Source organism: Amycolatopsis australiensis (assembly GCF_900119165.1).
Lineage (GTDB): Bacteria > Actinomycetota > Actinomycetes > Mycobacteriales > Pseudonocardiaceae > Amycolatopsis > Amycolatopsis australiensis.
On record NZ_FPJG01000006.1, the window covers coordinates 1,968,601 to 2,025,182 of the forward strand.

The 56,582-nt window shown below is 69.7% G+C and carries 52 protein-coding genes (2 of these 52 only partly in view); 32 read left to right on the plus strand and 20 right to left on the minus strand.

Annotation, left to right across the window (positions count from 1 at the left end):
* From BT341_RS10780 to BT341_RS10790, 3 genes are all read right to left on the minus strand, one after another.
* A protein-coding gene (locus BT341_RS10780; RefSeq protein WP_072476145.1) for a ricin-type beta-trefoil lectin domain protein crosses the window boundary here: on the minus strand, positions 1–1,562 show its 5' portion. The gene continues 286 nt to the left of window position 1, outside the view; the window shows 1,562 of its 1,848 coding nt (coding positions 1–1,562); it begins with the start codon at positions 1,560–1,562; its stop codon lies beyond the left edge, outside the window.
* An 89-nt stretch (positions 1,563–1,651) separates the two neighbouring features.
* Complete coding sequence (locus BT341_RS10785) at positions 1,652–2,869, minus strand: glycoside hydrolase family 16 protein (protein WP_072476146.1); 1,218 nt, start codon at positions 2,867–2,869, stop codon at positions 1,652–1,654.
* A gap of 1,007 nt (positions 2,870–3,876) precedes the next feature.
* Complete coding sequence (locus tag BT341_RS10790; protein ID WP_072476147.1) at positions 3,877–5,106, minus strand: ROK family transcriptional regulator; 1,230 nt, start codon at positions 5,104–5,106, stop codon at positions 3,877–3,879.
* A 120-nt stretch (positions 5,107–5,226) separates the two neighbouring features.
* Between BT341_RS10790 and BT341_RS10795 the strand changes: the two genes are divergently transcribed.
* The 8 genes from BT341_RS10795 (at position 5,227) to BT341_RS10830 (ending at position 14,586) form a co-directional block, all read left to right on the plus strand.
* Positions 5,227–6,432: an ROK family transcriptional regulator gene (locus BT341_RS10795; RefSeq protein WP_084742821.1), complete on the plus strand. Its 1,206-nt coding sequence runs from the start codon at positions 5,227–5,229 to the stop codon at positions 6,430–6,432.
* A gap of 205 nt (positions 6,433–6,637) precedes the next feature.
* Positions 6,638–8,308, plus strand: coding sequence for an ABC transporter substrate-binding protein (locus BT341_RS10800; RefSeq protein ID WP_072476149.1), 1,671 nt, complete (start codon positions 6,638–6,640; stop codon positions 8,306–8,308).
* A 77-nt stretch (positions 8,309–8,385) separates the two neighbouring features.
* Positions 8,386–9,390, plus strand: coding sequence for an ABC transporter ATP-binding protein (locus tag BT341_RS10805; protein ID WP_177328782.1), 1,005 nt, complete (start codon positions 8,386–8,388; stop codon positions 9,388–9,390).
* Positions 9,387–10,367: an ABC transporter permease gene (locus BT341_RS10810; protein WP_072476151.1), complete on the plus strand. Its 981-nt coding sequence runs from the start codon at positions 9,387–9,389 to the stop codon at positions 10,365–10,367. The genes BT341_RS10805 and BT341_RS10810 overlap by 4 nt, the downstream gene beginning before the upstream one ends.
* A 1-nt stretch (position 10,368) precedes the next feature.
* The gene (locus tag BT341_RS10815; RefSeq protein WP_072476152.1) at positions 10,369–11,352 is read left to right on the plus strand and encodes an ABC transporter permease; all 984 of its coding nucleotides are present in this window, start codon (positions 10,369–10,371) and stop codon (positions 11,350–11,352) included.
* On the plus strand, positions 11,349–12,341 hold the full coding sequence (locus BT341_RS10820; RefSeq protein ID WP_072476153.1) for an ABC transporter ATP-binding protein: 993 nt from the start codon (positions 11,349–11,351) through the stop codon (positions 12,339–12,341). Before BT341_RS10815 ends, BT341_RS10820 begins: the two co-directional genes overlap by 4 nt.
* Before the next feature lie 38 nt (positions 12,342–12,379).
* Positions 12,380–13,783, plus strand: coding sequence for a GH1 family beta-glucosidase (locus BT341_RS10825; protein ID WP_072476154.1), 1,404 nt, complete (start codon positions 12,380–12,382; stop codon positions 13,781–13,783).
* 104 nt (positions 13,784–13,887) lie between these two features.
* Positions 13,888–14,586 carry a DUF2306 domain-containing protein gene (locus BT341_RS10830; RefSeq protein ID WP_245804932.1) on the plus strand — a complete coding sequence of 233 codons (699 nt, stop codon included), beginning with the start codon at positions 13,888–13,890 and terminating at the stop codon, positions 14,584–14,586.
* Here BT341_RS10830 and BT341_RS10835 read toward each other — a convergent pair.
* Positions 14,537–15,700, minus strand: coding sequence for an acyl-CoA dehydrogenase family protein (locus BT341_RS10835; protein WP_072476155.1), 1,164 nt, complete (start codon positions 15,698–15,700; stop codon positions 14,537–14,539). The genes BT341_RS10830 and BT341_RS10835 overlap by 50 nt on opposite strands.
* Positions 15,697–18,039 (minus strand): bifunctional salicylyl-CoA 5-hydroxylase/oxidoreductase, encoded by a 2,343-nt coding sequence (locus tag BT341_RS10840; RefSeq protein WP_072476156.1) that lies wholly within the window; start codon positions 18,037–18,039, stop codon positions 15,697–15,699. Before BT341_RS10840 ends, BT341_RS10835 begins: the two co-directional genes overlap by 4 nt.
* 67 nt (positions 18,040–18,106) lie before the next feature.
* On the opposite strand from BT341_RS10840, the gene BT341_RS10845 reads away from it, so the two are divergent.
* Positions 18,107–18,502 (plus strand): RidA family protein, encoded by a 396-nt coding sequence (locus BT341_RS10845; RefSeq protein WP_072476157.1) that lies wholly within the window; start codon positions 18,107–18,109, stop codon positions 18,500–18,502.
* Here BT341_RS10845 and BT341_RS10850 read toward each other — a convergent pair.
* The gene (locus BT341_RS10850; protein ID WP_072476158.1) at positions 18,489–19,343 is read right to left on the minus strand and encodes a PaaX family transcriptional regulator; all 855 of its coding nucleotides are present in this window, start codon (positions 19,341–19,343) and stop codon (positions 18,489–18,491) included. The two genes, BT341_RS10845 and BT341_RS10850, sit on opposite strands and share 14 nt — an antisense overlap.
* A gap of 52 nt (positions 19,344–19,395) precedes the next feature.
* Between BT341_RS10850 and BT341_RS10855 the strand changes: the two genes are divergently transcribed.
* The 3 genes from BT341_RS10855 to BT341_RS10865 are packed head-to-tail and all read left to right on the plus strand — an operon-like array spanning position 19,396 to position 21,286.
* Entirely contained in the window at positions 19,396–20,070 is a 675-nt protein-coding gene (locus tag BT341_RS10855) for a GNAT family N-acetyltransferase (protein WP_072476159.1), read from the plus strand.
* A gap of 43 nt (positions 20,071–20,113) precedes the next feature.
* Positions 20,114–20,890, plus strand: coding sequence for a cytochrome P450 family protein (locus BT341_RS10860; protein WP_245804933.1), 777 nt, complete (start codon positions 20,114–20,116; stop codon positions 20,888–20,890).
* A gap of 36 nt (positions 20,891–20,926) precedes the next feature.
* The gene (locus tag BT341_RS10865; protein ID WP_072476160.1) at positions 20,927–21,286 is read left to right on the plus strand and encodes a PLDc N-terminal domain-containing protein; all 360 of its coding nucleotides are present in this window, start codon (positions 20,927–20,929) and stop codon (positions 21,284–21,286) included.
* 181 nt (positions 21,287–21,467) lie between these two features.
* Here the strand turns inward: BT341_RS10865 and BT341_RS10870 are convergent, their stop codons facing one another.
* Positions 21,468–21,932: a MarR family winged helix-turn-helix transcriptional regulator gene (locus BT341_RS10870; RefSeq protein WP_072476161.1), complete on the minus strand. Its 465-nt coding sequence runs from the start codon at positions 21,930–21,932 to the stop codon at positions 21,468–21,470.
* A 105-nt stretch (positions 21,933–22,037) separates the two neighbouring features.
* On the opposite strand from BT341_RS10870, the gene BT341_RS10875 reads away from it, so the two are divergent.
* Positions 22,038–22,460 (plus strand): nitroreductase family deazaflavin-dependent oxidoreductase, encoded by a 423-nt coding sequence (locus BT341_RS10875; protein ID WP_072476162.1) that lies wholly within the window; start codon positions 22,038–22,040, stop codon positions 22,458–22,460.
* A gap of 4 nt (positions 22,461–22,464) precedes the next feature.
* Here the strand turns inward: BT341_RS10875 and BT341_RS10880 are convergent, their stop codons facing one another.
* Positions 22,465–23,634, minus strand: coding sequence for an acyltransferase family protein (locus tag BT341_RS10880; RefSeq protein WP_177328783.1), 1,170 nt, complete (start codon positions 23,632–23,634; stop codon positions 22,465–22,467).
* A gap of 124 nt (positions 23,635–23,758) precedes the next feature.
* Complete coding sequence (locus tag BT341_RS10885; RefSeq protein ID WP_072476164.1) at positions 23,759–25,048, minus strand: FAD-binding oxidoreductase; 1,290 nt, start codon at positions 25,046–25,048, stop codon at positions 23,759–23,761.
* A 93-nt stretch (positions 25,049–25,141) separates the two neighbouring features.
* Here BT341_RS10885 and BT341_RS10890 point away from each other — a divergent pair, with 93 nt between their 5' ends.
* The 4 genes from BT341_RS10890 (at position 25,142) to BT341_RS10905 (ending at position 29,518) form a co-directional block, all read left to right on the plus strand.
* The gene (locus tag BT341_RS10890; RefSeq protein ID WP_072476165.1) at positions 25,142–26,020 is read left to right on the plus strand and encodes a LysR family transcriptional regulator; all 879 of its coding nucleotides are present in this window, start codon (positions 25,142–25,144) and stop codon (positions 26,018–26,020) included.
* Positions 26,021–26,067: 47 nt separating this feature from the next.
* Complete coding sequence (locus BT341_RS10895) at positions 26,068–26,865, plus strand: oxygenase MpaB family protein (RefSeq protein ID WP_072476166.1); 798 nt, start codon at positions 26,068–26,070, stop codon at positions 26,863–26,865.
* A gap of 52 nt (positions 26,866–26,917) precedes the next feature.
* Positions 26,918–27,877 carry a DNA polymerase domain-containing protein gene (locus tag BT341_RS10900; RefSeq protein ID WP_072476167.1) on the plus strand — a complete coding sequence of 320 codons (960 nt, stop codon included), beginning with the start codon at positions 26,918–26,920 and terminating at the stop codon, positions 27,875–27,877.
* An 81-nt stretch (positions 27,878–27,958) separates the two neighbouring features.
* Positions 27,959–29,518 (plus strand): recombinase family protein, encoded by a 1,560-nt coding sequence (locus BT341_RS10905; RefSeq protein WP_072476168.1) that lies wholly within the window; start codon positions 27,959–27,961, stop codon positions 29,516–29,518.
* Positions 29,519–29,570: 52 nt separating this feature from the next.
* Here the strand turns inward: BT341_RS10905 and BT341_RS10910 are convergent, their stop codons facing one another.
* From BT341_RS10910 to BT341_RS10935, 6 genes are read right to left on the minus strand one after another with little or no spacing between them, the layout of a single operon-like run.
* Positions 29,571–29,771, minus strand: coding sequence for a hypothetical protein (locus BT341_RS10910; RefSeq protein WP_072476169.1), 201 nt, complete (start codon positions 29,769–29,771; stop codon positions 29,571–29,573).
* Positions 29,768–31,948, minus strand: coding sequence for an FtsK/SpoIIIE domain-containing protein (locus BT341_RS10915; RefSeq protein WP_072476170.1), 2,181 nt, complete (start codon positions 31,946–31,948; stop codon positions 29,768–29,770). Before BT341_RS10915 ends, BT341_RS10910 begins: the two co-directional genes overlap by 4 nt.
* Positions 31,938–32,744, minus strand: coding sequence for a hypothetical protein (locus BT341_RS10920; RefSeq protein WP_143168520.1), 807 nt, complete (start codon positions 32,742–32,744; stop codon positions 31,938–31,940). Before BT341_RS10920 ends, BT341_RS10915 begins: the two co-directional genes overlap by 11 nt.
* Complete coding sequence (locus tag BT341_RS10925) at positions 32,741–33,079, minus strand: hypothetical protein (RefSeq protein ID WP_072476171.1); 339 nt, start codon at positions 33,077–33,079, stop codon at positions 32,741–32,743. Before BT341_RS10925 ends, BT341_RS10920 begins: the two co-directional genes overlap by 4 nt.
* Positions 33,076–33,408: a WhiB family transcriptional regulator gene (locus BT341_RS10930; RefSeq protein WP_072476172.1), complete on the minus strand. Its 333-nt coding sequence runs from the start codon at positions 33,406–33,408 to the stop codon at positions 33,076–33,078. Before BT341_RS10930 ends, BT341_RS10925 begins: the two co-directional genes overlap by 4 nt.
* Complete coding sequence (locus tag BT341_RS10935) at positions 33,405–33,599, minus strand: helix-turn-helix domain-containing protein (protein WP_072476173.1); 195 nt, start codon at positions 33,597–33,599, stop codon at positions 33,405–33,407. Before BT341_RS10935 ends, BT341_RS10930 begins: the two co-directional genes overlap by 4 nt.
* A 167-nt stretch (positions 33,600–33,766) precedes the next feature.
* On the opposite strand from BT341_RS10935, the gene BT341_RS10940 reads away from it, so the two are divergent.
* Positions 33,767–34,153 (plus strand): helix-turn-helix domain-containing protein, encoded by a 387-nt coding sequence (locus BT341_RS10940; RefSeq protein WP_072481895.1) that lies wholly within the window; start codon positions 33,767–33,769, stop codon positions 34,151–34,153.
* Between the two features lie 351 nt (positions 34,154–34,504).
* The gene (locus BT341_RS10945) at positions 34,505–35,455 is read left to right on the plus strand and encodes an NsdA family TPR-like regulatory protein (RefSeq protein WP_245804934.1); all 951 of its coding nucleotides are present in this window, start codon (positions 34,505–34,507) and stop codon (positions 35,453–35,455) included.
* On the opposite strand, the gene BT341_RS10950 is transcribed toward BT341_RS10945, so the two are convergent.
* The gene (locus tag BT341_RS10950) at positions 35,441–35,989 is read right to left on the minus strand and encodes an NUDIX hydrolase (protein WP_072476175.1); all 549 of its coding nucleotides are present in this window, start codon (positions 35,987–35,989) and stop codon (positions 35,441–35,443) included. The two genes, BT341_RS10945 and BT341_RS10950, sit on opposite strands and share 15 nt — an antisense overlap.
* Before the next feature lie 276 nt (positions 35,990–36,265).
* On the opposite strand from BT341_RS10950, the gene BT341_RS44175 reads away from it, so the two are divergent.
* Positions 36,266–40,234, plus strand: coding sequence for an NACHT domain-containing protein (locus BT341_RS44175; RefSeq protein ID WP_143168521.1), 3,969 nt, complete (start codon positions 36,266–36,268; stop codon positions 40,232–40,234).
* Between the two features lie 8 nt (positions 40,235–40,242).
* Here the strand turns inward: BT341_RS44175 and BT341_RS10955 are convergent, their stop codons facing one another.
* Positions 40,243–41,409, minus strand: a complete 1,167-nt coding sequence (locus tag BT341_RS10955) for an NsdA family TPR-like regulatory protein (RefSeq protein ID WP_072476176.1) — start codon at positions 41,407–41,409, stop codon at positions 40,243–40,245.
* Between the two features lie 656 nt (positions 41,410–42,065).
* On the opposite strand from BT341_RS10955, the gene BT341_RS10960 reads away from it, so the two are divergent.
* Positions 42,066–42,326: a hypothetical protein gene (locus tag BT341_RS10960; RefSeq protein ID WP_072476177.1), complete on the plus strand. Its 261-nt coding sequence runs from the start codon at positions 42,066–42,068 to the stop codon at positions 42,324–42,326.
* A gap of 378 nt (positions 42,327–42,704) precedes the next feature.
* On the opposite strand, the gene BT341_RS10965 is transcribed toward BT341_RS10960, so the two are convergent.
* Entirely contained in the window at positions 42,705–43,463 is a 759-nt protein-coding gene (locus tag BT341_RS10965) for a CDP-alcohol phosphatidyltransferase family protein (RefSeq protein ID WP_072476178.1), read from the minus strand.
* A gap of 66 nt (positions 43,464–43,529) precedes the next feature.
* Here BT341_RS10965 and BT341_RS10970 point away from each other — a divergent pair, with 66 nt between their 5' ends.
* The 6 genes from BT341_RS10970 to ribA are packed head-to-tail and all read left to right on the plus strand — an operon-like array spanning position 43,530 to position 48,436.
* The gene (locus BT341_RS10970) at positions 43,530–44,492 is read left to right on the plus strand and encodes a zinc-dependent alcohol dehydrogenase (protein WP_072476179.1); all 963 of its coding nucleotides are present in this window, start codon (positions 43,530–43,532) and stop codon (positions 44,490–44,492) included.
* Between the two features lie 30 nt (positions 44,493–44,522).
* Complete coding sequence (locus BT341_RS10975) at positions 44,523–44,921, plus strand: 6-pyruvoyl trahydropterin synthase family protein (protein WP_072481896.1); 399 nt, start codon at positions 44,523–44,525, stop codon at positions 44,919–44,921.
* On the plus strand, positions 44,918–45,985 hold the full coding sequence (locus BT341_RS10980) for a glycosyltransferase family 4 protein (RefSeq protein WP_072476180.1): 1,068 nt from the start codon (positions 44,918–44,920) through the stop codon (positions 45,983–45,985). The genes BT341_RS10975 and BT341_RS10980 overlap by 4 nt, the downstream gene beginning before the upstream one ends.
* Complete coding sequence (locus BT341_RS10985; RefSeq protein ID WP_072476181.1) at positions 45,982–46,812, plus strand: class I SAM-dependent methyltransferase; 831 nt, start codon at positions 45,982–45,984, stop codon at positions 46,810–46,812. Before BT341_RS10980 ends, BT341_RS10985 begins: the two co-directional genes overlap by 4 nt.
* Positions 46,809–47,798 (plus strand): lysylphosphatidylglycerol synthase transmembrane domain-containing protein, encoded by a 990-nt coding sequence (locus tag BT341_RS10990; protein ID WP_072476182.1) that lies wholly within the window; start codon positions 46,809–46,811, stop codon positions 47,796–47,798. Before BT341_RS10985 ends, BT341_RS10990 begins: the two co-directional genes overlap by 4 nt.
* Positions 47,795–48,436 (plus strand): GTP cyclohydrolase II, encoded by a 642-nt coding sequence (ribA, locus tag BT341_RS10995; RefSeq protein WP_072476183.1) that lies wholly within the window; start codon positions 47,795–47,797, stop codon positions 48,434–48,436. The genes BT341_RS10990 and ribA overlap by 4 nt, the downstream gene beginning before the upstream one ends.
* Here the strand turns inward: ribA and BT341_RS11000 are convergent.
* Complete coding sequence (locus tag BT341_RS11000; RefSeq protein WP_072476184.1) at positions 48,422–49,123, minus strand: creatininase family protein; 702 nt, start codon at positions 49,121–49,123, stop codon at positions 48,422–48,424. The two genes, ribA and BT341_RS11000, sit on opposite strands and share 15 nt — an antisense overlap.
* A gap of 28 nt (positions 49,124–49,151) precedes the next feature.
* On the opposite strand from BT341_RS11000, the gene BT341_RS11005 reads away from it, so the two are divergent.
* From BT341_RS11005 to BT341_RS11025, 5 genes are all read left to right on the plus strand, one after another.
* Positions 49,152–49,952, plus strand: a complete 801-nt coding sequence (locus BT341_RS11005) for an inositol monophosphatase family protein (protein WP_072476185.1) — start codon at positions 49,152–49,154, stop codon at positions 49,950–49,952.
* Positions 49,953–50,092: 140 nt separating this feature from the next.
* Entirely contained in the window at positions 50,093–51,574 is a 1,482-nt protein-coding gene (locus BT341_RS11010) for a serine/threonine-protein kinase (protein WP_072476186.1), read from the plus strand.
* An 86-nt stretch (positions 51,575–51,660) separates the two neighbouring features.
* Entirely contained in the window at positions 51,661–52,719 is a 1,059-nt protein-coding gene (locus BT341_RS11015) for a glycosyltransferase (protein WP_072476187.1), read from the plus strand.
* A 40-nt stretch (positions 52,720–52,759) separates the two neighbouring features.
* Positions 52,760–53,305: a DUF4231 domain-containing protein gene (locus tag BT341_RS11020; RefSeq protein WP_072476188.1), complete on the plus strand. Its 546-nt coding sequence runs from the start codon at positions 52,760–52,762 to the stop codon at positions 53,303–53,305.
* A gap of 44 nt (positions 53,306–53,349) precedes the next feature.
* Positions 53,350–54,267 (plus strand): RNA polymerase subunit sigma-70, encoded by a 918-nt coding sequence (locus BT341_RS11025; RefSeq protein ID WP_281255978.1) that lies wholly within the window; start codon positions 53,350–53,352, stop codon positions 54,265–54,267.
* Positions 54,268–54,306: 39 nt separating this feature from the next.
* On the opposite strand, the gene BT341_RS11030 is transcribed toward BT341_RS11025, so the two are convergent.
* Positions 54,307–56,582, minus strand: the 3' portion of a protein-coding gene (locus BT341_RS11030) for a GH92 family glycosyl hydrolase (RefSeq protein ID WP_072476190.1). The gene runs 967 nt beyond the window's last position; only the last 2,276 of its 3,243 coding nucleotides appear in the window; its start codon lies beyond the right edge, outside the window — the gene reads right to left on this strand; its stop codon occupies positions 54,307–54,309.

The following is a 56,582-nucleotide window of genomic DNA, read 5'->3' on the forward strand; positions in this document are numbered from 1 at the left end:
CCGTTGCAGTCGTAGAGCTGAACGGCCGTGCCGTTGGCGCTGTTCGCGCCCGCGACGTCGATGCACTTGCCGCCCAGCCCGGTGATCGGCCCGGTCCTGGTGCCACTGTTGCCCTGGTTGCCGCTCCAGGTGAACGTCGCCGAGGTGTGGCCGGGCAGCGTGTACGTGAACGACGAGCTGCCCCAGTTCACCCGCACGCTCTGGGCGCTCGTGCTGGAGTTGTAGGCGATCAGGGCCTTGGAACCGTCCGGGTTCTTCCAGGCGACGTTGCGCACGGTCGAGTTGTCGTTCGAGTCGATCCGGTAGGCGCCCGGCTTCACGAACTTCGTCAGGTGGCCCATCGTGTAGTACTCGACGGTGTAGTCGACCTGCCCGCTGCGCGAGTCTCCGTTGTGGACGGTGATGAGGCCGGTGCAGGTGCCGCAGCCGCCGTTGTGCGGGCCCATGTTCTGGTCGACGCCGAGGCTCCACTTGACGAAGCTCTTCGACCAGTTCCGGGTGTAGTCCACGATGTTGTTCATGTCCTCGGCCTGCTGGTCGGCGATCCAGGTGCCACCGGAGTGTTCGGTCGAGTAGGCGTTGACGTTCGGGTACTGGTTGTGCACGGTCGTCTGCTGCGCGATGTCGCCGCCGTAGCCGTGCCACGCCATGCCGCCGAAGTTCGGGTGGTTGCGGATCGCCGGATCGTCCATCGTGGGCGCACCGTAGGACGCGTAGGTGTCCCAGTTCCAGTCCAGCGCGAGGACCTTTGTGGACAGTCCAGCGTTCTGCAACGCGGGCAGCAGGTTGTTCTTCGCGAAGTACGCCAGCCCGCTGCCGTTCCAGTTGGTCGACGGATAGCTCGAGCAGCACGTCGGCTCGTTCTGCATCGACACGTAGTCGATCGGTACGCCGGCGGCCTGGTAGGCCTGGAGGTACTTGACGAAGTACTGCGCGTAAGCCGGGTAGTACTGCGACTCGACCCAGCCGAGGAGGTAGCTGTCGTTGTCCTTCATCCACGGCGGCGCGCTCCACGGCGACGCCATCACCTTGGCCTGCGGGTTGAGCTGCTTGGCCTGCTTGGTCAGCGGGAGGACGTCGGCCTGGTCGTGCGCGATGGAGAAGTGGGTCAGGTTCGGGTCGGTTTGGCCGGCGGGCATGTCGTCGAACGTGTAGCTGTAGCGGGCCAGGTCCGAGGCGCCGAGCGGGTTGCGGATGAAGCTCAGCCCGATGCCGGTGTTCGGGTCGAACAGCTTGCGCATCGTGTCGTCGCGAGTGGACTGGCTCAGGGCGCCGCTCGAGTTCAGCAGCCACGCCGCGGTGTCCGTAAAGGACGCTCCGCCGCCTTCGAACTGTTGGTAGGTGGTGTTTTCGTCGACGTTGATGGTCACACCGCCGGTTCCGGTCCCCGCGGCGAACGTGACCGGTGCCTGCGGCTGCAGGCCGCGGGTGACCTGGCGGCCGCCGGAGTCGCCGGTGGTGGTGAGCCAGATGTTGACGGTTTCGCCGGCGGCCTGCGCGGGCGCGGCGAACGTGGCCGCGGTCAGCGCGGTCACGCCGAGCAGGGTGAGCAGTTTCCTCATGGGAGTGTCCACTTCGATCGCGCCGGGCCCGCGGGCCCGGACCTGGAGCGGGCCGGCGGCTCTCGACGTGCGCGCCGGCCCGGCCTACGTCAGGGCGTGGTCCACTTCTGGTTGGCCGTGCCGGCGCAGGTCCAGATCTGCAGCCGGGTGCCGTTCGCGGAGCTGTTGCCGGTCGCGTCGAGGCACTTGTTCGCGTTGGGGTTCACGATGTCGTGCGCCGCGGTGACGACCCATTGCTGGGCGCCGGTTCCGTTGCAGTCGTAGAGCTGCACGGGGGTGCCGTCCGCCGTGCCCGCGCCGGAGACGTCCATGCACTTCCCGAGGGCGCGGATGGTGCCGTCGGTGCCGATGGTCCAGTTCTGGGCGGCGTTGCCGTTGCAGTCGGTGATCTGGATCGGCGTGCCGTTGGCGGTGTTCGCGCCGGCGACGTCGACGCACTTGCCGCCGATGCCGGTGATGGTGCCGGTCCGGCCGCTGCCGCCGCCGCTCGAGGTGTTGGTGACGTGGACGTAGTCGACGATCAGCTGCTGCGGGAAGACCGTGCTGCTGTCGGGATCGCCGGGCCAGTACCCGCCGACGGCGAGGTTGAGGATGATGAAGAAGTTGTGGTCGTAGACCCAGCGGTTGCCGTTGAGGTCGGCCGGCGTGCGCGTCTGGTAGAGGTTGCCGTCGACGTACCACTTGATCTGGTTGGGCGCCCAGTCGATGGCGTAGGTGTGGAAGTCGTCGGAGAAGTTCGGGCCGGTGTAGGCCGCGCCGATGCCACCCGAGCCGGAGTAGCCGGGGCCGTGGATGGTGCCGTGCACGGTGTTCGGCTCGAACCCGACGTTCTCCATGACGTCGATCTCGCCGTCGGTGGGCCAGTTGCTGCCGCCGAGCATCCAGAACGCGGGCCACATGCCCTGCCCGCGCGGGAGCTTCATGCGCGTCTCGAAGTGGCCGTAGGCCTGGCTGAACTTGCCGGCGGTGTTGAGCCGGGCGGAGGTGTACTCGCAGCGGCCGTACCAGCAGTTGTAGTTGCCGGGGTTTTCCTTCTTGGCGGTGATGACGAGGTGGCCCTGGCCGTCGAGCTGGGCGTTGTTGGTACCGGAGGTGTAGTACTGCCGCTCGTGGTTGTTGACGTTGTCGCCGGTTTCGAGCTGCCACTTCGACCCGTCGACGGCGGCGCCCGCGGGGCCGTCGAAGTCGTCGGTGAAGGTGGCCGCGGCTTCGGCGGCGGCCGGGCCGAGGACCTGCTGCCCGAGGACGAGCAGTGAGCAGGCGGCGAAGAGCGCCGCCCATCGGGTGCGGAATTTCGAGGTGGACATCGTTGTCGCCTCTCTCACCGTGGGGGAACGGCGTTCCGCGCGCGCAGCACGGAACGCGGGGAGGGGAGGATGGGCCGCGCATGCCGGCGCGGCGGCAGGCGTGGTCTTGGTGGTGCCTTTGTTGTGCTCGGCAACAAAGTATGCATGGTCCAGACAAGCCGGGCAACAGTCGGCCGGACATTTTTTTTCAACCCGAATTAAGGTCGGATGGTTGTCCACAGGGCGGCGAAGTTGTGGACAGGCGCATGGGTGGCGACGGGCTTGGGCCGGTTTTGTCGGGCGGCGCGGATAGGCTGAAGCGGGGCGGCCCCCAGGGAGGGCGGGCCCTGTTCCGGCGAGGTTGAGTCGGCCTGGGCCAGGAACGGGGTTGGGGCGGCCTCGGCCCGGACCGGGGGTTGGGGCGGCCTGGGCCGGGACCGGGGGTTGGGGCGGCCTCGGCCGGGACTGGGGCTCGAGGCGGCCCGGGCCGGGAAACTTTGGCTCGGGGCTCAGGCGGGCTTGGTTCGGGAACTCAGCCCCGGCTGTGCTGGGCAGGCTTGGCTCGGGAACCCAGCCCCGGCCACGTTGGCCACGCTACTCCGCATGGTCGGGGAGCCGGGCTGGCGCGGGGGACTCGGCCCTCGCCGCGTCTCGGTTCCGATGCTCCGGCCATGGCGGGGACTCAACCCGGCTTGGCGCCAGGGACTCCACCCTGCCGCACTGGGTCTCGCGGCTCCAGTTGGCTCGAAGGCTGATTTGTTGCGGAGTCGGTTGGTCTCGGGGAGCCCGCCCCACCGCCGGAATCCCCCGGCTTGGCCTCGGCACGCCGCCTGCAAGCAGGAGACCAGAGTGGGCGCATGGTCGGCGACCCGCATGCATGCCTGGCCAGGTGAGTCGCAACCCGCCCTGGCCAGCCCGGTTCAGCCGACTCACCCGGCCAACTCGCCCTGGCCAGCCCGGTTCAGCCCACCGGCCGGGCGAGCGCACCGAGCCGCAGTCACCAGCCGGTGCCGCCGGTCACCCACGGCTCAAGCCGCGTCGGAATCCGGGGCTCCCGGCTTCGCCAGCCTCGACGTCGCTCCCTGGGCCAGCAGGTCCGCCACTGGCAACGTCGCCGCTCCCGTCGCCACCGCGTCCAGCCCCAACGACCCCAGCTGAATCGAAGTCTGGCTGAACGGATGCCGCAGCGCGTGCTCGCCCGCCGCCGCGCGGATCTGCGGTAGCAGCTTCTCGCCCAGCGCCAACCCCGCCCAACCGCCGATCACTATGCGCTCCGGGTTGAACAAGTTGATCAAGTTCGCGATCCCCGCCCCGAGGTACCCCGCCGTTTCCTCCAGCACCCGGGCCGCCGTCTTGGACTTCGCCGCCGCCTCCAGTAACGCCGAGAACTGCGCCTGCTCGTCCTCGCCCGCGATTTCCTTGCCCCGCGCCCGGCGGTACCGTGCCAGCACCGCGCCCGCTCCGATGTACGCCTCCAGGCACCCGCGGGCTCCGCAGCGGCACTGCTGACCGCCGTACGCGATCGTCGTGTGGCCCCACTCTCCCGCGCTGCTCGTCGATCCTCGGTACGTCGTTCCGTCCGTCACCACCGCCGCGCCCACGCCCGAGCCGATCAGGGCTATCACCGCGTGGCGGGCTCCTCGGCCCGCGCCGAACCACATCTCCGCCTGGCCCTGCGTCTTCGCGCCGTTGTCCACGAACAACGGCAGCGCGACGCCCGCCTCCTGCAGCAACGACACCAGCGGCACCGCGTCCCAGCCCACCGTCGGCGCGTGCACCAGCACCCGCGCCCCCTGCTCCACCGTCCCCGGGACGCCGATGCCCACCCCCAGCACCGCCGAGCCGTCGAGGTCGGCGAACACCTCGCGCAGCCCGGACGTCACCTGCTCGACCGCCGTCGCCGGGTCCGGTGCCTTCGGCAGCGGGTGCTCGGCCGTCGCCAGGCGGTTCATCGCCAGGTCGAACAGCTCGACCTTGACGCCCGTCTCGCCGATGTCGACCCCCGCCACGTGCCCGTACGCCGGGTCCACGCGCAGGAGCACCCGCGGCCGGCCGCCGTCGGACTCCACCTGGCCCGCTTCGGTGATGAGCCGTTCTTCGCCCAGTTCCGCCGTCACGTTGCTGACCGTCGCGGCACTCAATCCGGTGAGCTGGCTCAGTTCGTGCCGCGAGAGCGGGCCGTCGAAGTACAGTTTCGACAGCAGCAGGGAACGGTTGTGCCGCCGCAGATCACGGACGGTGGTGCGCTTGCTCGCCATGGGCAACCCATCTGGACTCTTACCGGCTCACTGACAGGATGCCCGATCACCGTAAGTTGTGGCTATGTATTAAGTAGTGAACTAAGTCCCGAACTGATGGTATCTGGCAGAATCCTCCCGGTGACCCAGGTGGTGCGCCAGACGACCAGAGACCTCCGGCGGCACAACCGCGCGGCGCTCCTCTCCTCCCTCTACCTCCGCGGCCCCGTCAGCAGGCTGGAACTGGTAGCTGAATCGGGCTTGTCCGCCGCCACCGTTACCAACGTCGTCTCCGAGCTCATCGCCGACGGCGTCGTCGCGGAGGCCGGATCGGTCGAATCCGACGGCGGACGGCCGCGGACGCTGCTGGCCGTGCGACCCGGATTCGGGCACGTCGTGGGGGTCGACGTCAGCGAGACGCACGTCGAGGTCGGCCTGTTCGACTGCGCGCTCGGCACCCTCGGCACGGTTCGTCACCCGCTGGTCGGCACCCGGCTCGATCCGGACGAAGTGGCCGCGCTGGTGCGAACCGGCATCGCGGAAGTGCTCGAAGGCGGCGAACCGGACGCGGTGTTCGGCGTCGGCGTCGGCGTGCCCGGCGCGGTCCGCGACGGCGGGATCGTCCACGCGCCCACCCTCGGCTGGCGCGGCGTGGCCTTCGCCGGACTGATCCACCCGGCCGTCGCGGAGCTGTTCCCGGGCCCGATGCCGGTGCACCTCGACAACCGCGCCCGCACGCTCGGGCAGGCGGAGTCCTGGCGCGGCGCCGGCCGGGGCGCCGACCGGGCCATCGTCGCCCTGCTCGGCGTCGGGGTCGGGGCCGCCGTGGCGACCGCCGGGCCGTCGCACCCCGGCATCACCACCAGCGAATGGGGGCACACCGTCGTCAAGGCCGGCGGCGCGGCCTGCCGCTGCGGCTCCCACGGCTGCCTGGAGGCCTACGTCGGCACGGAGGCGGTCGTCCGCCACTACGCCGAACGCGTCGGCAAGCAACCGGTCATCGGAGACGAAAGCGACGTCGAACTGGCCCGGATCGTCGCCGAGGCCCAGGACGCCGGCCCGGCCGCGGACGTGCTGGCCGAAACCGGCGAGTACCTCGGCATCGGCATCGCGAACCTGATCAACCTGCTCAGCCCGGACCGGGTGGTGCTCTCCGGCGCCGCGGGAGCGATCATGGGACCGGCGATCCTGCCCGCCGTCCGCGACGCGGTGCGGCGGCACGCCCTCGACTACCTCACCGGGCACACCGAGGTCGTCCTCGGCAGGCTCGGCCCCGAGGCGGTCGCGCTCGGCGCGGCGACCCTGCCCGTGGCCCGGCTGCTGGCGAGCGGGGGCCGGACGGGCTGAAAGCCTTGCGACGCAAGGAGCAGCACCGGCGACAGGTCCAGACCGCCAGTTCTTTCAGTACTTAAACTTAGGCACAAAACGTTACCGCCATGTTATTGACGTGACCCGAGTCACCCGGGTTGACTTCGGGACGTCGTTCGGTCGCCGGCGGTCGGGGCTCGCTACCAGTCGACAGCAAGAAGTCGTCGATGACCAGGAGGAACCGATGCGAGTCAAGCGCTCCGTCGCCGCAGCGCTGGTGGCTGTCATGGCCCTGGGCGGGCTGACCGCCTGTTCGGGCGGGAGCTCGAACGCCGCGCAGAGCAACCCGAACGCCGTGCTCAACGTGGGCAAGCCCGACGGCCCGCAGTCGGAGAACAACAACCCGTTCCTCGAGACGTCCGCCCTGTCCAACATGGGCTACCGGTGGATGATCTACGAACCCCTCGTGATGCTGAACCGCGTCAAGCCGCAGGAGCCGGGCAAGCCGTGGCTGGCCACGAAGTGGGACTGGTCGGACAACTTCAAGAAGCTCGTCCTCACCATCCGTGACGGCGTGACGTTCTCCGACGGCCAGCCGATGACCGCCGAAGATGTCGCCTACACGTTCCAGCTGCTGCGCGACAACAAGGCGTTGAACGTCGACGCGGTGCCGTACAAGGACATCACCGCGGCCGGCAACCAGGTGACGCTGGCCTTCGACAGCTCCCAGTTCGTCAACCAGGTCAAGATCCTCCAGACGCTCGTCGTGCCGAAGCACGTCTGGCAGGCCATCAAGGACCCGGCGCTCGACACCGTGAAGAACCCGATCGGCACCGGGCCGTACACGCTCAAGTCGTTCACGCCGCAGACGATGATCGTCACCCGGCGCGACAGCGGCTACTGGCAGGAAGCGCCGAAGGTCAAGGAGATCCGCTACACCTCCTACACCGACAACAACGCGCAGGTCGCCGCGCTGGTCAACGGCGCGTCGGAGTGGAGCTTCGTCTTCATCCCGAACTACAAGGCCGTCTACACCAACAAGGACCCGCAGCACTACAAGCTGTGGTTCCCCGCGCAGCTGGCCGTCCACGGCCTGTGGTTCAACACCGAGAAGGCGCCGTGGAACGACGCGAAGCTGCGCCAGGCGGTCAGCAAGGTGATCAACCGCGACGACATCTTCAACCAGGGCGAGGCCGGCTACTTCTACCCGAAGAACGACCAGGTCACCGGCATCCCGACGCCGGCGGGCGACCCGTTCATCGCGCCGGAGTACAAGGGCCGGACGGTCAAGGTCGACGTCCCGGGCGCCAAGGCGCTGCTGACCGGCGCGGGCTACAAGTTCGCCGGCAACCAGCTGCAGGACCCGTCCGGCAAGCCGGTCACCATCAAGCTCACCGTCCCGTCGGGCTGGTCGGACTACATCACCGACCTGGAGATCATCAAGGACAACCTGGCGCAGATCGGCATCACCGCCACGGTCGAGAAGATGAACCAGGACGCCTGGACGAAGTCGGTCGACACCGGTGACTTCGAGGGCCTGATGCACTGGACGAACGACGGCGCGACGCCGTACGACCTGTACCGCGACGTCATGGACGGCAACCGCTACAAGCCGACCGGCCAGGGCGGCATCAACGGCAACTACGGCCGCTACAAGAACGACGAGGCGACCAAGGCGCTCGAGACCTACGCGAACGCCGAGGACGACGCCTCCCGCACCGCCGCCATGGCGACGCTGCAGAAGATCATGATCGACCAGCAGCCGATGGTCCCGACGTCGGCGGCCAACTCCGGTGGCGAGTACAGCACGAAGAACTGGGTCGGCTGGCCGGACGACGCCAACCCGTACGGTCCGGCGCAGCCCACGCTGCGCAACGCGCTGGACATCGTCCTGCACCTGAAGCCCGCGGCCTGACGATGGCGGAGTCCGTGGCAACGACCGAGCAGTCCCCCTCCGACCCTGTCGCCGTCGGGTCGGAGGGGGACCTCCCCGTGGTCCTGGAGGCCGCGGGCCTCACCAAGCACTTTCCCGTGCGGCGGAAGGGCCGCGCCGCGCTGACCGGCCCGCGCCGGGCCGTCCAGGCCGTGGACGACGTCACCCTGACGCTGCGCCGCGGCCGCGTCACCGCGCTGGTCGGCGAGTCCGGTTCGGGCAAGTCGACGGTCGCGCGGCTGCTCGCGGGCCTCTACCCGCGCACCGCCGGCGACATCCGGCTGCACGGCGAGACGGTGAACGTCAAGCGCGGCAGGGCGTTCCGCGCGTACGCCCGCCGGGTCCAGATGATCTTCCAGGACCCGTTCGCGTCGCTGAACCCCGTCCACACCGTGCGCTACCACCTGACCCGGGCGCTGAAGATCCACGGCCGGGCCGGCGACGACCTCGAGAAGTCGCTGCACGACCTGCTCACCCGCGTCCAGCTGACCCCGGCGGAACGCTACATCGACAAGTTCCCGCACGAGCTGTCCGGCGGGCAGCGTCAGCGCGTCGCGATCGCGCGGGCGCTCGGGGCGGACCCGGAGGCGCTGCTGGCCGACGAGCCGGTGTCCATGTTGGACGTCTCCATCCGGCTCGGCGTGCTGAACCTGTTGCGCGACCTGAAGGAGCGCCTGCACCTGGCCATCCTGTACATCACGCACGACATCGCGTCGGCGCGCTACTTCGCCGACGAGACGATGGTGATGTACGCGGGCCGCATGGTCGAGGGCGGCGACAGCGAGACGATCACCCAGCGGCCCGCGCACCCCTACACGCGGCTGCTCATCGAATCCGCGCCCGATCCCGACCGGCTGGCCGAGGGGACGGCGAGCGACGTGCCCGCCGAGCGCGGCGCCGGTGAGCCGCCGAGCCTGATCGACCCGCCGTCCGGCTGCCGGTTCCACCCGCGCTGCCCGGTCGCGATGCAGCGGTGCAAGACCGAGCTGCCGCCGCGGTTCGACGTCGGCGACGCCTCGGGCCACTGGGCCGCGTGCTGGCTCTACGGCGGGGCCGCCCGATGAGGTACCTGCTGCAACGGCTGGCCTTCTACGTCTTCACCGCGTGGGCCGCCGTCACCATCAACTTCTTCATCCCGCGGCTGATCCCCGGCGACCCGGTGCAGTCGCTGATCGCGAAGAACCAGGGCATGCTCAGCGCGGACGCCATCCAGTCGCTGTATGTCCTCTTCGGACTCGACAAGAACGAGAGCCTGGTCTCGCAGTACTTCGACTACTGGGGCCAGCTCTTCCGGGGTGACCTCGGCCTGTCGTTCACGTTCTTCCCGACGCCGGTGTCCGAGCTGCTCGGCGACAGCCTGCCGTGGACGATCATCCTGGTCGGCCTGACCACGGTCATCGGCTTCGCGCTCGGCACCGGGCTCGGCGTGGTCGCGGGCTGGAAGCGCGGCTCGTGGGTCGACGGACTGCTGCCGGTGACGACGTTCCTGTCGTCGGTGCCGTACTTCTGGCTCGGCCTGATCGCGCTGGCGCTGCTGGCCGGGCCCGGCAGCTTCTTCCCGTCGTCCGGCGGCTACGACCCGGGACTGGTGCCGAGCTGGGACGGCGCGTTCATCGGCAGCGCCGTCCAGCACGGCCTGCTGCCCGCGATCACCATCCTGATCAGCTCGGTGGGCAGCTGGATCCTCGGCATGCGCAACATGATGGTCACCGTCGCGTCGGAGGACTACGTCACCGTCGCGCACGCCAAGGGCCTGCCCGAACGCCGGGTGATGCTCGGGTACGCGGCTCGCAACGCGCTGCTGCCCAGCGTGTCCGGCTTCGCGCTGGCGCTGGGCTTCATCGTCGGCGGGACACTGCTGGTGGAGATCGTCTTCTCCTACCCGGGCGTCGGCTTCCAGCTGTTCCAGGCGGTCGGCTCGCAGGACTACCCGCTGATGCAGGGCATCTTCCTCATCATCACGCTGTCGGTGCTGGTGGCCAACCTGTTCGCCGACGTCGCCTACCTCGCGCTCGACCCGCGCACCCGGAAGGAGGGCTGACATGGCCGTACCCGCGGCGGACGTCAAAGCCGCCCAGGCCCTTCCCGTCGACGCGGCCGCCCGGCGGCGCCGGTTCCGCTTCCTGACCGGCGGCAAGACCGTCACCGGCCTCGCCGTCATCGTGTTCTTCCTGGTGATCGCGGTCATCGGGGAGTGGATCGCGCCGTACGACCCGTCGGCGCGCAGCAGCGACCTGCTCGAAGGCCCGTCCGGCAGGCACTGGTTCGGGACCACCCACCTCGGCCAGGACATCTTCAGCCAGGTCGTGGTCGGCACGCGCAGCGTCATGCTCGTCGGGCTGACCGCCGGTGTGGTGGCGACAGTCCTCGCCGTCGTCGTCGGCGTGGCGTCCGGATACCTCGGCGGGACGCCCGGTGAGGGTCTGTCCGCGCTGTCCAACGTGTTCCTCGTGATCCCGGCGCTGCCGCTGATCATCATCATCGGCAGCGCGGTGCCCACCGGCGGCGACTACCTGGTGGCGGTGATCATCGGGTTCACGTCGTGGGCGTGGGGCGCGCGGGTGCTGCGAGCGCAGACGTTGTCGCTGCGGGGCCGGGAATACGTCGAAGCCGCACGGGCGACCGGCGAATCGACGTGGCGGATCATCTTCTTCGAGATCCTGCCCAACCTGACCGCGGTCATCGCGTCCAGCTTCGTCGGCACGGTCATCTTCGCGGTGATGTCGGAGATCACGCTCGCCTTCGTCGGCGTCTCCGGACTGTCCAACTGGAACTGGGGCACGATCCTGTTCTGGGCGCAGAGCCAGCAGGCCCTGGCGCAGGGCGCGTGGTGGTGGTTCGTGCCGGCCGGACTGGCGATCGCGATCCTCGGCACCGCGCTGTCCCTGCTCAACTTCGGCATCGACGAGTTCGTCAGCCCGCGGCTGCGCGGCAGCGGCAAGTCCCGCGTGCGCGGCGCAGACGGGCGGACGCATCGCATGCGCGTGGGCTTCACGCCCGTGCTCGGGCGGGAGGAACAGCCATGATGGACCCGGTTCTGGAAATCAAGGGTCTCGACGTCGACTACGGCGTCGGCGACGAAGCCGTGCGCGCGGTCCGGGACGTGCACCTGACGCTGCACCGCGGCGAGGTCCTCGGCCTGGCCGGGGAAAGCGGCAGCGGGAAGTCCACTTTGGCCTACGGGCTGACGCGGCTGCTCGCGCCGCCGGGCGTGATCCGCGGCGGCGAGGTGATCTACCACCCCGCCGACGGCGAGCCGTACGACGTGCTGAAGCTGACGGACAGGCAGCTGCGCGACTTCCGCTGGGCCGAAACGTCCATTGTGTTCCAGGGTGCGATGAACTCGCTGAACCCGGTGCACAAGGTCGTCACGCAGCTGGTCGACGTCATCAAGGCGCACGAGCCGCGCACGACCCGCGCCGGCCGGGTGGCGCGCGCCCGCGACCTGCTCAAGCTGGTCGGGATCGCGGCCGACCGGCTGGAGGCGTACCCGCACCAGCTCTCCGGCGGCATGCGGCAGCGCGTGATGATCGCGATGGCGCTCGCGCTGGAACCGCGGATCGTCATCATGGACGAGCCGACGACCGCGCTCGACGTCGTCATGCAGCGGCAGATCCTCGGCCAGCTCGTGGAACTGCGCGAGCGGCTGGGCTTTTCGGTCCTGTTCATCACGCACGACCTGTCGCTGCTGGTCGAGTTCTCGGACCGGATCGCGATCATGTACGGCGGCCGGATCGTCGAGCAGGCACCGGCGGCCGACCTCTACCGGGACGCGCTGCACCCGTACAGCCACGGCCTGCTGAACTCGTTCCCGGCCCTGCGCGGTCCGCGCCGCGAGCTGGCCGGGATCCCGGGGTCGCCGCCGGACACGCGGGGCATGCCGCCGGGCTGCGCGTTCCACCCGCGGTGCCCGAAGGCCTTCGAACCGTGCCCGGACCGCGTGCCGCTGCTCGGAACGCCCGGCGACCCGGCGCGCGAGGTGGCGTGCTGGCTGCACCCCGTCGCCACTTCCTGACCGCCCGTCCTGCCCGGTATCCCTGGAGGAGTGCTGCCTTGACCGAGACCACCGCCGCGACCGCCGAACAGCAGGCGCTGATCGACACCCTGCCGCCGGACTTCCGCTGGGGCGTGGCCACCGCCGCGTACCAGATCGAAGGCGCGGTCTCCGAAGACGGGCGCACACCGTCCATCTGGGACACGTTCTGCCGGGTGCCGTGGGCCATCGACAACAACGACACCGGTGACGTGGCGTGCGACCACTACCACCGGATGCCCGGAGACATCGCGCTGGTCGGCGAGCTGGGCGCGGACACCTACCGGTTCTCCGTGGCGTGGCCGCGGGTCCAGCCGCACGGCCGCGGCGGCGTCAACGAGGCGGGCATCGGGTTCTACGACCGGCTGGTCGACGAGACGCTGAGCCGCGGCATCACGCCGTGGCTGACGCTGTACCACTGGGACCTCCCGCAGGAGCTGGAGGACGCGGGCGGCTGGCCGGCGCGCGACACGGCGTACCGGTTCGCCGACTACGCGATGCTCGTGTTCGACCGGCTGAAGGACCGCGTCCGGCACTGGACGACGCTGAACGAGCCCTGGTGCTCGGCGATGCACGGGTACATCCACGGCGTGATGGCGCCGGGGCGGCGCGACTACGCGGCCGGCATGCACGCGGTGCACCACCTGCTGCTGGGCCACGGCCTCGCGGTGCAGCGGATGCGGGCGGCCGCGCCGGCGGACACGCAGTTCGGCATCACGCTCAACATGTGCACGGCCGACCCGGCCACGGACTCGCCGGAGGACGTCCGCGCGGCGCGGCAGGCCGACGGCCTCGGCGTCCGGATCTACCTGGACCCGCTGGTCCACGGCCGCTACCCGGCGGACGTCGTGGACGACCTGGCCGCACGCGGAGTGCGTCTCCCGGTCCAGGACGGCGACCTCGCCGTCATTTCCACGCCGCTGGACTTCCTGGGCGTGAACTACTACTTCGGCCAGCAGTTCTCGGGCGTGGACGAGTCGGGCCGCGCGGTCGACGACGAAGGCGTCCCGGCCTCGCGGGTGGTCCCGTTCGGCGAGCCGACGACGGCGATGGGCTGGGAAATCCTGCCGGGCAAGTTCACGGAGCTGCTGACGCGGCTGGGCCGCGACTACCCGGGCCTGCCGATGTACATCACGGAGAACGGCTCGGCGTTCGACGACGACCCGGACTCGTCGGGCTTCGTCCGCGACGAAGAACGGACCGCCTACCTGGCGTCGCACATCGCGGCGGTGGCGGCGGCGCGTCAGGCGGGGGCGGACGTCCGGGGGTACTTCGCCTGGTCCCTCCTGGACAACTTCGAGTGGGCGTACGGGTACGCGAAGCGGTTCGGGCTGATCCGCGTGGACTACGAGACACAGGCGCGGACGATCAAGCAGAGCGGCTACTTCTACCGCGACACGATCCGGCGGGTCCGGGGTAGCTGAACCGGGGGTGGGGCGGGCCCCACCAGGTCGCCGGTGGCTCGCCCCATGGTCGTGGCCCGCGGGTTTCCCTAGCGTCGGTGGGGCAGCCGACCCAGGGGGTGGAAATGACCGTCCAGACGGAAGCCCGTCCTGCTCCGGTCCGTGTGGCGCGGAAACCGGTGTGGTGGCGACGGCCGTGGGTGGCGCCGCTCGCCGCGATCGTCGGTCTCTTCCTCGCCTACTCCCTGCCGCCGTACCTCACGCTCGATCCGGCGCGGGCGCGGGTGCCCGCGCCGCCGGGGTTCGCCGCGCACTACTGGTTCCTGCTCGCGCACATCACCTTCGGCACGGTGGCCATCGTCGGGGTGGTCCTGCAGATCTGGCCGTGGCTGCGCCGGGCGCACCCGGTCGCGCACCGCCGGATCGGGCGGATCTACGTCTTCGGCGGGGCCCTGCCGTCGGCGGTGATGGCCGCCGTCATCGGCGCGGTCAGCCCGTTCGGCCCGATCCTCGGCACGCTCGACGTCGTGGGCGCGCTCCTGTGGTTCGGCTTCACCGTGGCCGGCTGGCGGGCGGTCCGGCAGCGGCGGTTCGCCGACCACCGGAAGTGGATGGTCCGCAGCTTCGCGATGACCATGAACACGCTCACGACCAGGGCGTTGTCGCCGCTCTGCTACCTGATCCTGATGACGCGGACACCGGGCAAGGGCGTCGCCCTCATCCTCGATGCGGCCACTCTTTCGGGTGCGTTGAGCCTGCTGACTTTGCTGGGGCTCAGTCAGTGGTGGCTGGAGCGGAAGCCGAAGCCAGCCATCGCGCGATGATCGTCCGCTGGATCTCCGACGCGCCTTCGTAGATCCGGGGCGCTCGGACCTCGCGGTAGAGGTGCTCCAGCAGGTGCCCGCGCCGCAACGCGCGGGCGCCGTGCAGCTGCACCGCCGAGTCCACGACGAACTGCGCGGCCTCGGTGGCGAACAGCTTCGCCATCGCCGCGCGGCCGCCGAGGTTCTGCTCGCCCGCGTCGTACGCACCGGCGGCGGCGTAGACCAGCAGGCGCGCGGCTTCGGTCCGGGTGGCCATCTCGGCCAGCGTGTGCGCGACCGCCTGCTGCTTGATCAACGGCCCGCCGAAGGCTTCCCGCGTGCCCGTGTGGGCGACGGTGGCGTCCAGCGCCGCCTGGGCCATGCCGACGGCGAACGCGCCGACGCTCGGCCGGAACAGGTCCAGCGTCCGCATCGCCACCGCGAAGCCGCGGTTCTCCTCGCCCAGCAGCTCCTCGCGCCGGACCTCGACGCCGTCGAAGGTGACCGTGCCGATCGGGTGCGGGCTCACCAGGTCCAGGTGCTCGCCGCCCAGCCCGGGCCGGTCGGCAGGCACCACGAACGCGCTGACCCCGCGCGAGCCCGCGCCCGGAGTGGTGCGCGCGAACACCGTGTAGAAGTCGGCTTCCGGCGCGTTGGAGATCCACATCTTCGTGCCGGTCAGGCGCCAGCCGTCGCCGTCGGGTTCGGCGGCCAGGGCGAGCGCCGCGGCGTCCGAACCGGCGTCCGGCTCGGTCAGCGCGAACGCCGCCACCGCGTCACCCGCCGCCACCGCGGGCAGCCACTTCGCGACCTGGCTGTCCTGACCGGACTGGAGCACCGGATAGGTGCCGAGGCCCTGCAAGGCCAGCGCCGTCTCGGCCTCCGTGCTGACCGTGGCGAGGTTCTCCCGCAGGATGCACAGGTCCGTCGCGGCCGCCTGCCGCGACGGCGTGCCCGAGGCGACCCCGGGGAACAGCCGCGCGAGCAGGCCCAGCGCGCCCATCTCCTTGAGCAGCGGCCGGTTGACCGCACCCTCCACGCCGGACTCGGCGAGCGGGCGCAGCCGGTCTGCGGCCAGCCGCCGGACCTCCGAAGCGAAGGCCTGCTGCTCGGCGGTCAACGCGAAGGCGGTCATGACGAAGCTCCCGGTCGCCAGCGGGCATGGGCGGTTCCGGCCGGGCCGGAGCGGACGAGCTCGAGCCGCGGCTCCGGCCCGTCGGTGCGGCCGGTCTGCGGCTTCCGGCTGCCCGCGGCGAACTGCTTCGGCCACGGCACCGGATAGTCCTGCTCGGCCGCCGCGTGCAGCGTCCATTGTGGATCGTAGAGGTGGGTGCGGCCCAGCGCGCACAGGTCCGCCCGGCCGGCCAGGATCAGCGAGTTGACGTCGTCGTAGGACGAAATCGCCCCGACGGCGATCACCGCGATGCCGTACTCCTCGCCGATCTCGTTGCGGATCCGGTCGGCGTACGGGGTCTGGTAGCTGCGGCCGTACTGCGGGCGCTCCTCGCTGACGACCTGCCCGGTCGAGACGTCGATGCCCGCCGCCCCGTGAGCGGCGAAGGCCCGCGCGATCTCGACGGCGTCGTCGGCGTCGATGCCGCCCTCGCACCAGTCGGTCGCCGAGATCCGGACCGTCATCGGCCGCTCGGCGGGCCAGGCGGTACGCACCGCGTCGAAGACCTCCAGCGGGAACCGCAACCGGTTCTCCAGCGAGCCGCCGTAGGCGTCGGTTCGCCGGTTGGTCAGCGGCGAGAGGAACGACGACAGCAGATAGCCGTGCGCGCAGTGCAGTTCGAGCACGTCGAACCCGGCGCGCGCGGCCGCTCGCGCGCAGGCGGCGAACTGGTCGCGGATCTCCGCCATGTCCGCTGTGGACAGTTCGCGCGGGACCTGGTTCCGCTCGGAGTAGGGCACCGCCGAAGGCGCGCACACCTCCCAGTTCCCTTCCGGGAGCGGCTCGTCGATGCCCTCCCACATCAGCTTCGTCGAACCCTTGCGGCCCGAGTGTCCCAATTGGACACCGATGCGCGCCGGGGTCTGCGCGTGCACGAAGCCGACGATCCGCTTCCAGGCCGCTTCCTGCTCGGCCGTGTACAGCCCGCCGCAGCCGGGGGTGATCCGGCCCTCGGGCGAGACGCACACCATCTCGGTCATCACCAGCCCGGCGCCACCCAGCGCCTTGCTGCCCAGGTGCACCAGGTGGAAGTCGCCCGGCACGCCGTCGACGGCCGAGTACATGTCCATCGGTGACACGATGATCCGGTTGGCCAGCTCCAGCTCGCCGAGCCGGAACGGCTGGAACATCGGCGGCCGGGACGTCGTGCCCAGTTTCCGCGCGAACCAGTGGTCCAGCTCGGCCGCGAACTCGGGATCGCGCAGCCGGAGGTTGTCGTAGGTGACGCGGCGGCTGCGGGTCAGGATGTTGAACGCGAACTGCGGCGGCTCCTGGTGGGTGTACTGCGCGATGTTCTCGAACCACTCCAGGCTGGCCTGCGCGGCGCGCTGCGTCGACTGGACGACCGGGCGCCGTTCCAGCTCGTACGCCTTGAGCGCTTCGGCGACGCCGTCGTTCTCGTGCAGGCAGGCGGCCAGCGCGAGCGCGTCCTCCATGGCCAGCTTCGTGCCGGAGCCGATCGAGAAGTGCGCGGTGTGCGCGGCGTCGCCGAGGAGGACGACGTTGCCGTGCACCCAGGTTTCGCAGCGGACCGTGCCGAACGAGACCCACTTCGAGTTGTTGGCCATGATCCGGTGCTCACCGAGGACGTCGGCACACAGCTCGCGGATCAGCGCGATGGACTTCTCGTCGCTCTCGCCCGGCTTGAGCGCGGACGCCGCGACCGGCCCGAAGGTCCGCTGCCAGACGTCCTCCTGGACTTCGAGGATGAACGTGCTGCCGTCGCGGCCGTACGGGTAGCCGTGGATCTGCATGATCCCGGCCGGCGTCTCGAGGACGTGGAACTTGAAGGCGTCGAAGACGAGGTCGGTGCCGAGCCAGATGTAGCGGCACCGGCGCGTCTCGACGCTGGGCCGGAACGTCCCGGCGTACCGGTTGCGCACCGCGGAGTTGACGCCGTCGGCGGCCACGACCAGGTCGTACCCGGCGAGGTCGGCCGGCGCTTCCACCCGGAAGCGGAGCGAGACGCCCAGCTCGGCGCAGCGGTTCTGGAGGATGCCGAGCAGGCGCTTGCGGCTCATCGCCGCGAAGCCGTGGCCGCCCGAGGTGGTGACCGTGCCGCGGTAGTGGACGTCGATGTCGTCCCAGCGGGCGAACTCGGCCTTCATGGCCTCGTGCACCGCCGCGTCGGCGTGCTCGATGCCGCCGAGCGTCTCGTCGGAGAACACGACGCCGAAGCCGAACGTGTCGTCCGGCGCGTTGCGTTCCCAGACGGTGATTTCGTGACCGGGACCGAGCTGCTTCGCCAGCGCGGCGAAGTACAGACCCGCCGGGCCGCCACCGATGACCGCGATACGCACGCCGTCCAGGGTATGTCGTCAGCTCTACGACCGTCAATGACGCGATAGATGGCGTACGGTGTGCGGCATGGAACGCATCAACCCGCCGGAGCTGGGCAAGCCGTCCGGGTTCTCGCACGCGGTCGTGGCCGAAGGCCGGGTCGTCTTCCTGGCCGGGCAGACCGCGCTGGACGCGTCGAACAGGATCGTCGGCGACGGCGTCGTCGAGCAGTTCGAACGCGCGCTCGGCAACCTCCTGACGTCGCTGCGCGCGGCCGGCGGCTCGCCGGAGGACCTCTGCAGCGTGACGATCTACATCGTCGACATGGCCGATTACCGCGCCCACGCGCGCGAGATCGGCGCGGTCTGGCGGCGGCTCGCGGGCACCGAGTACCCGGCGATGGCGGGCATCGGCGTCGCCCGGCTCTGGGACGAAGAGGCCCTCGTCGAAGTGCAGGGCTTCGCCGTCGTCAGCCGAGGTTGATCGACTTCGCGACGAACGCACGAGCCGGGTTCTCCAGCCGCGCGTGCAGCTCGAAGAACAGCTCGGCGGCGCGGATGCCCGACCAGTCGCGGGGCAGGAACTCCGCGGGCAGGCCCGGGTCGAGGTACGGCATGCGGCGCCAGCCGGTGAGCACGCGGACGTAGTCGGCGAAGGCTTCTTCGTCGGCCACGGACTTGCGGCGCTGCCAGCGGTTCAGCGCCGGGCCGTGCTCGTCGAGGAACGTCGTGTACAGCTCGTCGAGCCGGTCGAGGTCCCACCACTCGCGGACCTTCGCCGCGACGTCGCCGAACGCGAGGTGGTCGGCGCGGAACAGGTCGGCGTACCCGGCCAGGCCGAGCCGGGTCAGCGCCTCCGCGGTCGCCGCGTGCAGGTGCGCCGGGGCGATCCAGACGCCCGAGGCCGCCGTGCCGAACCCCATCCGGGCCAGCTGGGTGCGCAGCAGGTGCCGCTTGTGCCGCTCGGTCTCCGGCACCGAGAACACCGCGAGCAGCCAGCCGTCGGCCGGGGTGGCCCGCTCGCGGCGGAAGATCCGCTCGTCGCCCTCGCGCAGGATTTCGCGGGCGTCGTCGGACAGCTCGTACCCGGCCGTCGCGCCGCGGCGAACCGCTTCGAGGATGCCGCGCCGCTTCAGCCGGGAGATGGACGAGCGCACCGCGGGCTCGTCGACGCCGACGGCGGCGAGCAGGTCGATCAGCGACGCGACCGAGAGCCAGCCGCCCTCGGTGCGGGAATACAGGCCGTACACCGTCACGATGAGCTGGCGAGGCTGGGCCCCCCGGCCGGAGCCGTCCAGTTCGGTTGCCTCGGGTACGGCCGTCATCGGGCCACAATAACAACTCCGGCCCCGATCGCTCCGCTACGATTTCGCCGCGATGCTGCCAGCCACCAAGGGGATCTTCGACCGGCTCACCCGCCGGGGCCGCCTGATGACCAAGCGGACCTGCGACCGGCAGGGCCACGTGCTGCGCAGCGGCCGCTTTCTCTTCCGGACGCCGACCGCGTGGGAGTACGCCGCCGCCGTCGCCTGCGGCAGTGACGCGGCCGCGCAGCGCTGGCTCGGCTGGCAGCCCGACTCGATCGTGGCCGAGCCGGCGCGGGCGGACGCGCTGCGGGTCGTGCCCGGCACCGGTCCGGACTGGGTGTCGCCCGACCCGCAGTCGATCGACCTGGTGATGATCGACGTCGCGGCCAACCGGTGCGTCGGCCTGGTCAGCGTGCACACCGGCGAGGACGGCGGCCCGGAGACCGGCGGCTACCTCGCGCCGGACTACCGCGGCCACGGCCACGGCCGGACCCTCTTCGCGGCCGGGCTGACGCTGGCGCACGACCACCTCGGCCTGCCGCGGGTGCGCGCCGGCGCCGAGGTGGGCAACGTCGCGAGCGCGCGTTCGCTGCAGGCGGCCGGCCTGGTCCGCGTCGCCGGGCCGCCGACGTACCGGCTCCCGGACGGCCGCGTCACCGAGGCGTGGTGGTTCCGGCACGACGTCCCGCGGGCCACCCGGTGCGCCGGTCCGCAGGCGACGTGGTTCCCGGCCGCGCTGCTGTGACAGTTCGGCCCGCGCCGACGTTTTCCGCGGTTACGTTCGCCGCATGACTTCGCTTTCCGCGCCGGTGCCGCCCGTTCCGGCGGAGGTGCGGCCGGCCAGTGTCGCCTGGCTGCGCGCTTCGGTGTCCCGCTTCAGCAATGGTCCCGACCACGCCCGGCGGCGTGCGCTCGCCGTCTCGGCACTCGCCGGCGTCGACGTGGAAGCGTTGCGGCACAAGGCGTTCGAGGCGGCCCGCCGGGCGATCGGCGACGGCGGCGACGTGATGGCCGTGGTCGCGCGGCCGGTGCCGGTGGCGGTGCTGGCGGGTGAGCTGGGCCTGGCCGTGCGGCCACCGGACGTGGTGACGGTCGCGGCCGCCTATCACCCGCACGTGGTGCCGGACGCCGCGGCGGAGGCGGCGCTGGGGCGGCTGCTCGCCGCGTGCGGCGGGATCGGCGAGCCCGCGGCGGCGCGGATCGGCCTGCTCGTCCAGGCCTGCGACGCCACGGCGGGTCTGATCGGCAACGCGCTGATGGTGGCGTTTCGGGGACCCGGGGCGGCGGTCGCCGAAACGTTGCGGTCGAATCCGCCGGTATTGCGCACCCGCCGCCGGATCGGCGGATCGGACGTTTTCGTGGAGCTGGCCGGGACACCGTTCGGCGCGGGCCCGCGCGAATGCCCCGGCGCGCGGCACGCGATCGCTCTCGCGACCGGAGTTCTCCAGGCACTGGACGGATTTCGCCTGACAGATCCGGAACCGGCGTGGGTGCCGTCGCCGAATCTCCGGATGCCCTCGGCGCTGTGGGTGACCCGCGACCGAACCGGCGGCCGGTTCTGCTAGGAATTACCGCGTTCATCTTCTGGGGAAGGCGCGGAAATGCTGTATCTGGATGGCCTGCTGGGCATCGTGACGCTGGGGCTGTGGATCTTCTGCCTGGCGGACGTGATCACGACGGACGAGTCGTCCTGCCGCAACCTGCCGAAGGGGCTGTGGCTGCTGCTCGTGCTGGTGGTGCCGCTGGTGGGCTCGATCATCTGGCTGGTGGCGGGCCGTCCGCACCAGGTGACGCGGGCACCCGGCCGGTACGAACGCAACGCACCGGCGTTCCCGGAGTACGACCGCCCGGGCCGCTTCCCGGCGACGAACCCGGACGACGACGAGGAGTTCCTCCGAAAGTGTCGCGAACGCGCGGAGGCCCAGCGCCGGCTGGCCCGCGAAAAGCGCACGGAGGACTGAGCCGCAAGCGCCCCAATGTGGCCTTCGGTGCGTGGGACGCAACCAAGGTGGCCTTCGGTGCGTGGGACGCAACGAAGGCGGCCTTCGGTGCGTGGGACGCAACGAAGGTGGCCTTCGGTGCGTGGGACGCAACGAAGGTGGCCTTCGGTGCGTGAGACGCACCCAAAGTGGCCTTGGGGCGCTAGCAGGCGGGGCCCTCGCAGGTGCCGCGCTCGTAGGCCTCCAGCGTCGAGATCACCAGCTGGCGCTCGGCCGGTGTCAGCGGGGCCAGTGCGTCGCTCCACGCCTTCGCGCCGCGGGCCAGCCAGGCGTCCACCGCCGGGCGCTTGTCCGGGGTGATGCTCACGATCGTGCGGCGGCGGTCCGCCGGGTCTTCCTCGCGGTTGAGCACGCCCTGGCGGCTCAGGTCGCCGACCATCAGGCTCGCCGTCGTCGGGGCGACCTCCAGGCGGCCGGCCAGCTCGGTGACCGTCATCGGGCCGTCGAACAGCAGGTACGACAGCAGCGAGAGGTGCCGCGGCGCCAGCGCGCAGCCGTTCAGCTCCTCCGGCACCGGCGTCCGCTTCGCGCGCCCGACCAGGCGTGGCATCAGCAGCAGGAGCCGGCGCACGCCGTCCTCGACGCTCGGTCCCGCCTCCGTTGACACCCCGCATCTCCCGTCGGTAGCTTTGTTTGCAAAACAAACGCACTGTGACGACCCCGAGCGTACCTCGGGGCACGATCGAGCGTACCGGCCGGAACAGGGGATCAGATGACAACACCAGCCGACATGAACGACTTCAACAACCAGGTCGTCGAGGAGTTCCGCGCCAACGGCGGCAAGGTCGGCGGCATGTTCGCGGACAAGAACGTGCTCCTCCTCACCACGATCGGCGCGAAGAGCGGCCAGGAGCGCCTCTCGCCGCTGGTCTACACCCGCGACGGCGACCGCTACGTCATCGCCGCGTCCATGGGCGGCGCGCCGAAGAACCCGGCCTGGTACCACAACCTCGTCGCGAACCCGAAGGTCACCGTCGAGGTCGGCGACGAGAAGTTCGAGGCCACGGCGACCGTGATCACGGACCGCGCCGAGCGCGACCGCCTGTACGCGGGCATGGTCGCCCACGCCGAGGGCTTCGCCGACTACGAGAAGAAGACCACGCGGGTCATCCCGATCGTGGTCCTGGAGCGCTAGGACCTCAGGACGCCGCGGCCGGTTCGGGTTCGGCTTCGACGCGCGGGCCGGCCGGCCGCTCACCGGCCCGCCGCTCCGCGCGCCGGAGTTCTTTCCGGGCGATGACCTGCTTGCCGAAGCCGATCAGCGGCTTCTCCACCCAGCGGTGGATGAGGTCCGCGATCGCCAGCCCGACGACGAACACCGTCAGCGCGGTGACCGTGCGGTTCACCGCCAGCCCCGGCACGGCCTGCACCACCGCGAAGTGCACCGGCCCCTGCAGCAGGTACAGCGAGTACGACCGCTCGCCGATGAACCGCATCGGAGCCGTGCCCAGCAGCCAGCGCAGCGGACCCGGGCTGACCAGCACGACCAGCAGCAGCATCGTCAGGCCCGCGTAGCCGACCAGCAGCCAGAGGTTGTTGCGCGTGTCGTGCCAGAGGCTGTCCATGTTCGTGTGCAGCGCCAGGAAGGCCGCGACCACCGGGATCGCCGCCAGCGGGTGCGTCAGCGGCTTGAGCAGCTCGTACCCGCGGCGGTAGTGCATCAGGATCGCGAGCAGGCAGCCGCTGGCCAGGATGAAGTAGTGGATGGTCGAGGTGTAGATCGCGGTCGGCGAGTACTCGAGCACCCAGCCGCCCGCGGTCGGCGGCACCAGCCCCAGCAGCGCGACCATCGCCACGCCGACCAGCAGGAACTTGCGCTTCGCCGCGCCGATCCCGATCGCCACCAGCAGGAACGGCCAGACCAGGTAGAACTTCTCCTCGATGCCGAGCGTCCACGAGCCGCTGAAGAAGTTGTCCGCGCCGGTGGTGTTGCCGGGCAGGAACTCGTTCAGGAACGTCAGGTAGTACTTCAGCGCCTGCGGGAAGTCGCGGGAGTGGAACTCGGCGCGCAGGACCACGAACGCCACGATCCCGCCGAGGATCACCAGGTACGGCGGCAGGATCCGGAACACGCGCCTGATGTAGAAGTTCGACAGCGAGATCCCGCCGGTCCGGTCCTGCTCGCGCAGCAGCAGCGTGGTGATCAGGAACCCGGACAGCACGAAGAAGATGTAGACGCCGACCCAGCCCGACAGCCACGTCCAGTGCGTCCCGCCGAAGTGGAAGAAGATGACCATCGTCGCGGCCAGGGCGCGGAGCCCGTCGAGTCCGGGGAAGCGGCGCATCCCGAGGTAGTCCTCGTGGCTCATCGTGCGCAAAGTCGTTCCCCCGGTCGGTGGCATGGTCGGTCGGAGTATAGGTGCCGGTCAGGTCGGCTTCCCGTCCCGGCCGGAGCGCGCTGACCTGCGGCGTCCCGGCCGGGAGCTGCCCGGCTCACACGGCGGGGAAGGCCGACGCCGGATCGTACCGGTGCTTGATCACGCGCAGCCGGGCCAGGTCCGCCGGGGGGAAGACGCTCTCGGCGACCTCGGCCGGGTCGTGCTCGCCGTAGACGAACGGCAGCAGGCGGCCCGTCGACCAGGGTGCCAGCGCCTCGAACAGCTTTCCGTGCGCGCCCCGGACGGTCTCCACGCCGTCGTCGCCGACCATCGACAGCGCCCGCACCACGAACTCCGCGCCCGAGTCCCAGCCGGCGCCGTCCACCCGGCGGCGCGCCAGCTCGCCGCCGAGCCGGTCGATGATCAGGACCGTGTCCACCGGTGCGCCCGGGCCCGCGTGCTCGACGATCGCCGCCAGCATTCCGTCGTTCAGCGCCGACACCGTCGCGTTCGTGCCGTGGTACGGGTGCGGGTGCGGCGGATCGCTCGCGATCGAACCCGATTCGGTGAACGGCAGCCGCTTGAGCGTGTCCATCAGCACCGGTGCCGCGGCCCGCAGCGGCGCGACCAGCTCGTCGCCGTCCTGGCCGAGGTAGGCGATCCGGACGTGGGCGACGTGCTTGCCGCGCACCGGTTCCGGCAGCATCGGCAGGTCCGGCAGCGGGATCAGGGCGATCGACGTGGACAGCTCGTCGGGCGCGGTCATCGACCACGTCCGCCAGACGCGCAGCACCGACGGCAGGTCCGCGGTGTCGAAGTACAGCCCGCCGCCGTACAGCTCGGTCACCGGGACCAGGCCGAACTCCAGCGCGGTCACGACGCCGAAGCCGGCGCGGCCGCCGCGCAGGGCCCAGAACAGGTCCGCCCCCGGCGTCACCGTGCGGAGCTCCCCGTCCGGGGTGACGACGTCGATCGCGCGCACGTGGTCGGCCGCGCGGCCGTAGCGCCGGGCCATCAGCCCGAAACCGCCGCTGAGCGTGTAGCCGACGACGCCGACGTCCGGCGACGAGCCGCTGAGCGGGGCCAGCCCGTGCTTCGCGGCGGCCTCGATCACCGCGCCCCAGCGCACGCCGGCGCCGACGCGCGCGGTCCGCGCCGCCGCGTCGATCTCCACGCCGGTCATCCGGCGCGTGCTGATCAGCAGCCCGTCGGTGCCTTCGGTCAGGCCGTGCCCGGTGGCCTGGACGGCGACCCGCAGCCCGTGCTCGGCGGCGTACTTGACCGCGGCGACGACGTCTTCGGCGGTTTCGGCGGCGACAACCACCGCAGGCGTGTTCGCGACCGACGTCTGGAAGCCGGCGACCTCGTCGGCGTAACCGTCCTGACCAGGGCGGAGGATGTTCATCTCTGGCTCCTTCCTTCGCTGTTGCCTCCAGCTTCGGGCCAGAACGATCAGAAGTCCAAGATCTGGTTTTTCTGCCGACTAGAATCAACGCTTATGGAACTGCATCAGCTCGCGTATTTCGTCGCTGTCGCCGAGGAAGGCAGCTTCACGCGGGCGGCGGAACGGCTGCACGTCGCCCAGCCCGGCGTCAGCGCGCAGGTCAAACGGCTCGAGCGCGAGCTGGGGCAGCAGCTGCTGGACCGGTCGGGCCGCACGGTCGGGCTCACCGACGTCGGGGCCGCCGCGCTGCCGCACGCGCGCGCCGCGCTCGCGGCGGTGCAGGGCGTGCGCGAGGCCGTCGACGAGCTGGCCGGGCTGGTCCGCGGCCAGGTCGCGATCGGCGCGGTGACGTCGGCGGGCCCGGTCGGGCTGCCGGACTTGCTCGCCCGCTTCCACGAGCGGTACCCGGCGGTGGAGATCACGCTGGCCGAGGCCAACTCGGACGCGATGCTGGCGGCCCTGCGCGAAGGACGGCTGGACCTGGCGGTCGTCGGCCTCTCGACGGATCCGCCGCCGGGCATCGCGACGCAGGTCCTCATCGACGAGCCGTTCCTCGCGGTGACCGTGGGTTTCCTCGAAGGCCGCGCGGAGGTCCCGATCCCGGAGCTGGCCGGGCTGCCGGTCATGGCGCTGCCGAAGGGCACGGGCCTGCGCACGGCGCTGGACACGGCGTTCGCGAGCCACGGCCTGGCCCCGCGCATCGCGTTCGAGGCGGCGGACCCGAACGTGCTGGTGCAGCTGGCGATGCGCGGGCTCGGGGTGGCGGTGGTGCCGGAGTCGCTGGCCCGCTACCACGCGGCCGACCTGGCGGTGATCGACATCGTGCGGCCGCGGCTGCGGGGTGTGCTGGCGCTGGCCTGGCGCACGGACGGGCCGCTGAGCCCGGCCGCCAGGGCGCTGATCGCCTTCGCCCGCGCGAGCTACCGCTCTTGACATGGTGTCAACAGAGTCGTTCCCTGGAGGCCGCAAGGAGGTGTGCCATGGCCGGGACCGCCCTGCGGGACGCCGTCGCCGGGGCGGGGCTGCTCGCCGGGACCGCGAACGTGATCATGCAGCTCTCGCGCGCGCCGGTCGGCTACGGCGTGCTCGAAAGCCGCGTCGAGAGCGGCAACCTCTTCCGGCACCCGGTGAAGCGGACGCGGACCACGCTGACCTACCTCGCGGTCGCCACGATGGGCACGGACGCCGAGCGCGCCGCCTACCGCCGTGCCGTCGACCGGGTTCACGCCCGGGTGCGGTCGACGGCTGAGAGTCGCGTCGCCTACAACGCGTTCGATCCCGGACTCCAGCTGTGGGTCGCCGCGTGCCTGTACAAGGGCTTCGAGGACGTCTGCCTGGCGTTCGTCGGCGGCGAACCACATCGCTTCTACCGCGACGCGGCCCGGTTCGGCACCACGCTGCAGGTCCGTCCCGAGATGTGGCCGGCCGACCGCGAAGCCTTCGGGAAGTACTGGGCCGCCGGGCTGGCCGAGGTCCGCGTCGACGACACCGTGCGCCGCTACCTCACGGACCTCGTCGAGCTGCGGTTCCTGCCCGCGCCCGCGGCGGCGCTCGGCCGCCGGTTCCACCGGTTCGTCACGACGGGTTTCCTGCCGCAGCGCTTCCGCGACGAGCTGCGCCTGCCCTGGACGGCGGCCGACCAGCGCCGGTTCGACACCGTGATCGCCGCGATCGGCCGGGTGACTCGCGTCCTGCCCGGCCCGCTGCGGCGGTTTCCCTTCAACCTCTGCCTCTGGGACCTGCGCCGCCGGCTGCGTGCGGGACGGCCGCTGGTCTGACGAGAGCCCGATGCGAGTTGACCGCCTCGCGCGGGGGCGCGAAGGTGGGCCGATGACCAGCAGCGACGAAGTTCGCCACGGCGTCAAGTTGAGCAGCCTGGACCAGGAGGTCTTCTCCGGTGCCGGGGTGACCAAGCGCGAGTGGATCGGTTACCTCGAAGCCGTCGCCGACCGGATGCTGCCGGAGCTGCGGGACCGGCAGCTGACCGTGCTGCGGGTGTTGCGCGGGCAGGGGCCGTTCATGCAGAAGAACCTGCCCAAGTACACCCCGGACTGGGTCGAGCGGGTGACCGTGTGGGCCGAGACGTCGAAGCGGGACGTCTCGTACGCGCTGTGCAACGACCTGCGCACGCTGGTCTGGTTCGGCAACCAGCGGGCGATCGAGTTCCACACGTCCCTCTTCCGCGGCGAGCCCGGCCACGGCCCGACGCACCTGATCCTCGACCTCGACCCGCCCGAGGACGGCCCGTTCTCCCTCGCCGTCGGCGCCGCGAAGCTGGTGCGTGAGGCGTTGCGCGCCGACGGGCTCGACGGCGCCGTGAAGACGAGCGGCGCCAAGGGCGTGCACGTCTTCGTGCCGCTCGCGCCGGGCCAGTCGATCGAGGACATCGCGGCGGCGACGCGCGCGGTCGCGGCCAGGGCGGAGCGGATCGACCCGGCGCTGGGCACGACCGAGTTCATCAAGGAACGCCGCGAAGGCAAGGTGTTCCTCGATTCGACGCGGGCGGGCGGCGCGACGGTCGTGTGCGTCTACAGCCCGCGCCACCGCCCGGGCGCGCCGGTCTCGTTCCCGGTGCGGTGGGCCGACCTGGACGGCGTGAAGCCGGGCGACTTCACGGTGTCGACGGTCCCGTCCCTGCTCGACGGCGGCGACCCGTGGACGGCGGAGATGCCGGAGCCGTTCGTGTTGCCGGCCGACCTGGTCGAGGAGGGCCACACGATCCCGATCGCCAGGGTGGCCGCGATGCACGAAGGCAAGCGCCGAGCCCGCGCGGCCCGCGAATCGGGCTAGGCCGCCGGGTGGTCGCCGGTCAAGTCAAGCGCCCCAATGCGGCCTTGGCGACCCATGTTTTGTTGACCTACTGTCGGAGTCATGGCGGACGACGACAAGGTTACTGCTGGTCAGGGCAGGCGGCCGTTGGTGCTGGACTCCTACGGCCGCCTGTCGAAGGTCCCGGAGACGGGTGAGCTGGAGAAGGTTGAAGATCAGCACGCCGACAACCGGAAGGTGATCGAGCGGGTCGGCGGTGTGCTCGGGCTGGAGCTGTCGGACGGGCTGTCGGCATGGACGCGCGGCGTCCGTCGCAAGGACTGGGAGCGGCTGCTTGCGCGGGTCGAGTCCGGCGAGTCGGACGGGTGCGTGGTGTGGCACACCGACAGGTTGTTCCGGCAGCCGCGCGACCTCGAAACGCTGATCGATCTCGCCGAGCATGGCTACAAGGTGTACTCGGCGCACGGTGAGCGTGACTTGGCCAATCCGGATGACCGGTTCATCCTGCGGATCGAGGTGGCGCATGCCGCGCGGTCGAGTGATGACACCTCACGGCGGCTGAAGCGGCGGTTCGAGACCTTTCGGGCGCAGGGCCGGTCGACCGGTGGCCCGCGTCGGTTCGGGTTTCCGGGCAAGGACCAGACCTGGACCCCCGGCGACGGCGAGACGGACGCGGACCGTCCCGAGGTCTCGGCGGAGCTGGTCGAGCGGGAACGGCAGGCGCTGCGGGACGGGGCGAAGCTGTTGCTGTCCGAGGACGGCTCGATGGGCAAGGTGGTGGCCCAGTGGAACGCGGCTGGCATCCGCACGGCGGCAGGCCGCGAGTGGGTGCACGCGTCGGCGTCGGCGACCTTCCAACGCGCTTCACTCGGCGGTTACGTCGTCCATGACGGGGCAATCGTCGGTCGGTTGGAGGGTGAGCCGATCTTGGACCAGCGCACCTATGACCGCATTCAGGCGCTGTTCGCCGGGCGCAAGCGCGGACGGGTCGCGGGTCTGGGACACATCGGGACCGGCATTCTGCGGTGCGGGGTGTGCGGCCGAAAGCTGACCGCGCGCACGGACAAGTCCAAAACGTACAAGCAGGACGGGGCGCCACGGGCGGTGTACTTCTGCGCGAAGCAGCGGCGCGGGTGCGGGAAAGTCTTCATCGATCAGCGTGCAGTGGACGCGGAGTTGCTGACCTTTACCGTCGAACGGCTGTCCGATGAGCGCCACGCCGCGCAGGTCACCGCGCTGCGATCCCAGGTCGCCGAACGGTTGAAGGAGCTGGACGCAGAGATCAAGGAGATCAAGGCGCTGCAGGCGGGGCTGTCGGACCGGGTGGGGCACCGGAAGATGTCGTTGGACGAGTTCGACATCGCGAACGAGCCGCTTGCGACTGACCTGGCGCGGCTGAGTGCTGAGCAGAAGACGTTGGAAGCTGAGGTGCCACAGGGCCCTACTGAGGCAGCGTCGGAAGCCAGCCTCGTTGCTGACTGGGAGGACGGTGATCTCGCCGAGAAACGCGCGATGTTGACCCGGGCGATCGGATCGGACAGGCTGTGCGCGCTGCCTGGCGTTCGCACCGGTAAGCGCGTGTTCGATCGGACGCGGCTCAAGCCGTTCACCTCGAAGCAGTTCGCAAAGCTTGTCGCCGACTGGAACGCAACGCAGGCGTAGAAGCACATAAGGCAGTGGGCAACCCGAGATGCTCGGGTTGCCCACTGCCGTTTCACTGCCCGTCGCTGGTTCGTCGGCGGTCATCGATGCGGCGGAGGATGGCGGCGACGTCTGCAATTTCCTCGCTGGTCATGGGCTTCATAGCCGCCACGATGGGGCGCCAGTACGCGCGGGACTCCTCGCTAATCTGTGATGTCGTGCGCTGTGCGGGCACCTCCGGTTCGTCGTTGTCGTGCGGGTGGCCATCCGTCATCCAGCGCCATCCCGCGAGGTGCCCGCATCGTCGTAGTCACCAGATGACACGCGCGCAATGGCGGCCCGGATCTCGGCGACCAGGTAGCCGCGAACGCGCTTCACCGTGCCGTCCGCGTCCTGCACGCGATCGCGAGTTGGGCGGCAGCCGTGGTCGCCCATTTGCCGCCCGAACGCGGTCGCCTCGACGTCGAGCGCTTCGACCAGCTCGGCGGTCGGTACGAACTCCCGGTCGCCGTCGTCCAGGTCGTCGCCGAGGTAGGCGGCCACCGACGCGAGCGGTTCGGGCAGCTCCGCCGGCGTGGCCGCTTCAGGCGCCGGGGTGGTTCCGGCGCCGATGGCACGCGCTACGGCGGCGTGGTCGAGCGTGAGTCGGGTGTCCTGCCCGTTCGCGTGGCCGGTGAGCGTCCCAGCTTCCATCCGTAGTGCCCGGCCTTGCTGGCAGATGGTCTGCCAGTCCTCGTTCGGCATGTAGTAGGTCCGGACCGTGGTAGCGAGGACGTCGGCTCCGGCCGCCGTGGCGCCGTCCGGGCGGAGGATGCCCACGCCTTTGTGGGACGGCAGCAGCCGACTGGAGTCGTACCCGCGCGTGTTCATCTGCTCGCCGAGCACGATGTTGGAATCGCGCCAGTCCATCACCCGCAGCGCGAACCGCGAGCCGAGCACCGCTCGCAGCCCGGACGGGATCGTTTTCGAGTCCGGTCGCTGCGTGGCCAGCACGAGCACGATCCCGGCCGCCGGTCCCTTCTTCGCCAACCAGGTCAGCAACTCGCCGACGTACTCACCTGCGTTCACCTTCTTTCCGTGGACCACAACGGGCGTCCGGTCCTCCAAGGGCACCTGCACCTCATCGATGAAGATCGCCGTAATCGGCATGTTCAGCGAGGTGTCGCGGGACATCTCCGGCGTGACCTTCGACTCCGGGCAGGTCAGGTCGTCCAGGTCTCGCATCCGCCGGAACCGGCCCTGCACCTCGCCGACCAGCTCGACCAGCCAGTCCACGAGGGTCAGGACGTGGTCGGGTTCGTCGCCGGACATGAAGCGGTGCGCGACCTGGCCGGCGGCGTCCCAGTCCTTTCCGGCCTTGAAGTCCGCCACGTACAGCCGGACCCAGGCGTCCAGGATCAGGCCGGCGGCCGCGAGCCTCGCGGCGAACGTCTTCCCTTGCCGGGGGATCGCTCCGACGAGCAGGGATGTCCACACGAGCGGTAGGTCGACCCGCCGGTCCCGGGCGTCCCGGCCGAACGGCACCGGCCGCCACGCGTCCCACCGGGACACGCCGAGCAGCGGTGTCCGCACGGGCGGTTTGCTGTAGGGGTCCTCGTCGGCCACCCACATCGACACCCGACCTGCATGGCCACCGTTGCCTCGGACGCGTTCCACGATGAGCTGCACCTCGTCGACCGCCAGCGCCGACGCGAGCGCGTCGCGGTTCTTCACCACGTCGGCCGCCTTGCGGGTCGCCGGGAGGTCGACTGTGATCGCCCACCCGTCGCCGACCCGCGTGGCGCGCTCGACGAGCCGAAGCGCTTCGTCCTTGCCGATCAGCTTCGCGTCCCGGAACGCGTCCACCAGGACCTGCGGGTCCATCGTCCAGGTCAGAGTCCGTGGACCAGCCAAGGCCGGTTTCCGGCCCGGGTTCCCGTCTTTGCGACGCCCGAGGACCGCCAGCGCGACCGACGCGACGCCACCGGCGATCCAGAGTGGATCGGCGCCGTACACGAGATCCACCACCGCCACTGCCAGCGCGAGGATGGCGAGCACGGCGCCGGTGACCTTCCACCGAAACAGGGTGAGTTCGCGGATCTCGGTGAACTTGTCGGCGAGCTTGTCCGACTCCTCGGCAGCCGTGCGGTAGTCCCGCACCTTCACCCAGCCTCGCCACCACCGGCCGCCGACGACGACGCCGCGCACCACGGCGCCGAGGTACCGCCACGGCGACTTGAGCACCCAGACCACGCCATCCTTGGCAGCCTGCACGGCTTGCGGCTTGCTCTTGAGCCACGGCGGAACGCGGGACGAGTGCTGCCACCATCGCGCGAACCGGCGTCGGGCGGTCCGGTGGCGCGGCTGCGGCAACGTGTCATCGATCAACTCGCCGTCGAGCACTGGCCCGACATGCTCGACTTCCCGCGAGCCCGTCCGGGCCAGCGCACCCCCTTCCGGTTCAGTGTTCATCGCTGGACCCCTCGCTTACCTCGGCGACGAGAGCAGCCGCGAGCCGAGAGGACAGGCCGCGCGAGCAGCCGGTGACCTCTCGCACCCACGCCGGGGTCACGACGATGTCGGGTGACCGGGCTCGCCGAGCGTCGGCGAGGTAGTCGGCGAACCACCGCCGTCGCTTGGTTGGCTGCTCACGACGCGACGCGGCCGGTTCATGACCGCTCGCCGGGTTCGTGGCGATCGTGAACGCGACGTGCACGGCGTCGGTGAGCTTGTCGCGCAGGTCGGTGACCGCCTCGGCGGCCACGAACACGACCAGCGGCGGCACCGAGTGCAGCACCACCCCGGCCGGCGACCCGGCCGCCCACGATGACCAGGTGTTCATGACGTACGTGGCGGCCAGCGTGAGCCACTTCGCCGCCCGGACCCAACGACCGGTCTGGACCTGGTACCGCGCGGTCACCTGCTCCGCCCGCAGGATCGCGAGCAGGACCAGGCACACCGTCGGGTCGAGCAGCCATGCCGTCAGCCACGGCAGCGAGCCGAACGCGGCCCCGGACGCGGCGAACCACTGCACGTTGGCCGTGGTAAACGCCAGGCCGAGGATGATCCCGGCCCAGCACAGCCGGTCCACCTGCGTGCGGACGCGTTCGACCTGCAAGGCCACCACGTCCGGGTGGGTCTGCCAGCGGCGGATGTCGGCCGCTTCGGCAGCCTCCTCGGCGAGCCGCTGCGCGCGGCTCGGCGCAGCGGGGGCGGGCAGCCGCCGGACGGTGGCCGCCCCTCCCTGCTTCCGATCGGTCGCGGTCATCGGCGACCACCACCCCGGCGACGCGTGCTGGTGGTGTCCAGCGACGTGACCGTCAGGGCACGCGTCAGGACGTGCGCAGCGATCAGGTCCGGCAGACCCAGCACCACGAGCAGCAGCGTCGGGTTACCCGGGTGCGTGATCACCAGCCACTGAACGCCCATGAACGCGGCACCCGTGAACAGCACCCGCCCGGCGAGCGACACCACCCGGGCGCCCGCCCGGGCCGCGTCGGCCGCCCGGCGCGCCTTCCGCGCACCGAACCGCCACACCACGAACAGCGCGAGCAGGACACCGGCTCCGGCGAGGATCTGTGTCGGCGTGAGGGTGAGCGTCATCGCGGCTCACCTCCACGGCGTCGCAGCCACGCCGGGTGGAGCGCGCGTCGGTCGGTCTCCGGCAGTGCGCCCCAGACGCCGAGCGTGGCCGGCCCGGCGGTGCGCAGGTCGAGTTCCAGGCACTCGTCGACGACCGGGCATCCGGCGCACAGCCGGGCGGCCAGCTCCCTATCCGGCGGGTCGTCCCCGGTCAGTTCGGGCATGTCGGCTCGGTCGAACGCCCAGAAGCACAGGCCGTCCCTGGTTACCAGGTTCGTGAGCACGTCGTCCGGCACGTCGGCGTACCGGTCGAGCTGAGCGGCCATCTCCTCGTAGTTGTGTACGGTCATCGCACACCCCCGTCGAGCACGCGTCGCAGCTCGGCGGCCGGGATGACGAGTCGGGAGCGGCGCCGCTCGGCGCGGAGCGAACCGACCCGGATAGCGCGATGGATCTCGTTGCGGTCGACGCCGAGAATCCACGCGGCGTCGGCCAGTGAGTAGAACGCCGGACCACCGGCGTCAGGAATGTTCTTCTGCATTGGAGTAAGCCCTTAGAGTCGTACAGCTGATTTGAGCTAGAAAAGAAAGCTGATTTAGTCGCATGAAGGTGTGAGAATGGTCCGAATGCGCGACGCGATGTCGATCTCGGCGCCGCGGAATCCGTTAAGCGCTAATGTCGGCGCCGAGGCGGACCACGGAGGAATGGGTGTCGGAAGACTGGGCGGCGGTCGCGAAGACCATCAACGAGCGCGTGAACGAGCTCGGATGGAAGCAACGCGAACTCGCGGAGCGCTCGCAGGTCTCCCAGGCGATCGTCCGCGAAATCCAGAACCACACCGTGGAGCGCAAGCGCAGCGACCGCACCCTTGAAGCCCTGGCCGTGGCCCTCGGGCTGCACCCGCAACACCTGCTCGCCGTGCTGCACGGCCGCATCCCGCCGGCTCTCGGCCAGCCCCGCGAAGACATGGAAGACGCCGTGTCGGCACGGCTGGCAGTCATCGAGCAGCGGCTGTCGCAGATCACTGAGCAGCTCGCCGACCTGACGACAGATATCGCCGAGTTGGTACGCCGTGACAGGAATCCCGGCGCCTAGCTTGAATCCGTTTTCCCGGTCGGCCACCGTGGCCGCTCGGGAGCATTTCGTGTCGTGTGTCATGCCACTAAGAAACGGCATCTCAGCGCTGCCCGGGAGCTGGCAGCGGATGACACAGCCCGTGTTAACCTCTGTTATTTCCGCAGGTAGAGGCTGTTATCAGGGTGTCGGCGTATGACGTCGACAAGCCTCTTGCAAGCGGCACGGAACGCGCTCGGGTGGAGTCAGGAAAAGCTCGCGCGGGCAATCAATGCCCGCGCTCCGGCACACGGACTCTCGGAACGTCCGATCGCGAGCCGGAAGACCGAGATATCCCGTTGGGAGAACGGCCACATCACGCCGGAACCCGCGATGCGCGCCGTTCTACGCGAGATCTACGGCCGCACCGACGACGAACTCGGGTTCCCGCCCGACCAACCCGCCATCGGCGACGAGCTGGCCGAACGGCTTGTCATCGCCCGGCGCGTCGATGCCGAGACCATCGCGCTGTTCCGCCGAGAGGTCGACGGCGTCCGCCACGCCGACCGCCGGTTCGGCTCCGCCGCGCGGCTGGAACGGCTGCGCGGCCAGATCACCGAGGTCGAGGACCGACTTCGGCACACGCTGCTGAGGCGCGACCGGGCGCCGCTGGCCGGGGTGCTCGTCGAAGCATCCACACTCGCCGGGTGGAACTCCCTGGACATCGGCTCACTCAGCCAGGCATGGACGCACTACGAACGCGCGAAGTCCGCCGCGCTCGAGTCTGGGTCGGCGGCACTGCTCGCCCACGCCACCGCCGAACAGGCGTTCGTGCTGGTCGACGCGGGCAACGTCGACGACGCGCTAGCCCTGTTCGCGGAAGCGCGGTCGATCGGCGAGCATGCGCCTCGTCTGCTGCGCGCGTGGCTCGCAGCCGCCGAGGGAGAAGGCCACGCCGTCGCCGGCCACCGCGACGAGGCACTACGTGCGTTCGACGAAGCGGACACCCTGCGCCCTTCCGAGGTCGTCCACTCCGAGCTGCCGTTCCTCTTCCTCGGCGGCACCCACCTAGACCGATGGCGCGGCAACGCGCTCGTGCACCTCGGCGCACCGGAAGCGATCGACCATCTCGAAACGCTGGTCGACGGCGCACAGTCGTCGTTCGTTCGCGCGAGTGCAGCCGTGTACGTCGACCTCGCCCTTGCCCACAGCGTGGCCGGGGACCGCGAAGCCGCCCGAACCTACGCGCAGCAGGCCCGGCGGATCATCTCCCAGGTCGGGTCCGTGCGGCTACGTCGCCGCCTCGAACGGCTCGTGTTGCCCGGCGACTCACGCTCGGCGTGAGTTCAGGTAGTAGAGCAGCGCCACCAGCGTGCCGGACCCGAGCAGCTCCTGCCGCTGAGCAAGCTCGTTCACGCGGGACAGCGGCACCCACTCCACCCGGCCCACCTCTTCGGTGTCAGTCGGCTCGCCGACGTGCTCGGCCTCGCGCCACAGGTAGACATCGACCGGCGCCGTGACCTGGCCCGGCAGCGGCTCGAAGCTGACCAGGTGCTCCGGTTCGCCGACCGGCTGCCAACCGCTCTCTTCGGCTGCCTCCCGGGCTGCTGTGCCTGCCGAGTCGTCGCCGTCGTCGACCATGCCGCCAAGCAGCTCATACCCCCACTGCTCGGTGGCGAAGCGGTAGCGCCAGAGCATGAGCGCTTCGTCCAGATCGTTCACAATCAGCGCGATAGCAATCCGCGCGAGGTGAACCACGTGGTAGTCCCACCGCTCGCCGTTCGGCGCCTCGACGTCAGCCAACCCGACCTTGACCCACCGGTTGTCGTAGACCAGCCGCTCACCGAACGTCTTCCACGACCCATGCTCATCAGCCACGCTGGGCAGCCTACGGCCTGACCGGTGCGATCTGTACACGATCGCGAACGACCAACGAACCTCAGGTCACGAGGCGCTGTGCTATCCCTCGGCTTGCACTGTCGGCCTCAGGCATCCCTCGATAGCGCTTGTGAGCCCGTCATCGAGCGGACAACTTGAGCACATGGGCCTGCATGGTGATCGGTGTAACAGCGAGCATCGGATCGCCGATACTTACCTCAACCATATGAGGCGACCGGACTCTCCATATAGTTATGGTATCTGACAGGAGTAAATGTGACTGACTACCGCTTGGACGGACTGTCAACGCGAACGTTCGAGCATCTTATTCAGTCATTGGCCCTGGACGCGATAGCAAACACGGTGACACCTTTCGGGGATGGTCCAGATGGCGGCCGAGAAGCTACGTTTAGTGGTGTCACACACTACGGCGCGAGTCCAGAATATTGGGATGGGTACGGGATAATCCAAGCCAAGTTTCTTCAGCGTCCGAAAAGCAGCGGTTCCGATGGAGACTGGATCGCAAGAGAGCTACAAAAAGAGCTGCGGAAATATCACGCGCATAAGGCGCGAAGAGATCTCGACTACTACATCATTGCCACCAACGTGACACTGAGTGCCGTCGAGAACTCTGGCGGCAAGGATAAAGTAATCAAGATCCTCGAAGACTTCACAAAGAGGAACGAACTCAAAGGGTTTGATATATGGGACTACGACAAGATTCGAATACTGCTCGACAATAATGAGTCGGTGCGACGCGCATACGCCGCCTGGATAACGACGGGCGACGTTCTTATGCAGATCAGCAATTGGCTAAGTGGCCATCGCCCCGACTATCACAAGTTGATCGTCAATTATCTACAGAAAGAATTACTCTCTGATCAGTACGCAAAACTTGAGCAGGCTGGGCACACGGCGGAGGAGGCCATCCCACTCGCTCAGGTTTTTGTGGATCTTCCCGTTACGGAAAACGTCTATCTCGCCGCAGAAAGATATTTCGGCTCCTTGCCCGAGGAGACGCGCAACTTTGTTGAGTTCGTAGCGACAGAATCCAAGCGACTCTTAGCTTCGCGTACGTCAGAGGACGATATTGACGCAGGCCGCAGTAGGCAAGCGCCAGGACGGTTCGTTTTGATCGGCGGCCCTGGCCAGGGCAAGACTACCCTAGGTCAGTATGTGTGCCAAATGTTCCGTTGTTCATTGCTGAAAGACGTATCGAAGACCCTGCTCGACCTAGAGACGCGCCAAGTCATGCAAGCTTTCGATTCTCGTGCCACTAGTGGAAAACTGCCCATTCCTGGCGCGCGACGGCTGCCTCTTCGAGTCGTTCTGAGCGATTTTGCCGCCGCGCTTGCGGAAAAACGTACCACGAGTCTCTTGACTTACCTAACTGAGGCATTCTGCAAGAGGACAAACTCAGACTTAAGCGCGCGCGAATTCGAAGCAATTATCGTTGAGTACCCTATAATCCTTGTCCTAGATGGACTTGACGAGGTTCCGGCATCCAGCAACAGGGATCAAGTCCTGACTGCCGTGCAAGATTTCAATATTGACATCGCTTCGAGCCAAATGGACGTCTTGATTGTCGCAACAAGTCGGCCTCAAGGGTACAATGAGGACTTCTCGCCTGGAGTATACCGACATTTATGGCTTACGCCTTTGCCTATAGAGAAAGCTCTCGAGTATGGCGAGAACCTCGCCAAGGTGCGCTTTTCTGACGATTCTTTTCGCATTGAGAAGATCGTAGGCCGCTTGCGTTTAGCGTCACGCGCCTCAGCCACAGCCCGGATTATGCGGTCGCCCCTGCAGGTAACCATTCTGACCCTCTTAGTAGATAGACGCGGCCAGCTTCCACAGGAACGATGGGCTCTGTTTGACGAATACTACACGCTGATCTACCAGCGTGAGACCGAGCGCGACATCCCAGCAGCGGCGATCTTGCGCGAGCGCAAAGACGATATTGACGCAGTGCACCGCATTGTTGGGCTTCTGCTGCAGGTCGAAAGTGAGACCTCCGGTAGTACGGACGCCAAACTTACGACGGATCAGTTCAGTAAGCTTGTCGAAACTTACCTGGCGTCAGAGGGAAATACCGGCGATGCTCTAGCTAGCCTGCGCGATGCGATTATCGAAGGAGCGGCAAATCGCCTGGTGTTCTTGGTCGGACTTGAGGCGGGTCAAGTAGGGTTTGAGATTCGTTCTTTGCAGGAGTTTATGGCAGCCGAAGGGCTTCTTGACGCAGAGGATTGGCTTGTTCAGGGACGCCTCCGTTCCGTCGCTGGTAATGCGAACTGGAGAAATGTAACGGTATTCGCCGCAGGGAAAATATTCGCCGAGAGGCGGTACCTAAGGGACACCATCGAGTCCATCTGCCTTGATCTTAATGATGACGACTCGGATCTGGGTTCTATGGTTACATATGCGGGGTCTGAACTTGCATTAGATCTGTTAGAGGATGGTCCAGTTGCACGTCAACCTGCGAAAAGTCGCTCGCTGACACGCGTGGCCTTGCGTTTGCTCCAGATCGCGGGTGCTCAGTTTGCTCGACGACTAGCCGGCGTCTACCAAGATTCCACGCGAGATATCTATGTCGAAGAATTGATCGGATCATTTAGTAGTGGCGACCCAGAGGCGAGAAAGAACTCGTGGCTCTGCCTTGATGCTCTTATGCATGCCGGCTTCGTTGAGCTCCAAGATCTCGCAAGCCGCGCATTGATCGACTACGCGCCAGATCCTGAAACAATCTCAACTATCTTATCCGAGGCGAAACTGCCAATTTCCGGCTGGCATGCCACATTTGCAGAGAGCATACTTCCCGGAGCTAATGCGTGTGAAGTTAGACGATTGAACGCTATGACACGTCTGGCTATACACGAGGGACGTGCACGCCTGAAGGGTCCAGACTGGCTGGGCGCCGCCGTAGATTCCGTTTCGGTGCAGCCATTGGGACGAGTCAAACCAGTCCGTATTTTCAATGTAGACTACAAGCGCCCCTTCGGCGACGCGAGCATTGTTCGATTATCCTCAAATGAATGGTCGAATATTTCTGGCGGAATTGAAGGAATGCCATCGGTGAAGCATCCATCGTGGGACCTTGTGCAAAGTGTTGCAAGGTTCGAGACTTCGCCGTCTAAGGAAAGATTGGCCGAAGCCATTCACACCATGGTCGACCGGCAAGAGTTGTATGACAACTACTTCACCCTTCCCCCCGCCAGCAGTTGGCCGATGCAGGAGTGTCTCCTAATGGTACTCATGGAGGGCCGCGGGGAGCGCCTTGCCAAAGCAGTCGAGGACGGACTACTAGGGGACAAGAAAGATTGGATCAGCTGGCAGAATGACTGGTCAAAGCAGGGTGTACCCCTTGCGGAACTGGCGACTGATGCCCTGGACGTCGTAAACCTTAAAAAGAGCGGGCGCTGGTTTCCGGTTCGCGCCAGTAGCTTGCACTTTAGGCTGTTGGATAGGTCTGCATTAGAGGAGCTCGTCTCTCTAGAATCTCCCGTGTTGAACAGGGCCCTGATTTTCGATATTGCGAATGAAGTTCATGGCGTTCGACGTCGGCGTTTTCAGGCGTCATTCATTGAAAAGTTTATTTCTAACCTACTTATCGATACCGTACGCTCTGGCACTTGGACAATAGTAGACACGTTCGCGTCCGCCAACATTTGGGAGCCGCCGATAAACGAAGAGTGGGTTGGCGCGCTTGCTGCAGGAATTCGAGCAGGAGGCTGGGACCACGGCTTCCGTCGGGAAGGTAAGCTCGCCGACTGGATATGGCGAGCTTTCTGCCGCTTCCCGGAAGTGCACGAACTTATTTGCGGATTGGTTTCCTTCGAAAGCCCACCGGGATTTACTCAAGGCGACTTCGATAAACTAAGTCGAATGGATCTGAGCCTTAATCCGGAGGCGAGGATTTGCAGGGCAATAATTGGACTGCGCTCTGGTGCATCACTTGATGCTGTTTGGAGCGACGTGGTTGCCGCATTCGATGACTCCCAGTGTAGCGTTAATGCGATTTTCGAGGCTGTTAGGTCAGATTCATTTACTAATCCCGATCAGATGGAAAAGCTGTTAAAGCTCTACAATCTTGCCTTCAAGTCACCTGAGCGAAAGTCGATAGCTGTGGCGACTATTCGTGCCGCTTTGCGTGGACGACAGAGTGTGTTAATAGACAGGGAAAAGTGGTTGGAGTTAGGTTTTGACGCCACTGTGCGAGATGTGATCACACTTAGCGACGTAAAGTAGGGTTGCGCCTACGTCAGGTCAGATTGGAGTCGGTCGACCCGTCGTTTCTGGCGTGCCGAACCAATTTGGACTGCGAGCGCCCGTGCTCGGTTGGCGTGTGCTTGTCCCTCTTCGCGTTCGCCCATCCTGAGAAACGCGGTGGCGAGGTCAACGCGCAACGCCGTCTCGGCGCGGGTGAACGTCGGGTCAAGCCGGCTCAGGGCTGCCGGAAGGACCTTAACGGCCTCGGATTCTCCGATCCGGGCTAGAGCGTGACCGCGCCACCGCGCGAGGTGGATCGGGTCGAGGGCGACGTACGGTCCGTCTGCCAGGGTCGTGTCGTGCGGCAGCAACCCGGCCGCGCGATCAAAAGCGCGCAGACACCCTGAACGCTGGCCGTCCGCCGCGAGTGCTTCCCCGTGTGCGGCAGCAAGCCAAGACCGCAGGAGGCTGCCGCTGACGCGCTGGGCTCGGCGCTCGGTTGTGTCGAGCAGCTCCACGGCCGACGTCGTCTCACCGACCTCGATCAACACAAAGGCCTGTTCGGCGGCGCAATGGACTTCGAAAGCAGCTTCACCGGATTCCACTGCTGCCGCTTTCGCTCGTTCATAGAACTGCCACGAGTTGGCGACCGATCCCATGTCGAGCGCCTGCCACCCGGCGAGCGTGCCGAATTCGGCGAGCAAGGCGGCAAGCTGGCTCCGGACACTTGGGGTCAAGCTGTGCGACCGCAGGCGGTTCAGCTGGCTGATCTTGGTCGCAACCTCGTCATGAGCAGTGGCTGCGCCCAGCTGACGATCAAGTCTGCGGACTACTGTGAGCTGGGAGTGAAGCAGCGCCAGCACTTCGGCATTGACTCGGCGTGCTGCGCTGAGCCGCTGCCGTAGCTCATGGTCGCCCGACTCGACTGGTCCAGCAGTGTCCGGTCGAACGAGCAGCTCATCGATCGTGAGGCCCAGCATTCGTTCAAGCAGGCGCGCCGTCGCCGGACGCGGGTTGCCGACTGGCGTACCGTCGGGTCGACGCCCAGCGGCGAGGCGCTTCAAGTGCCGTTCGCTGAGGGTTCCCGGCTCGCCGAAGCTGCGCGCGAACTCTTCGGCGGCACAAGCGAACTCCGCCAACGTCTGACGTCGCTCGCGGATCTTCTGCTCAAGGACGGTGCGGGGTGCAGGCCCGCCAGCGTCATCGGTAGCCATCGTCCGTCCCTCCTCACATTCCGGTGCGCGGTATGTCCCCGCTATGTCCCCCGCCTGTCCTGTCGCTGATATGAGCTCTTGAAGCAAGATGATTTCAGATCATACAACCTGTTGCGCCAGGTCAGCCGCAGGAGGCGGCGCCCACCTCGGAAGCGTGGATTCGACCTGGCCGGCGGGACTTGCGGAGAAGGGTTTCAGGTGAGCTACGAACGGCCGGAAAGGTTCGCGGGCCTGTATGTGAGCTGGCACCGGAGCGACCGTGACGGTATAGATCATGCAGTCACCGACGAGGAGTTCGCTCTAGGCAGGCGCGACAACACCCACGGGCGGTACGAGGCACTCTGCGGGCATGTCGTGCTGACCGGCTCGATGCTCCTTCCGCCCGGTCACCTTTGTCCAGGGTGTTACGCGTTTCTGCTTGCCCGCTCAACACTTCCGACCGTAGAGCAACGCATCCGGCGAACACGGCATAGGAAACCATCCGCCTGGCGTCGCCTGCTTCTCGGCTTCCAGCTCCCCGCCCTTTCACCATCTGTCCCGCGTCCGGAGCCGCGACCGGCACCCGAGCGAAACGGCGGGACCTCAACCCCGGCGGGGGCGGGTAGCGACCCGATCGCATCCGTTCCTGCCGGTACCCACGCGCTGCGGTCCGCGCGGTGACGGTCCGACTGGTGTTCGGGCGCCCGTTGCCGGGTGTCGTGGGTGAGACGCGACGGGTGGTGCACGTGTTCGAGGTGCCGACCGGCGACAGCGTGCCGGAGCGGCTGACTGCGTTCTGTGGGACCTCGTTCGGTCACGGCGAGCTTGAGCACCTCGACCGGATACAGGGGATGCCGTGCGTGTCGTGCTTGCGCCGGACACCGACGCCCGATCCGGAGTTGATGACTGGTTGTCAGGAGCCGGAGGAGCAGCCCTAAGCCCTCCGAGTGGCGCGTCTCGAAAGTAGCCTCAGACGGGGGGTTTGGGACCGGTGGGACGAGGTTCAGCCGAACCCGTCCCACCCGTCCCGACCTGCGTGTCCGCAGCTAAAGGCGCATTTCCACGCGTCCCACGGCTGGGACGGGTCGAGCCAACCTGGCCCGAACCGTGGACGGGTTCGCGCCCATTCGCGGAGGTCACAAGTACGTAAACAAATCATTGTTCGCCTTCGGTGCGTGCGACGCACCCAAGGGGGCCTTCGGTGCTCCTCCCATGCCCCCACCACCGCCCTCAACGGAGGCGCTTCGCGCCGCGGTGCTGATTCAGCGCAACCAAGGCCGCCTTGGGGCGCTTGCTCGGGCATGCCCGAGAGAGGGTCAGGCCGCCTGGTTGTGGTCTCGCCAGGCGAGCCCGTGCGGGCGGCGCAACGTCGTCCGCGTCAGCTCCACGATCCGGCCCGGTGCCTGCTTGACGCGGTGGCGGGCCAGCCACGCCGTGTCCCGGCCGAAGGACCACACCAGCGACGCCAGTGCCACGGCCACCGCGGCGGCCGCCCAGCCCGGCGCGAGCAGTCCCGAAACCGCCACCACCAGCACCACCCCCTGCACCGCGGCCACCGTCTTGCGGGCCATGCTCGGGTACAGCGGCGCGGTCAGCCACGGGAAAGCCCACGAAGCCGCGACGAACGCGTAGCGCATCAGGCCGATCGCCAGGACCCACAGCCCCAGCGTGCGGGACACCTCGATGCACAGCAGCAGGATCAGGAACGCGTCGACCTCCATGTCGAAGCGCGCGCCGAAGTCCGACGCCGTTCCGGTCCGGCGGGCCACCTGGCCGTCGAAGCCGTCCATCGCCAGCGCCACCGCCGCCACCGCCGTCAGCCACCAGACCGGGCGGCCACCGTCGGCGATCAGCTCCGCCGCGCCGCCCACCAGGACCGCCCGGGCGAACGTGATCCAGTCCGCCGGGCCGAACGCCGGGCGGGCGCTGCGCCGCAGGCCCCAGCCCGTCAGCAGCACCAGCGCCAGTCCGTACGCGGCCCCGGTCGCCCAGGCGACCGGGGCGACGAACCCGGCCCCCGCGGCGAGCACCCACGCCGGAAGCACCGCACGCAGGAGAAGGTCCTGTTTGATCATCGTCGACTCCGCGAAAAGCTCATAGGGTGGCGACACAGCCTCCGGTCGCCCGCTGAGGAGAAACACGTGGAACAGGCGTTCTGGGTTCACCGTCCCGGCGAAGGCGCGATCCGCCCGGCGCCGCTGCCCGAGCCGGGGCCGGACGACGTCCTCGTCCGCACGCTCTGCTCCGGCGTCAGCCGCGGCACCGAGACGCTGGTGTTCCGCGGCGGCGTCCCGGCCAGCCAGCACGACGTCATGCGCGCGCCCTTCCAGGAGGGCGAGTTCCCCGGTCCGGTGAAATATGGCTACCTCAACGTCGGCGTCGTCGAGCAGGGCCCGGACGCGCTCACCGGCAAGACCGTCTTCTGCCTCTACCCGCACCAGACCGCCTACGTCGTCCCCGCGAGCGCCGTGACACCGGTGCCGGACACCGTCCCGCCGGGCCGCGCGATCCTCGCCGGCACGGTCGAGACCGCGGTCAACGCCGTCTGGGACGCGAAGCCGCGGCTAGGCGACCGGATCGCGGTGATCGGCGCGGGGATGGTCGGCTGCAGCGTCGCGAAACTGCTCCAGGGCTTCCCGGCCACGCGGGTGCAGCTGATCGACGTCGACCCGGCGCGTGCGGAGATCGCCGAAGCCCTCGGAGTCGACTTCTCGACTCCCGGCGAGGCGCGAGCCGACTGTGACCTCGTCGTGCACGCGAGCGCGTCCGAAGCCGGGCTGGCCCGCGCGCTGGAGCTGCTCGCGCCGGAGGGCGAAGTCGTCGAAATGTCCTGGTACGGCGATCGGCGGGTGAGCGTGCCGCTCGGGGAGAACTTCCATTCGCGGCGGCTGACGATCCGCAGCAGCCAGGTCGGTACCGTCGCCCGCCCCGACCGCAGCTTCGCCCAGCGGCTCGGCCTCGCCCTGGACCTGCTCGCCGATCCGGCGTTCGAAGCGCTGGTCAGCGCGGAATGCATGTTTGAAGATCTTCCGTCCGTGTTACCCCGGTTGGCCGCGAATGAACTATCCGCCCTCTGCCTCCGTGTCATGTATCAGCCGCAGTGACCACGTCCACCCGAACACTCGGAGGTCTTGGTGTTCAGCATCACCGTCCGTGACCACGTGATGGTCGCCCACAGCTTCCGCGGGGAAGTCTTCGGCCCCGCGCAACGCCTGCACGGCGCGACCTTCGTGGTGGATGCGACCTTCCGCCGCGCCGAGCTCGACGAGGACAACATCGTCGTCGACATCGGCAAGGCCACGGAGGAGCTGAAGGCGGTGCTGGGCGAGCTGAACTACCGCAACCTCGACGACGAGCCGGCGTTCAAGGGGATCAACACCTCCACCGAGTTCCTCGCGAAGGTCGTCGCCGACCGGCTCGTCGACGCCGTCCACGCCGGACGCCTCGGCGAAGGCGCGCGCGGCCTGGACAGCATCGCCGTCTCGCTGCACGAGTCCCATGTCGCATGGGCGAGTTACGAGCGTGCCCTGTGAACCCCCTGTACGTCGTGCTCCCGGGGGACGTCGACGACGCGTCGGTACCGAGCGGCGGCAACACCTACGACCGGCGGCTGTGCGACACGCTCGCCGCGGCCGGGGCCGACGTCCGCGAACTCGCCGTCTCCGGGAGCTGGCCGCGGCCGGACACCGAGGCCCGCGCGGTCCTGGGCCGCGTGCTGGCCGCGCTGCCCGCCGGGGCCGCGGTGCTGCTGGACGGCCTGGTCGCGTGCGGCGTGCCCGAGGTGCTCGTCCCGCAGGCACGGCGGCTGTCGCTGTCGGTGCTGGTGCACCTGCCGCTGGCCGACGAGACCGGCCTGCCGCCCGCCCTCGCCGCCGAGCTGGACGCGCTCGAGCGCGAGACGCTGCGGGCCGTGAGCTCGGTCGTCGCGACCAGCGAGTGGGCCGCGCGTCGGCTGATCAGCCACCACGGGCTCGCGCCGCACCGCGTGCACGCCGTGCCGCCCGGAGTCGACCCGGCGCCACCGGCGGTCGGCACCGACGGCATGTCCCGGCTGGTCTGCGTGGCCAACGTGACCCCGCGCAAGGGGCAGGGCGTGCTCGCCCAGGCCCTCGAAACCGTCGCCGACCTGCGCTGGACCTGCGAATGCGTCGGCGGGATCAAGCGCGAGACGAAGTACGTCGAGCGGCTGCGCGAACACCGGCTGGGTGCCCGGTTCACGCTCACCGGGCCCCGCACCGGCGAAGCGCTCGCCGCGACCTACCACACCGCGGACCTGCTCGTATTGCCTTCGCGCGCCGAGACCTACGGCATGGTCGTCACCGAGGCGCTCGCGCGCGGCGTGCCAGTGCTGACCACCGATGTCGACGCGCTGCCCGACACGGTCGGCGTCGCGCCGGACGGCTCGGTCCCGGGCCTGCTCGTGCCCGGCGACGACGTCGAAGCGCTCGGTGCCGCGCTCCGCCGCTGGCTGACCGAGCCCGCCCTGCGGGCGCGGCTGCGTGCCTCGGCCCGGTTGCGCCGCGAGACGCTGACCGGCTGGGACGACACGGCCCGCCGCATCGCCGAAGTGCTGCAGCGGCAAGAGGCGGCGGCATGACGGCGTTCGCCCCGGAGTGGCTCGAGCTGCGGGAACCCGCCGACGCGGCGGCGCGCGCCACCGAGCTGCTCGGCCCGCTGCGCGACCACCTGGGCGACGGCGGCGAGCTGGTCGTCCGCGACCTCGGCTGCGGCACCGGCTCGCTCGGCCGCTGGCTGGCGGCCCGGCTGCCCGGCGCGCAGCGCTGGATCCTGCACGACCACGACCGCGAGCTGCTCACCCGCGCGGCGGCGAGCCTGCCGCGGACCGCGCTCGACGGCAGCCCGGTCGACGTCGTGGCCGAGCCGGGCGACGTCACCGCCCTGCGCGCCGCCGACCTCGCCGGGACGTCGCTGGTCACCGCGTCGGCGCTGCTCGACCTGCTGACCGGGCCCGAGGTCACGGCACTCGCCGCGGCGATCACCGGGGCCGGGTGCGCCGCGCTGTTCACGCTGTCGGTGACCGGCCGGGTGGAGCTGGCGCCGGCCGACCCGCTCGACGACGACGTCACCGCCGCCTTCAACGCCCACCAGCGCCGGCTCACCGGTGGCCGCCGGCTGCTCGGCCCGGCCGCGGTGGACGTCACGGCGGCCGCGTTCGCCCGGCTCGGCGCGACCGTGCTCCGCGCGCCCAGCGCGTGGCGGCTCGGGCCGGACCAGGCCGCCCTGCAGCGGGAGTGGCTCGAAGGCTGGGTCGGCGCGGCTGTCGAGCAGCGTCCCGATCTGCGTCCGGCGGCCGGCGGCTACCTCCGGCGGCGGCTGGAGACGGCCGCGGCGGGCGAGCTGCACGCGGTGGTCCACCACGGCGACCTGCTGGTCCTGCCGCCGAGCCCGGAGGCCGCCGCGTGAAGCGCGTCCTCGCCTGGCTGCGGATCGTCGGCGCGCTGGCGATCCTCGGTGTCCTCGTCCGGCAGCTCGGCAGCGCCGCCTTCCTCGACGGCCTGGCCCGGATCAGCACGCCCGGCGTACTCGCCGCCCTGGCCATCGGCCTCGCGACGACGGTGTTCAGCGCGGGCCGCTGGCAGATCGTCGCCACCCGGCTCGGCCTGCGGCTTTCGCTGCGCACCGCGGTCGCCGACTACTACCGCGCGCTGTTCCTCAACGGCGTGCTGCCCGCCGGTGTCCTCGGCGACGTCCACCGCGCGGTGCAGCACGGCCGCGACTCGGGTGACGTGCCGCGGGGCGTGCGTGCTGTCGTCCTCGAGCGCACCGCCGGCCAGATCGTGCTGATCGCCTCCGCGGTCACCGTCGTGCTGGTCTCGCCGGACGTCGTGCCCGGCGCGTTCCGCGGGGTCGTGACGGTCGCCGGGGTGGTCGTCGTGCTGGCGGCCACCGCCGCGCCGGTCGTCGGGCGGCTGTTCGGCGGCCGCTGGAGCCACAGCCGGTCGAAGTGGCGGCGCGGCTTCGCCGTCACCCTCGCCGACCTGCGGCTCGGCCTGTTCAGCCGGGAGAGCTGGCCCGGTGTCGGCTTCCTTTCGGTGGCGACGCTGGCCGGGCACCTGGCGCTGTTCGTCGTCGCCGCCCGCGTCGCGGGGGTGGCCGCCCCGGTCTGGCAGCTGGTGCCGCTGATGGTGCTCGCGCTGCTCGCGATGGGCCTGCCGCTCAACGTCGGCGGCTTCGGCCCGCGCGAGGGTGTCTGCGCGCTGCTCTTCGGCGCGGCCGGGCTGGGTGCCGCCCAGGGTGTCACTGTCGCCGTCGTCTACGGCGTGCTCACGCTGGTCGCGAGCCTGCCCGGCGCCGGTGTCCTGCTCTTCCGAAGTGCCGCCGGGGTGGTGGCCGCTCCGCGCATGGCGGCCGGCACCGGGATCGAACCGGAGATGGGGATGAGGTCATGACGGCAAGCGAAGTCATGGACGACCTGCCGCACCGCGCGGTGGTCGAGCGCGTGGTCGAGACCCGGCTGCCGACGCGGCACGGGATCTTCCGCGCGTTCGGCTACCTCGACCGGGGCGGCACCGAACAGGTCGCGCTCGTGTACGGCGACATCGCGGAACTGGGCACCTTGACCCGGGTGCACAGCGAGTGCCTGACCGGCGACGTCTTCGGCTCGACGCACTGCGAGTGCGGCGACCAGCTGGCCGTGGCGCTGGACCGGATCGTCGAGGAGGGCTCGGGCGTGCTCGTCTACGTCCAGGGCCACGAGGGCCGCGGCATCGGGCTGCTGGCGAAGCTCGAAGCGATGCGGCTGCAGCAGGACGAGGGTCTCGACACGGTCGACGCGAACGTGGCGCTCGGCCTGCCGGTCGACGCGCGCGACTACCACGCGGCGGCCGGCATCCTCCACGACCTCGGCCTCCGCTCGGTGCGGCTGCTGTCGAACAACCCGCGCAAGGTCGAGCAGCTCACCCGCTACGGAATCCGGATCAGCGAACGGGTGCCGCTGCTGGTTCCGCCGAACCCGGAGAGCCTGCGCTACCTGCGGGCGAAGGCGGAGCGGATGAACCACCTGCTCCCGCACCTATCCGGCGCCTAGCACCGCCAGGACCTCCGCGAAGCGCTGGACCAGCGTGTCCAGCAGGACGTGGCCTTTCGCCGCGCTCGCCAGCGACGGACGGCCGACCACCCCGGACTCCGTGTACGCCCGCAGGCCCAGCGTCAGCAGGTGGTCCCGGCCCGTGACGTGGTCGGCGTCCTCGTGGCCGGGCCGGACGAGGTGCGGGTGGGCGTGCAGCAGGATCGAAGTCTCCAGCTCGCCGGCGTGCATGTCGTCGTCCAGTGACGTGCGCAGGCCGGCCGCGGTGTGCGCCGCCTGCCAGTCCGCGACGCCGGGGAACAGCGCCATCGCGCCCGCGGCTTCCTGGACCACATTGGACAGTACGTAGTTGCCGCCGTGCCCGTTGACCAGGACGAGCCGGTTGACGCCGGAGGCACGCAGCGACGCGGCGATGTCGGTGACGACGGCGTGCAGGGTGCGGGCCGAGATGCTCACCGTGCCGTCCCAGGCCGCGTGCTCGTGCGAGCACGAGATCGTGACCGGCGGCAGGTGCAGCACCGGGTAGGTCTCGGCGATCGCGGCGGCGAGCGTCGCCGCGATGATCGCGTCGGTCGCCAGCGGCAGGTGCGGGCCGTGTTGCTCGAAGCTGCCGACCGGCAGCACCGCGACCGCCGCGCCCCGCTCCCGCACCTCGGCCGTGGTCGCGAGCGGGAAGAGGTCGGTCATGAGCGCGTCCCTTCACTAGGTTGGAGTCATGAGCGAGCATGCCGCACTACTCGACGTCGCGCGCGAAGCCGTGGCGAAGGCGACCGAGATCGTCCGGTCGCGTCCCCGTTTTTCCGTTTCCGCGAAAGGTGATCGCGACCTGGTGACCGACGTCGACACGGCGGTCGAGGACGCGCTGCGGGAGTTCCTCACCGCCGAGACGCCGGAGATCGGCGTGCTCGGCGAAGAGCGCGGCCGCAGCGGCGACGGCGGCGGCCGCTGGTGGGCGCTCGACCCGATCGACGGCACCGCGAACTTCGCCCGCGGAATTCCGCTCTGCGGGATTTCCCTGGCACTGGTCGACGGCGAGCACAGCGCGGTCGCCGCGATCGCGCTGCCGTATCTCGGCGTCACGTACACCGCCGCGCGCGGCGAAGGTGCTTTCGCGAACGGAGAGCGCGTCGGCGCGTCGAACGCGACGGAGTTGCCGGAAGCGATGATCGCCGTCGGCGACTTCGCGATCGGGCGGCTCGCCGAGGAGAAGAACGAGACGCGCCTGCGGCTGCTTTCGGATCTCGGCGCGCGGGCGCAGAAGATCCGGATGCTCGGCACGGCGGCGATCGACCTCGCCTGGGTGGCGGACGGAAAGCTCGACGCCGCACTGATCTTGTCCAACAATCCGTGGGACACCATGGCCGGCGTGCTCCTCGTCCGCGAAGCGGGTGGAGCCGTCATCGACCACGACGGCAGCGAGCACACGGTCGGTTCTTCGTCGACGATCGCCGTCGCCGCGGGACTGCGCAAGGAGATCGTGGACGCACTTGATCGCGCGCACGCGGTTGTTCGTTAAGATTCCGGGTACCCGGGTGGGCGGCACCACAGCAGGCGATTGCGCTGCCCGCGCAAGGTTTTCGGTTACGTTGGTACCGGCCGGCGGGTGATACTGGCATGCCGGCCGGATCTCGTCGGCACACTTGGTGAGAATGGTGGATGCTCGTGGAAAGTCGCCGGATCCGCGATCGGTACCGGCTGCTCGAGCCGATCGGCGGCGGGGCGATGGGCACCGTCTGGCGCGCCCAGGACGAGATGCTCGATCGCACGGTGGCGATCAAGGAGCTCGTGCTGCCGCACGACCACGACGAGCACCGCACCGAAGAGGCGAAGAACCGCGCGATGCGCGAAGCGCGGATCGCCGCCCGGCTGCAGCATTCCCACGCGATCACGGTGTTCGCCGTCCTCGAGGAGGAGGACCGGCCGTGGTTGATCATGGAGTACCTGCCGTCGAAAAGTTTCGCGGTCCTCGTCCGCGAGGAGCCGACCACGGTGGACGACGCCATCCGCGTCGGCGCGCAGATCAGCTCGGCACTGGCCGGCGCGCACCGCGCCGGGATCGTGCACCGCGACGTGAAGCCGGCGAACATCCTCGTCTCCGAGGACGGCACGGCGAAGATCACCGACTTCGGCATCTCCCGCGCGATCGGTGACGTCAAGCTGACGGCCACCGGCGAGATCGCCGGCACGCCCGCGTTCCTCGCGCCCGAGGTGGCCCGCGGGGAGGACGCGAGCTTCGCCGCCGACGTCTTCTCGCTCGGCGCCACGCTGTACGCCGCCGTCGAGGGCCAGTCGCCGTACGGCACGGCCGACAACCCGATCGCGTTGCTCTACAAGGCCTCCAGCGGCGAGATCGTGCCGCCGGAGAAGGCGGGCAGGCTGACCCCGCTGCTGCTGCGGATGCTCGCCTCCGATCCGGCCGGGCGGCCCTCGATGGACGAGGTCGAGCAGGAGCTGCGTGCGATGCTCCCGGACGCGGAACCCGGCTCGTCGGTCCTCGCGGCGACGATCCCGGAGACCGAGGCGCCTGCGGTGGCCGCCCTGCCGACGGTGCCGGCCACCGCCGGCGCGCCGATGGCCGGGGAGGTCGCCGCGGTGACGCCGGGCGCCCGCAAGGGCCTGATCGCCGTCGGCGCGGGCGCGGCGCTGCTGTGCGTCGCGGTCGTCGTGGCGATCTTGCTGGTCGTGCGCCAGAGACCGCCGCAGGACAACGCCGCCCCGCCACCGTCGCCGCAGCCGTCGTCCTCGGCTTCCGTGACGCCTTCACCCTCGGCTTCGCCTTCGCCGTCCCCCTCGCCGACGCCCACGACCTCCACGCCGCCGACGCAGCCCACGGTCTCGACCGTGGCCTCGGCGAAGACCGCGGCGGACGCCCTCAAGGGCTACTACGCACTCCTGCCGAGCAACCCCGCGGAGGCGTGGAAGCTGCTCACGGACAACTTCAAGGCTTCCCGCCACCAGACGTACGAGACGTACAGGGACTTCTGGGGGCGGTACCGGTCGGTCGAGGTGAGCAACGTGAAGGAGGCCGGCCCGAACCGGGTCACCGCGCACGTCACCTACGACGGCGGAAACGGCGAGAACGACACTTTCACCATGGTCCAGGTGAACGGCGTTTGGATGATTGACGGCCAGGGCTGAACCTTCGCGCGTCCGGCCGCGTGTGACGGGTGAGCCGTCCCGCCGTCGATCCCGCTGGAGGTTGAGCGATGAGGCCTGCCGACCCGATGGTGTTCATCCTCCCGGCCGCACCGCCGGACAGCGACACCTACGACAAGCGGATGTGCCAGAACCTGCCCGCCGTCGGCCAGCCCGTGCTGGAGCTGCCGATCGCCGGTGACTGGCCGGAGCCCGGCGCGACGGCCCGGCGGCGCCTGGCGCGGTCGCTGGCCGCGCTGCCGGATCGGACGGTCGTGCTGCTCGACGGCGTGGTCGCGGCCGGCGTGCCGGAGATCGTCGTCCCGCACGCGCGGCGGCTGCGGCTGGCCGTGCTCGTGCACCAGGCACTGGCGGACGAGCCCGGTCTCGACCCGGCGCACGCGGCGGAGCTGGACGCGGCCGAGCGCGAGACGCTGCGGATGGCCGGGATGGTCGTCGCCACGAGCCCGTGGCTCGCGCGGTTGCTGATCGACCGCCACGACCTGGACCCGGGCCGCGTCTACGTCGCCAAGCCCGGCACCGACGCGGCCCCGCTGGCGGCCGGCGCCGACGGCGTCTCCCGGCTGCTGTGCGTCGGCGACGTCACCCGCCGCAACGGCCAGGACGTGCTGGTCCAGGCCCTCGGCGAGGTCGGCCACCTCGCGCTGTCCTGCGTCGTGGTCGGCTCGCTCCAGGCGGACCCGGCGTACGTCGACGAGCTGAACTGGTCGATCGAGCGGCTCGGCCTCGGCGGCCGGATCACGCTCGCCGGTGACGCCGTCGACCTCGGCGCCGCCTACAACGCCGCCGACCTGCTGGTGCTGCCGGCGCGCGCGGCGACGTCCGGCATGTTCGTCGCCCAGGCGCTGGCCCGCGGCATCCCGGTGCTGGCCGCCGAGGTCGGCGGGATGTACGACGCGCTGGGGGTCGACGCCGACGGCGAGATGCCGGGCCTGCTCGTCGAGCCGGACGACCCGTTCGCGCTGGCCGACGCGCTGCACCGCTGGTACGCCGACGCCGAGCTGCGCCGGTCGCTGCGCACCGCGGCGCTGGGCCGGGGCAGCGCGCTGGAGGAGTGGGACGTCGCCGCGCGGCGGCTCACCCAGGCGCTGTCGAGGCTCGCGTCCGAACCCCGCATCGTCGCCTGACGGCCTTGCCGGAGTGCTGAGAATCCACGAATCTGGCGCGATGGCGCCCCAGTCTCCGCGGCCCGACCGCCACCTCGACTCCGAACGCGGGTTCCTCGAAGTCGCCGGGCGCGACCCGGACCGCCCGCTGCGCGACCAGCTGCTCGGCTTCCGCGACCTCGTGTCGGCCGACATGGACTGGGCCGACAGCCGGAAGCGGCGGTTCCGGCGGCGGGCGTCGGTGGTGCGCGTGGCCGCGCTGCTGCTCACCGCGGCGTCGACCGTGGTGCTCGGCATCCAGGAGATCCCGGCGCGGGCGTCGATCGCGCTGCCGATGGTCGCGCTGGTCACCGTGCTCACCGGGCTCGAGACGTTCTTCAACTGGCGCTCGCGCTGGGTGCTGATGGAGGAGACGCGCTACAACCTGAACCGGATCCGCGACGAGATGGACTACTACATCGTCGGGACGCCGACGGCCGAGCTGAGCCGCGAGCGGCTGCAGGAGTTCTTCGACCGCCACCAGACGACCTGGGCCGACGCCAGCCGCCGGTGGATCGAGTTCCGCAGGCTCGACCGGCCACCGCAGTCGCCGGAAATCCGCGCCTGAGCCGATTCCTTTCGCCGTCCGCGCCGGTCGGCAAGAGTGTGGACGTGGATTTCGAGCCGTACCGGCGTGAACTGCTGGCGCACTGCTACCGCATGCTCGGCACGCCCGACGAGGCCGAGGACGTCGTGCAGGAGACCTACCTGCGCGCGTTGCGGGCGTACGACCGTTTCGAGGGCCGCGCGTCGCTGCGCTCGTGGCTCTACCGCATCGCGACGAACGCGTGCCTCACCGCGCTGGAGCAGCGGCGACGGCGGCCGCTGCCGTCCGGGCTGGGCGCGCCGTCGGCCGATCCGGACGCCCCGCCGATCCCGGCCGAACCGGGCGACGCCTGGCCGCGGCCGATCCCGGACGCGCTGGTCACGCCGGAGTCCGCCGACCCGGCGGCGATCGCGGTGGCCCGCGACGGCGTCCGGCTCGCGCTGATCGCGGGGTTGCAGCTGCTGCCGCCGCGGCAGCGGGCGGTGCTGATCCTGCGTGAGGTGCTGGCGTTCCCGGCGGCCGAGGTCGCGGAGATGCTCGGCACGTCGGTGGCGGCCGTGAAGAGCACCCTCCAGCGGGCGCGGGCCCGGCTCGGCTCGGCGGCGGAGGTCGGCGAGCCGACCGAGCCCGAGCAGCGCGCCCTGCTGGACCGGTACATGAGCGCGTTCATGAACTCGGACCTCGCGGCGCTGGAGCAGGTGCTGCGCGACGACGCCGTGATCGAGCCGGTCCCGTCCCGGACGTGGTTCACCGGAAAGCGGACTTGCGTCGCATTCTTGCGACACGTAATGGGCGAGCCGGGCGAGTGGCGGATGACGCCGGCCCGCGCGAACGGCCAGCCCGCGGCGGCGGTCCGGTACCGCGGCGAGCCGTTCGGCGTGGCGGTGCTGACGGTGGCGCAGGGCGGCATCGCCCGCATCACCGTCTTCGGCTTCCCCGACCTGGTGGCACGGTTCGAGCCTGCCGCGGCTGGTCGTGAGTGAGAAACAGGGTTGGCACCCTGCTTCTCACTCACGACCGGGTCAGGCCAGGGTGAGCGCGTAGATCTCCACCCGCGGGTCGTTCGGCAGGCTCAGCGACTGCAGCGTCTTGCCGCCGTCGAGGGTCGCCGAGATGCCGAACAGCCGGACCGGCGGGCCGTCCACGCCGCTGCCCGCCTTGATGCGGTGCGGCATGTCGAGGACCACCGACGAGCCCGAGCCCGCCCAGTCGGCGAAGGTCAGGGCGAGGTCGGCGCTCGTGCCGTCCGTGTAGTGCGCGGTCACCGTCGTCGACACCGGGCCGTTGTGCGACGACCCGACGATCCGCAGCGCGGTGTGCTGTCCCGCCGGGAGCAGCAGCGACTGGCCGCGGGCTTCGACGAAGTTCGCCGCCGTTCCCGAGGGGTCCGGTGCCGCGTACGTGACGCCGTCCCACGTCACCGGGCCCGGCGGCGGCAACAGCGCAGCGTCGTAGCTCCAGCCGCTGCCGTCGAAGTTGCCCTCGGTCGAGGCCGCGACCGTCGCCGTTCCGTCGTGGTTGCGGTCACGGCCCAGGTCGACCGCGCACTGCGGCCCGGAGGTGGCACACGCCGAAGGTGTCCGGACCTCGACCGAAGCCGGCCGCGTGACGCTGTTCGCGCCCAGTCCGTCCACCTTGACCTGGACCGGATAGGTGCCGAGCGCGGTCCCGGCGGGCACGGTCACCGTGATCGGCACGGTCTGCTGCACCGGCAGCCGTCCGGACCAGATCAGCTTCAGCCGGTCGGCCTGCACCTTCCAGCCGTCCGGCGCGGTCGCCGAAACCGTCACCGGCTGCAGGCCCGGGTTCTGCGCGAGAACGTCCAGGTCGAGATGCACCTGCTGCGCCGCGCCGGCCGGGATCACCACGGACGTCTGCCGCAGTGACGCGTCGACGTGCCGCCGCAGGTCGCCGACGGCGTTGTTCACCGACGGCGGCTCGCTCGTCGTGCCCCACGCCGACGGCTTCGACCCCAGCTGGTGGTTCAGGGTTCCGCCGTGCGCGATGGCGGCCCAGTCCAGCGAGGTCTGCCGGACGTCGCGGCCGTTGAGCGACACGCTCTGGATGTACCGGTTGGTGTCGCTCGCGCCCGGCGCGTTCACGGTGAGCGTGCCGCCCTGCGCGCGGCCGTACTGTCCGATCCGGACGGTCGCCGACTCGAACTGCGGGCTCGACAGCGCGAGGAAGTTCGCGCCGCTCATCGTGGGGTACAGCCCGAGCGACGAGAAGACGTACCAGGCGGACATCGTGCCGAGGTCGTCGTTGCCGGTCATGCCGTCCGGGCCGGTGGTGAACAGCGTCATCGCCGCGCGGACGACGGTCGCCGTCTTCGCCGGCGCGCCCGCCCACAGGTACATGTACGGCGCGAGCAGGTCGGGCTCGTTGTTCGGGTTGTACGTCGCCTTGCCGTAGTAGTCGTACGGGCTGGCGATCCAGTCCTTTCGGGCGGTGCCGGCCGGGTCCTTCAGCAGGTTGCCGTAGGCGAAGAAGTCGTCGAGCCGCTTCTCGGTCGCCGGCTTGCCGCCCATCAGCGAGACGAGCCCGGCCGGGTCCTGCGGCACGAGCCACTGGTACTGGTAGGCGCCGCCTTCGTGGAACTGGTGGTCGGCGTCGACCGGGTTGTACGGCGTCAGCCAGGTGCCCTCGGTGGTGCGTGGGCGGAACTGGCCGATCGAAGAGTCCCAGAGATTCTTGTACCACTGGCCGCGGTCGGCGAACATCTTCGCGTCGGCCTGGTGGCCGAGGCCACGGGCCATCAGCGCGAGGGCCGCGTCGGCCGCCGAGTACTCCATGGTCGCCGACGCCGGGTGCTCGCAGTCGTTGTCGCCGCCCTTGGCCGCGCAGTCCGTGCCGAGCGTCAACCCGCTCGGGATGTAGCCGCGGTCGTTGTAGAAGTTCACGCCGGAGCGGCCGTTGTACGGCGAATCGGCGGGCGGCGTGCTCGTCGCGTTCTTCTTGAGCAGCGCGTACGCCTCTTCTTCGTGCCCGGCGAGCAGGCCCTTCGACCACGCTTCGACGAGGAACGGCGTCACCGGGTCGCCGGTCATGATGTTGGTTTCACTCTCGGCCAGCGCCCAGCGCGGCAGCCACCCGCCGTCGCGGCCGATGGCCACGACCGACAGCGCGACGTCTCGCGCGACCTGCGGTTCGAGCAGTTCGAGGAGCTGGTTCTGCGGCCGGTAGGTGTCCCACAGCGAGAAGTTCTGGTACGGCGTGTAGCCGCTCGCGGTGTGCACCTTGCCGTCGAAGCCGGTGTAGCTCCCGTCGGTGTCGCCGGCCAGGTTCGGGTGCAGCTGCG

What these genes read in the sequence shown, in the direction of transcription:
- BT341_RS10785 (WP_072476146.1), bottom strand. Translation starts at nt 2,869, where the DNA reads ATGTCCACCTCGAAATTCCGCACCCGATGGGCGGCGCTCTTCGCCGCC.
- BT341_RS10880 (WP_177328783.1), bottom strand. Translation starts at nt 23,634, where the DNA reads ATGAGCCACGAGGACTACCTCGGGATGCGCCGCTTCCCCGGACTCGAC.
- BT341_RS10830 (WP_245804932.1), top strand. Translation starts at nt 13,888, where the DNA reads ATGACCGTCCAGACGGAAGCCCGTCCTGCTCCGGTCCGTGTGGCGCGG.
- BT341_RS10875 (WP_072476162.1), top strand. Translation starts at nt 22,038, where the DNA reads ATGACAACACCAGCCGACATGAACGACTTCAACAACCAGGTCGTCGAG.
- BT341_RS11005 (WP_072476185.1), top strand. Translation starts at nt 49,152, where the DNA reads ATGAGCGAGCATGCCGCACTACTCGACGTCGCGCGCGAAGCCGTGGCG.
- BT341_RS10895 (WP_072476166.1), top strand. Translation starts at nt 26,068, where the DNA reads ATGGCCGGGACCGCCCTGCGGGACGCCGTCGCCGGGGCGGGGCTGCTC.
- BT341_RS10945 (WP_245804934.1), top strand. Translation starts at nt 34,505, where the DNA reads ATGCGCGCCGTTCTACGCGAGATCTACGGCCGCACCGACGACGAACTC.
- BT341_RS10790 (WP_072476147.1), bottom strand. Translation starts at nt 5,106, where the DNA reads ATGGCGAGCAAGCGCACCACCGTCCGTGATCTGCGGCGGCACAACCGT.
- BT341_RS10800 (WP_072476149.1), top strand. Translation starts at nt 6,638, where the DNA reads ATGCGAGTCAAGCGCTCCGTCGCCGCAGCGCTGGTGGCTGTCATGGCC.
- BT341_RS10955 (WP_072476176.1), bottom strand. Translation starts at nt 41,409, where the DNA reads ATGGCTACCGATGACGCTGGCGGGCCTGCACCCCGCACCGTCCTTGAG.
- BT341_RS10855 (WP_072476159.1), top strand. Translation starts at nt 19,396, where the DNA reads ATGCTGCCAGCCACCAAGGGGATCTTCGACCGGCTCACCCGCCGGGGC.
- BT341_RS10885 (WP_072476164.1), bottom strand. Translation starts at nt 25,048, where the DNA reads ATGAACATCCTCCGCCCTGGTCAGGACGGTTACGCCGACGAGGTCGCC.
- BT341_RS11000 (WP_072476184.1), bottom strand. Translation starts at nt 49,123, where the DNA reads ATGACCGACCTCTTCCCGCTCGCGACCACGGCCGAGGTGCGGGAGCGG.
- BT341_RS10985 (WP_072476181.1), top strand. Translation starts at nt 45,982, where the DNA reads ATGACGGCGTTCGCCCCGGAGTGGCTCGAGCTGCGGGAACCCGCCGAC.
- BT341_RS10820 (WP_072476153.1), top strand. Translation starts at nt 11,349, where the DNA reads ATGATGGACCCGGTTCTGGAAATCAAGGGTCTCGACGTCGACTACGGC.
- BT341_RS10900 (WP_072476167.1), top strand. Translation starts at nt 26,918, where the DNA reads ATGACCAGCAGCGACGAAGTTCGCCACGGCGTCAAGTTGAGCAGCCTG.
- BT341_RS10815 (WP_072476152.1), top strand. Translation starts at nt 10,369, where the DNA reads ATGGCCGTACCCGCGGCGGACGTCAAAGCCGCCCAGGCCCTTCCCGTC.
- BT341_RS10935 (WP_072476173.1), bottom strand. Translation starts at nt 33,599, where the DNA reads ATGCAGAAGAACATTCCTGACGCCGGTGGTCCGGCGTTCTACTCACTG.
- BT341_RS10925 (WP_072476171.1), bottom strand. Translation starts at nt 33,079, where the DNA reads ATGACGCTCACCCTCACGCCGACACAGATCCTCGCCGGAGCCGGTGTC.
- BT341_RS10845 (WP_072476157.1), top strand. Translation starts at nt 18,107, where the DNA reads ATGGAACGCATCAACCCGCCGGAGCTGGGCAAGCCGTCCGGGTTCTCG.
- BT341_RS10835 (WP_072476155.1), bottom strand. Translation starts at nt 15,700, where the DNA reads ATGACCGCCTTCGCGTTGACCGCCGAGCAGCAGGCCTTCGCTTCGGAG.
- BT341_RS10860 (WP_245804933.1), top strand. Translation starts at nt 20,114, where the DNA reads ATGACTTCGCTTTCCGCGCCGGTGCCGCCCGTTCCGGCGGAGGTGCGG.
- BT341_RS10850 (WP_072476158.1), bottom strand. Translation starts at nt 19,343, where the DNA reads ATGACGGCCGTACCCGAGGCAACCGAACTGGACGGCTCCGGCCGGGGG.
- BT341_RS10810 (WP_072476151.1), top strand. Translation starts at nt 9,387, where the DNA reads ATGAGGTACCTGCTGCAACGGCTGGCCTTCTACGTCTTCACCGCGTGG.
- BT341_RS11015 (WP_072476187.1), top strand. Translation starts at nt 51,661, where the DNA reads ATGGTGTTCATCCTCCCGGCCGCACCGCCGGACAGCGACACCTACGAC.
- BT341_RS10915 (WP_072476170.1), bottom strand. Translation starts at nt 31,948, where the DNA reads ATGAACACTGAACCGGAAGGGGGTGCGCTGGCCCGGACGGGCTCGCGG.
- BT341_RS10890 (WP_072476165.1), top strand. Translation starts at nt 25,142, where the DNA reads ATGGAACTGCATCAGCTCGCGTATTTCGTCGCTGTCGCCGAGGAAGGC.
- BT341_RS10930 (WP_072476172.1), bottom strand. Translation starts at nt 33,408, where the DNA reads ATGACCGTACACAACTACGAGGAGATGGCCGCTCAGCTCGACCGGTAC.
- BT341_RS10910 (WP_072476169.1), bottom strand. Translation starts at nt 29,771, where the DNA reads ATGACGGATGGCCACCCGCACGACAACGACGAACCGGAGGTGCCCGCA.
- BT341_RS10920 (WP_143168520.1), bottom strand. Translation starts at nt 32,744, where the DNA reads ATGACCGCGACCGATCGGAAGCAGGGAGGGGCGGCCACCGTCCGGCGG.
- BT341_RS11020 (WP_072476188.1), top strand. Translation starts at nt 52,760, where the DNA reads ATGGCGCCCCAGTCTCCGCGGCCCGACCGCCACCTCGACTCCGAACGC.
- BT341_RS10865 (WP_072476160.1), top strand. Translation starts at nt 20,927, where the DNA reads ATGCTGTATCTGGATGGCCTGCTGGGCATCGTGACGCTGGGGCTGTGG.
- BT341_RS10965 (WP_072476178.1), bottom strand. Translation starts at nt 43,463, where the DNA reads ATGATCAAACAGGACCTTCTCCTGCGTGCGGTGCTTCCGGCGTGGGTG.
- ribA (WP_072476183.1), top strand. Translation starts at nt 47,795, where the DNA reads ATGACGGCAAGCGAAGTCATGGACGACCTGCCGCACCGCGCGGTGGTC.
- BT341_RS10905 (WP_072476168.1), top strand. Translation starts at nt 27,959, where the DNA reads ATGGCGGACGACGACAAGGTTACTGCTGGTCAGGGCAGGCGGCCGTTG.
- BT341_RS11010 (WP_072476186.1), top strand. Translation starts at nt 50,093, where the DNA reads ATGCTCGTGGAAAGTCGCCGGATCCGCGATCGGTACCGGCTGCTCGAG.